Here is a 56,371-nt window from a genome sequence, read left to right on the forward strand (position 1 = left end):
GTCATGCGGCAGAACCCGAATCTCAAGGACGTGCAGCTCGACTGGAACGAGCAGTCGCCCTATCTGAAGCTCGTCGTCGACCAGGACCGTGCCCGCGCGCTCGGCCTCACCCCGCAGGACGTCTCGCAGGCGCTCGCCATGCTGATCTCCGGCGCGCCGGTGACGACTATCCGCGACGGCATCGAGAAGGTCGGCGTGGTCGCCCGCGCCGTGCCGTCCGAGCGGCTCGACCTCGGCCGCGTTGGCGATCTGACGATTACGTCGAGGAACGGAGTGGCTGTGCCGCTGCAGCAAATCGCAAAAATCGAATATGCGCATGAGGAGCCGATCCTGTGGCGGCGTAACCGCGACATGGCGATCACCGCGCGCTCCGACGTGGTCGACGGCGTGCAGGCGCCCGACGTCACCAACCAGATCTCGCCCAAGCTGCAGGAGATCCGTAACCATCTCGAGCCGGCCTACCGGATCGAGCCGGGCGGCGCGTTCGAGGAATCGGCCAAAGGTAACGCCTCGATCTTCATCCTCTTCCCGATGATGGTCATGGTGATGTTGACGCTGCTGATGATCCAGCTGCAGAGCTTCTCGCGCCTGTTCCTGGTCTTCCTCACCGCTCCGCTCGGCATCGTCGGCGCCTCGCTCGGGTTGAACGTCGCCAACCAGCCCTTCGGCTTCGTGGCGCTGCTCGGACTGATCGCGCTGGCCGGGATGATCATGCGCAACGCGGTAATCCTCGTCGACCAGATCGAAACCGACGTCTCCCACGGCCTGACCCGCAAGCAAGCCATCGTCGAGGCCACCGTCCGGCGCGCCCGCCCGGTGGTGCTGACGGCGCTGGCCGCGATCCTGGCGATGATCCCACTGTCGCGTTCGGCGTTCTGGGGCCCGATGGCGATCACCATCATGGGCGGCTTGTTCGTTGCAACCTTCCTGACCCTGCTGTACCTGCCGGGCCTTTATGCCCTGTGGTTCCGCAAGAGCCTGGAGGAAAGCGGCACGGGTGAAGAGGCTGCTTCCGCAAGGCTGCATGACGGGAATGCACGCCCGGCAATTCCGCTTGCTGAAGCGGCTGAATAATTGAACATTGAAGACAAATCTGAGTCCTGACACATGACGCTGGTTTCGGAACATATCGAAAGCGACACCCGGGAGCGGATTCTCGTGGTGGCGGAGCGTTTGTTTCGCGAAATCGGCTATCAGAAAACCACCGTCGCCGACATCGCCAAAGAGCTGCGTATGAGCCCGGCCAACGTCTATCGCTTCTTCGATTCGAAGAAGGCGATTAACGAGGGCGTCGCGCGCGGCCTGATGGGCGAAGTCGAAGACGCCGCCCACGCTATCGTGATCAGGTCGGGCTCAGCGGCCGATCGGCTGCGCGAGCTGTTGACCACCGTTCATCGCATGAACTCGGAACGCTATGTCGGTGATTCCAAGCTGCACGAGATGGTGGCGATCGCGATGGAGGAGAGCTGGGACGTATGCGTGGCGCACATGCAAATCATCACCGAGAGCATCGTCGGCATTATCGCCCAGGGCGTCGCGTCGGGTGAATTCGAGGCTCCGGACGTGCCGCTCGCGGCGGGATGCACCTGCACCGCGATGATGCGCTTCTTCCATCCGCAGATGATCGCGCAGTGCGCCACCAAGCCGGGGCCGTCGATCAACCAGATGATCGACTTTATCCTCGCGAGCCTCGCTTCGCGTGCGAAAGGGACAGGCGGGGCGAACTAGCATTGCGGGGAGCGCGGCGGACGAAACAATCCAGCCTTCTATCGCAGCTCTCTGGATTGCCTCGCTGCGTTCGCAATGATGTAGGGCCTCGCGAGAGCGCGTGCGACGGCTCTTTGGGAGCTCCTGCATCGGGAGCCAATCACAGCGCGAACTCGCGAATTGAAAGGGCTCGATTTGCGCCATGCGGTCGAGCGCTGGCGCGTGTTCTGGAAGGGGGAACTGGCCGGGCCGTGAAGCGCCCGCGGCGGCGTCGCCTCGAACGTCTCGAACAATCGCAAGGAGGACCATCATGAGCAAAATGAACTCTGTCGTTCACTTCGAAATGCCCTACGACGACCGCGAGCGCATGGCGAAGTTCTACCAAAACGTATTTGGCTGGCAGACACAGATGTTTGGGGAGGAGATGGGAAACTATGTCCTTGCCACCACAACCGAAACGGACGAGAGTGGGCCTAAGAAGCCAGGCGCGATCAATGGTGGCTTCTTCCCGAAAAAGCCCGACTGGCCGGCGCAATATCCTTCGCTCGTCATCGCGGTCGATGACATTCAGGCCGCGATGAGGCAAGTGACTGATGCCGGTGGCACGGTACTGGGTGAGCCGTTGGAGATTCCGGGCGTGGGCCAGTACGTCTCATTCTTTGACACGGAGGGCAACCGCGTAAGCATGCTTCAGCCCATTCCGCGCAATTAACATGCCCCCCGAAGACGGAATAGGGAGGAGGAAAGAGAGGTCGATGCCCAAGGCGTTCCTGTTGCGCGCCCTGAGGTGATTGAATGACGTTTGATGTCCGCTTCGGGTCTTGGTCGTGTGAAAACTCCAGCGCCCGCCGCGCACTTAGAAACATCTCGACCGCGTGGGAAAAGGAGTGCGTGGAATGGGCACCATAAACCTGCGGGCGGAGGACCTGTCGGCGGCGGCTCTGAGTGCACCCGCCGCGATCAGCCGACGACCAACATGTTTCGATGGAATGTTCTTGTCTTGAAAGAACACGACTTCGGCCCGATACTGGATCGAGGTCCTTGGCTATCATAGCAATCCGAGGAGGCAATCATGGCAATCCAGATCGTGATGGACCGCACCGGCGACAGCCGTCATCCCTTCAACTCCCACGACGCAAAAGAACTGGCGAAGGCCGAGCAGCGGTTCTACGAGTTGACGAAGGTCGGCTTCACCGCCGCGGTCCGGACCGGTCCAGGTCAGGTCTCCCAGATTCGATCGTTCGACCCAAACGCGGAAGAGACCGTCTTCTTCCCCAGGCTGGTCGGCGGGTAGTCGGCCTTCATGTTCGGCTTTCGACCGTTGCCGCCAGGTGGTCTCTCCCGCAAGAGAGCGACGCGAGCCCTTTTCATCAGGCACGGCGCCGAGGGCACGCCGGAGGGCCGATCACTGCGGCTATTGCAAAAATGGCTGTCGCCGAGCCAGCGGGAGCAGTTCGGCAAAAGGGGCTACTTTGAGGTCGTCGGAAGCGACAGCGGAAAGCGGTACAGGATCCACGCCGGGGCCTCGGTGAACGTGTGCGAGATCGACGAAAGAGGTCGCCTGCAGGAGGGGTTGTGTTTCATGCCGATCGGCGCGCTGCCGATCGGAGACGTCATGCTCGCCCAGAAGATCGCGCTGGAGACATGCGAGGACAAGGCGCGCGCTGTGGCCCGCAGGTTCACTCCTAGCGGCTTCCATTTCAGACAAACCCGACCTCTCGGCTGACCGCGCGGACCGAGTCGTTGCTGCGCGCAATCCCTCTTATGTCGACTTGCGCTGGGGTTTGGCGGCAGGTTTTTTCGCACCCGCTTCCTTGGCCGGCTTCTTGCCGGCCTATCACGCTGGTAGCACGAAGCCGTCCTTGAGGCCGTGCAAGCGCGGCTTGATCGCAACCCGGACAAGATGCGTCTGCGTCGCCAGACGGTCGAGCATCCCTTCGGTACGATAAAGTCCTGGATGGGATCGACGCACTTCCAGACGAAGACACTTAAGCACGTCGGTACCGAAATGGCGTTGCACGTCCTCGCCTACAACACGAAAAGGGCAATGAGCATATTGGGCGTTGGCGCCGCACCAACCCCTAGCACCCGTGTTTTTACACAGCCTGGACCCAACACGGACATGCGGGAACGTTCCACGTGAGCGGCATTTTCCAGCGACGCAGCTTGCCGGAACTTGTCGGCTCGATGGAGGGGTTACGCCGGATCAAGCGCACTGATGGTGACGTAGTATCCGTCAGGATCTCGGAGCGAAAACTCCGCAGTTCCAGTGTTGTGATTTACATGTGGCTCTTCTTCCAGTCGGCTGACGAGCGCGCGCGCCCTTGGCAAAGCTTGATCAAAGTTGTCGACCCGGAAGAACAAGAGGAGGCCGTTGCCAGGCTTAGCGTCGTGGGGACTTGTCAACGAGGGATGCTCGTGGGCTCCCCACTCGTGGAGACAGAGCAAGACTGTTCCGTCCGAGTCGACGATTTGCCCGAAGTAGTCGTGAGCAGGAGCCGTCTCAGGCAGGCCAAGTAGCGACTGGTACCACCTGAAGCTCTGCGACACGTCAGCTACGCCAATGATCGTCCACGTGCGCTTCACGGGTTCTTCTCCGGCCAAACAATCGATAGATTGATCTCTGAAAAATACCACTGGCAACAATCAATTACGTCCGAAGGTCGGCTCATGGCCAGACTCGGACCTCCGGCGATGTCCGTTTATCGTGCCGCGCTTGGGGACATGCGGAAATCAACCTGGCCGCCTCGCTTGAGTACATGGGCCAATCGGTGGGGCTTTGACATAGGTTAAGCGGCGCGAAGCAGGATTTGTGAGTCCACACCCTAGGCACGTGAATTTCGCCACATAAAGTCTGTTGAGCTTTGTGGCAGAAGCGTTCGACGGAAGCCAAAATCTGGTCGGCGGACTTGGTCCATTTGAAGGGCTTCGGGTTTTTGTTGTGCAGGTCGATGAAGGTACGGATGTCGGCCTCAAGCTGCCTGACGGAGGTGTGGACACCTCGCTGGATCTGCTTTCTGGTGAGTTCTTGGTTAGCCGTCCGCACACCGTAGGATCGCCCGGCACCGCTCAGATGCCTCTCCAAGTACGCTCGCTCCTGCGCACTCAGCACTAACAGCGCGATCGGCCAGCCTCTCACACCTGCACTCGCCACAAGCGCTCTCCTCCGGACGTCCTAGCGCTCATTTATGTGACGAACTTGCATTCCAGATGACTAGCTCGCAGTCCGCCCTACGGCATGGAATCTACACAAAATCGATGTGCTTGTTCAGCGGCAATTCGCGGATGCGTTTGCCGGTGGCGGCGAAGATGGCGTTGGCGAGCGCGGGCGCGGCGGGCGGAACCGGAGGCTCGCCAATGCCCCGAATGGCGCTGCCGTTGTCGGTCGCGCGTACCTCGATCACCGGCGTCTGGTAGAGACGCAAGCCTTCGTAGGCATGGAAGTTCGTCTGCTCGGGCATGCCGTCCTTATAGGTCAATTCGCAATTGATGGCGTGGCCGAGTCCCCAGATGACGCCACCCTGGACCTGATTCTCGAAATTCTCGGGGTCGAGCACTTTGCCGACGTCGGCCACGACGAACACCCTGTCGATCTTGATACCGCGCGGCGTGTTGGTGACCTCCACGACTTCCGCGACGGGCACGCCGAACGACAGCGTGAACGCGATGCCGCGCCCGCGGTCCTTGCCGGGATCGCTGCCCCACTTTGACATCTCACCCACTGCATCCAGCACTTTGCGTGACGGCTCGTGCCAGCAGAGCCGGATCAGTTCCTTCAGTGGATCGGCGCCCGCCGCGCGGATCAGCTCGTCAAGGAAGCAGGCGTGCAGAAAGCCGTTGCCGGACGCGCCGACCGAGCGCCATGAGCTGACCGGCACCATTTCCGGGACGCGATAGCCGGTGACGCGATAGTGCGGAATCCGGAACGGCTGATCCCAGGCACCCGCGACGATGGCGGTGTCGGGTCCGAAGGTCGGGATGCCCAGCCGGCCAAACCACGAGGCAGTCACCGAAGGGCAAGCGAGCTTAAGATCATAGGCCTCGACCTTGCCATTCTTGACCGCGCCGCGCATGCGCGCCATGCCGAGCGGACGCGGGACGTCGTGACTCATGTCCTCCTCGCGCGTCCAGGTCATCTTGATCGGGCGTCCGGGATGCGCCTTCGCCAATTCGACCGCCTGGCGGACATAATCGTGTTCGAGGCGCCGGCCAAAACTGCCGCCCGAAAACAGGGAATGCAGGTGGATGTTCTCGGTGCGGAGCCCCGTGACCTCAGCCGCCATTGCAACCACGAACAGCGGAATCTGCGTCCCCGTCCAGATGTCGAGCCGGCCGTCCTTCAACTGGACCACGGCATTCATCGGCTCGAGCGGCGCGTGTGCAAGATATGGCACTTTATACTCGGCCTCGAGCACGCCAGCAACCTGCAGCGCCGCCTCCACATCGCCGTCATCCTTGAGCCGGCTGTCCTTGCGTTCCGCCGTGAAGGACGCAGCGACCGTCTGGAACATGGCCGCGCTGGATGATGGATAGGGCGATGGTCCCCAATCGCACTTGATCAAACTTGCCGCCTTGAAGGCGCGCCAGGTGTTGTCGGCGATCACGCCGACGCCACCGGTGATCGGCACGATCGCGATGATGCCTCTCGACTTCTCGGCTGCACTGGCATCAAAACCCTTGATGCCGCCACCGATTCTCGGATTGGTGCGCACCGTGGCGTAGACCATGCCGGGCATTTTGATGTCGATGCCAAATGTGGCCGTCCCCGTTGATTTCGCAATGATGTCGACGCGCTGCATTGACTTGCCGAGATAGCGCCACTCCGCCTCGGGCTTGAGCCGGACATCTTTCGGCGGATCAATCCGGGCGGCGTCCGCGGCCAGGGATGCGTAGCTGAGCGCTTCGCCGCGTGGCGTGATCACGCTGCCGTCGCTGGTCTTCAGTTCCTCCTTGGCGATGCCGGTCCGCTTTGCGGCGGCCTGCAGCAAGACGTCCCTCGCGACCGCGCCAGCAAGGCGCATCTTCTCATAGGCGTCGGGGACGGTCGACGATCCGCCGGTGATCTGCAGGCTCAAGAACTTGCTCATGGCATCGCCCACGACACGCGCCTGGCGAGCAATCAGACCGTCGTTGGTCGCGGCAAATGGCAGGCCTTCCGCCGTCACCGCGCCGTTGTAGTAAGCGGCGCTCGGCGGTCCAAAATCCACTTTGATGTCGTCCCAGGCGACATCAAGCTCTTCCGCAACCAGCGCCGCGAGCACCGACGCAACGCCCTGGCCGACATCGGCGCGCGGCGTGATGATGGTCACCCCGGTCTGATCTATGCGCACGTAGGGCGTGAGCGCGACCTGCCCATCGCCGAGCTGCCCCAACAGCGGATTCTCCGGCTCGCGTTTGTACGCATAAACACCGAACGCGACGCCGCCTGCGATCGCCGCGGAGCCGATCAGGAATGTACGTCGCGCGATCGTGCCGAGCCTGCTCATGTCGCGCGTCCCTTGAGCTCGCGCGCCGCGGTCTTGATCGCGGCGCGGATCCGCGGATAAGTGCCGCAGCGGCACAGATTGCCCGACATCGCCTGGTCGATGTCGTCGTCGCTCGGGTTGGGGTTGACTCTCAACAGCGCGGCGGCCGTCATGATCTGGCCGGACTGGCAATAGCCGCATTGCGCGACCTGGTGCTTTAGCCAGGCCTTCTGCACGACATGCATCGCCTCCGGCGTGCCCAATCCCTCGATCGTGGTGATGTCGCCTTTAATGTCCGTGGCCGGCAGCGAGCAGGATCGCACCGCCTCGCCGCCAACATGCACCGTGCAGGCGCCGCACATCGCAACCCCGCAGCCATATTTGGGTCCCGTGATTCCGAGTACGTCGCGCAAGACCCATAGCAGTGGCATCTCGTCTTCGACGTCAACCTGATGCGTCTTGCCGTTGACGATGAGCTGCATGCGACCTCCGGAGCCCCTCGGGGCGTAACGGTCCTTGACCGCGCCGGCATAGTTGCCCGTCACGTGACAGTTGCGGCAGCCTACGCCAAAGTCTTGGCGCTGTCATGAAGATCACGAAGACTTGCAAGATGATCTTGATTTGAATCGATGCGGCGCCGTCCCATTGACTAACGAGTGAGCAGATCGGCTTCGAAGCGTGTGAAGCTGCGTCCGCTGCCGGCGCTCCTGCGACATTGGGCGACGCCAGAATTAAGTCTGAGATACTCTACCGCGGACATTCGCGCGTCATTTGGCCCGGATCGAATCGCGATCGCGCTTTAGCTGATTGTTGAGATTCACATCCGCGCAGCACTCGCTCGCACCTAGCGGCTTTCGGCCCCGCCACCCTCCCCTGCCGTATGGGACTTGCGGCGGGGGACGCCCCGAGCGCAGCGAGGGTCGGGAACAATCCTTTCGGCGATGACGACGGCTGGGGTGTTTGGTACTCTGCGAGGTGAAGTAGACATGGACCTTGGACTCACAGTCCTGTCATGGATGGCACGGCGGATACTGCTCAAGTTATTATTCGGCCGCCCTTCGCATGGGGGCTTGCGGTCGTTGCCGGGCTTGCGCTCAACTGGCTCGTGCCTTGCCGTTCCTGCCCGCCGAACTGCTTGCAGGCTGGCTCGGTGCGATGGTGTTTGTCCTCGCGCTGGCACTTTTCGCTTGGGCCATCGTTACGATCACCAAGGCCGGTTCGAACGTCCCTACCAGTCTGCGGACTACAACCGTCGTCGAGACTGGACCGTACCGCTTTACGCGCAACCCCATCTACCTCGGCATGTTCCTGGGTCTGATCGGCTTGGCCATTGCCTTCAACAGCCTCTGGCTGTTGCTGACGTTGGTGCCCTTCGCCCTCGTCATTCGCTACGGTGTAGTCGCCCGCAAGGAAGCCTATCTCGATCGCAAGTTCGGCCCACGTCTATCGCCGCTACCGTGCGCGTGTGCGGCGCTGGATGTACAGAACCCGCCATGAGGCATCGTGCAAGACCGCAGGTCGCTGCCGATTCACCGGTTGGATTGCATGCAATGGTCCATATCAGAGCGGCCGGACCGGCGCATGAAGACGACGAAAGGAGAGAGGGTATGCTAAAGGACGCGAAGGTGGCAACTCGGCTTCCAGCCAAAGACCTAGATCGCGCGCGGGCATTTTACTCGGAGAAACTCGGGCTTGAGCCGGTCGAACAGCGCGAGGGCGGGCTCCGCTACGTCTGCGCGGCCGGCGAGTTTGCGATCTTCATCTCGACCGGAGTGCAATCCGGCACGCACACGCAAATGGGCTGGGAAGTCGACGACATCGAGGCGACGATGCGCGAGCTTCGAGCGCGGGGAGTTGAGTTTGAGGAGTATGACCTGCCCGGCCTGAGGACCGTTGATGGAATTGCGGAGATTGGGGGGAATTACCCCAGCAAGGGTACCGGTGAGCGGGGCGCGTGGTTCCGCGACAGCGAAGGAAACCTGCTGGGAATCGGGCAGCCGGTTCGGTCTTGACGGTTCGGCTCGGCCGCTCGTGGCGAGACTTCATGAATTGATCGACCAGCCGCCATGGAGACGGCAACTGGATGGTCCTCGACATACCGAAGATCGCCGCCCATGGCGCGCGCTCTAGATCCCGTCATCACGAAATTCACTCCGCTATTTCTTTGTTGAGTTCGAAACCCGCTTTACGCTCGCTTTGCTATTCTTCCGCTTTGCTTGCGCATTCTCATCCTCGCTTTCTTCGTCCTCAACAATCTTGACGACTTTGATGCCGATGCCGATCCCTCCTTGCATCAAGAACTCGACGCCTCGCTTTTGTAGGTAACAGCTCGTTGCCGATCATGATCCAGTCGCTCCGACGGGCGCTTCATGTGCTTGTGCGATGAGTCGACGGTCTAGGTGCAGTTGGCCCGATTCGAGTAGATCCGTGCGGCTACTTGCGTCGAGGCGCGCCTGATCGGCGTCGAAATCCGGATCGCCCTTGGCGGCCAGCGAGACTCGCTCGAGCTTCGTGAGATGGCTGGCCACCACGGCGCGCAGCATTGTCTCAATTTGAGACGGAGACAGGTCAAGACTGGCGCTGTCGGCGAGCATCGCGGCATCTTCCAGGATCAGGTCGAGTTGAGCAGCCAGACGGCGCGCCACCACACGGCTCGTCGTCTTGAGGCTCAGAAATAGATGCGGACGAGGAAAGAGATTGCAAGCGACCGCGGTGGACGGCGGCGCCAGTAGTACACAGCATTTCGACGAAAAATGTGGGCGACCATTGGATGCGACACCTGTGCAGCAGCGATGTGTCGCAGAGCTGTGCAGCAGCTCCCCAGCCATGCCGGTTTCGTCAGCAATTTCAGGGGCAGCGGATGCGCTGGCTGGGGCGGGAGGGATCGAACCTCCGAATGGCGGAATCAAAATCCGCGCGCGCACGATTTCTGGTTGCCACCGCGAATTCATATACTAATATATCAATTGAGGGAGCAAGCATGCCCGCCCGTGCATCGAAAAAGACGGATCCAACGGTCCGCCGAATTGCCGCCGGCAAGCGCCGCAGCGGCAGACCGCGCGCGGCGACGGCAGCATCGAAAATCTATTCCGACCTTCGCGGCGAATTGGTGTCGCTGCAGCGCCGCCCCGGCGAAGCGATTTCCGAAGCGCAGATCGCCCTCTCCTACGGGGTGAGCCGCACCCCCGTCCGCGAAGCAATCCTCAAATTATCGGATGAAGGCCTGCTGGAGATCTATCCGCAGTCCGGCATCTTCGTTTCGCGCATTCCGGTAGCAGCGCTCCCCGAGGCCATCATCATCCGCAAGGCGCTGGAGGAAACCACCGCGCGGATGGCCGCGGAACGCGCGACACCGAGCCAGATTTTGGCGCTGCAATCGATCCTGGAACGCCAGCGCGAGGCCAGCGCGGCCGGAGACAGCGACACGTTCCATCAAGCCGATGAGATGTTTCATGCTACAGTTGCCGAGGTCGCCGGTTATCCCGGAATCTGGAAGTATATCCAGCAGGTGAAGGTTCACGTCGATCGCTATCGCCGGCTGACCCTCCCCCAGCGCGGGCGGATCGCGAAGGTCATCATCGAACACGAGGCCGTCCTGACCGCCATCGAAGCGCATGACGCGGAGGGTGCAAGGCGGGCGATGGAAGTCCACCTCGAAAGCCTGCTCGAGAACATCTCGGCTACCCAGCATATCAATCCGGAGTACTTCGACGAGCGACCCTAAAGTTGAAAAGTCCATAAAACGATAAACAACATCAGGAGGAACAACATGAAACGCCGCGACTTCATCAAGTTGAGCGCAGGCCTCGGGGCCACAATGGCGACCACGGCGCCGCTGTCATCCGCCTTTGCGCAAACCAAAATGGTGCTGAAGGCTTCCGACGTTCATCCGCTCGGCTATCCGACGGTCGAAGCCGTCGTCCGGATGGGCAAGAAGCTGGAGGCCGCCACCAATGGCAGGCTGACGATCCAGATGTTCCCCTCGATGCAGCTCGGCGGCGAAAAGGAGATGATCGAGCAGGCTCAGCTCGGCGCGCTGCAGTTCGCCCGTATTTCAGTCGGCGCCGTCGGCCCCGTCGTGGACGACGTCAACGTCTTCAACATGCCGTTCGTCTTCCGCAACTCCAAACACATGGAGAAAGTCATCGACGGCGAAATCGGCGATGAGTTGCTGGCGAAGATTTCCACGAACGAAAAGACCGGCCTGATCGCGCTGTGCTGGATGAACGCCGGCTCGCGCAATGTCTACAACAACAAGCGGCCGATCCGGACCATTGCCGACCTCAAGGGCCTCAAGGTCCGCATGATGGGCAACCCGCTGTTCGTCGACACCATGAACGCGCTGGGCGGCAATGGAGTCGCCTTGGGCTTCGACCAGGTGTTCAGCTCGATGCAGACAGGCGTGGTCGATGGCGCCGAGAACAATCCACCGTCGTTCATAGCGCAGAACCATAACCAGGTGGCGAAGTATTTCACGATGACCGAGCATCTGATCATTCCGGAGCTGTTGGTGTTCTCGCGCATCTCGTGGCAGAAGCTGTCGCCGGAAGATCAGGCGCTGATCAAGAAATTTGCCAGGGAAGCCCAGCAAGAGCAGCGTGTGCTCTGGTATGAAGCGGAGAACGCCGCGATCGAAAAAATGAAGGCTTCCGGCACCGAAATCATCACCGATATCGACAAGAAGCCGTTCCAGGATGCCGTCAAACCGGTCTGGGACAAATACGGCGCGAAATATGCGGCCATGGTCAAGCGTATCGAAGCGGTCCAATAGAGCACTGCTCGCGATGGAAGCGTGGCCGGACTCTGTCCGCTCCGGTCACGCTCTTCCAATCTCTCGCGGGATCAAGGACGCCGTCATTTTCCGAGGTCGAGATGTCTGATTCTGGAGCCGGAATATTCCGGCGTGTGAACGACGCGGTTTACTGGACCGGCGCCGCGGTCGCATGTGTGGCGCTCGTGCTGGTCTCGGCGGTCATTCCCTGGGCCGTCTACACCCGATATGTCCTCAACAGCGCATCGTCATGGCCGGAGCCAATGGCCGTGCTGCTGACCGTCGGTATCACCTTCATCGGCTCGGCCAACTGCTATCGCCAGCGCATTCACATGAACATGACTGTCGGCACCGATCTGCTGCCGCCGCTGCTGCGACGCGCCTCGTTGTTCCTCAGCGAAATATTGATGGGCGTGATCGCCATCTTCATGGTCATCTGGGGACTGCGGCTCGTCCGGACCACCTGGGATAACTCGGTGGACGAATTTCCCTGGCTTTCGGTCGGCGTCACCTATCTTCCGATCGTGGTCAGCGGCGCGATGATGCTCCTGTTCGTCGTCGAACGCCTGACCATTGGCCCGCCCCCGCGCGATGGCGCCGACGCTCACGTACCGGTCGAGTAATTGCCATGGATATCGCGGTTCTGCTTCTCAGCATGTGCTTGTTCTTCGCGATCGGCATGCCGATCGCCTATGCGCTGGCGCTGTCCTCGCTCGTCGGCGCGCTGTGGATCGACCTGCCCGTCGGCGCTGTCATGCAGCAATTTGCCAGCGGTGTCGGCAAGGTCTCGATGCTGACCATCCCGTTCTTCGTGCTGGCGGGCGCCATCATGGCCGAGGGCGGCATGGCCAGGCGGCTGGTTGACTTTGCAGCCGTGGTCGTCGGGTTCACGCGCATCCGGGGCGGCCTCTCGCAGGTCAATATCCTCGCAACCACGATCATGAGCGGCATTTCCGGTTCGTCGGTCGCCGACACCTCCGCGATCGGCTCGGTGATGATCCCGCAGATGGCCGCCAAAGGCTATCCGCGGGTGTTCGCAACCAACGTGACAATCAGCGCCTCGCTGCAGGCGATCATCGTGCCGCCGAGCCACAATTCGGTGATCTATTCGCTGGCGACCGGCGGCGTGGTCTCGATCACCAGCCTGTTCCTGGCCGGCGTGCTTCCGGGATTATTGCTCGGCTTCTCACTGATGGTGCTTTGCCTGTTCTACGCCTATCGCGACAAGCATCCCAAGGGGGAGCCGGTCCCGATCCGACAGGCAGTCAAGATGCTCGGCGACGCCGTATGGGGGATCGTGACGCTGGTCATCGTTCTCGGCGGCATCCTCACCGGCGTCTTCACGCCGATCGAGGCCGGCGCGGTCGCCTGCGTCTGGGCGTTCTTCGTCACGATGTTCATCTATCGGGACTACAAATGGTCCGAGCTTCCGCTATTGGTCTACAAGACGCTGCAGACGGTCGCCATGGTGCTGACGCTGGTCGCGACCGCGTCGTGCTTCGGCTATATCGCCGCCCTGATGCAGCTGCCGGCAAAGATGACTGAGTTCTTCGTTGCCATATCGAGCAACAAATACGTGCTGCTGATGTGGTTGAATATCATGCTGTTGGTTCTTGGAACCGCGCTCGATCTCGCGCCCCTGTTGCTGATCTGCACGCCGATCCTGCTACCTGTCGTGAAGAGCTTCGGCATCGATCCCGTGCATTTCGGCATCGTCATGCTGCTCAATCTCGGCATCGGCCTGCTTACGCCGCCGGTGGGGACGACGCTGTTCGTCGGCTGCGCCATCGGCAAGGTTTCGGTTGATGAAGTGATGCGCGGGATCTGGCCATTCTACTACGTGATGTTTACGGTGCTGATGATCGTAACCTACGTACCCTGGCTGTCGCTGGCGCTGCCGCGGGCGTTCGGGTTCTAGATCAGGCGCCGCTGTTTGTGGGCAGAGGAGACTCCGCGTGAAGATCGTCGACCTCAGCCGAGAGCTTTATCACCGTACGCCGAGTTATCCCGGCCACCCGCCCGTGATGCACGGCGTATGGAAGACTCACGAGGAATCCTTTGCCGAATCCGGCAATGTGCACGGGCTGGCCTCGATGTTCATCTCGATGGTGGACCACGCCGGTACCCATATCGACGCGCCTCGGCATTTCGGCAAAAGCGGCATCTCCATCGACCAATACCCGCTGGAGAAATGCATCGTGCCGGGCATCTGCATCGACCTGCGCCACATCGCGCCCCGTGCCGAGATTACGCCTGCCGACCTCGAGGCCGCGGTGGCGAAGGCCGGCGCGCCGGTGCCGAAGGGCGGTACCGTCCTGCTCTGCACCGGTCACCACGAACGGACATTCCCCCGCAAGGAATATTCCAGCGACAATTCCGGCGTGAACGTCGCCGCCACCGAATGGCTGGCGCAGCAAGGAATCGTGCATTTCGGCATCGATTCGATGCGACCGGGACCCGAGGGCAAAGTGAATGCGCTCGTTCACAAGGCCTGCCTCGATCTCGACATCACCCACATCGAGAGCCTGTGCAATCTCGAAGCGCTGCTCGGCCGGGGCCAATTCACCTTCATCGGCCTGCCGATGAAATGGCGCGGCGGGACGGCTTCGCCGATCCGCGCGGTCGCAGTGTTTGATATGTGAAGGCCGCGGCATCAAGCCACTCACCCCCGTCCCCTTCCCGCGTGGCGCGTATAGACGCGCGGTGAAAGCTTGCCTAAACTTGCGCCAATGCCGGCTGAAACGGCGCGGATAATCGGGCGGGAATAACCGCCTACATCAGGGAGGAGATTATGGACCGTTCTTGGCGGACCAACTGCGCTGTCATATTCGCAGCCACGACATCGTTTGCGCTGGCGGCCCCCGCATCTGCACAGGATACCTTCAAGCTTGGCATCGTGACGTTCCTCTCCGGGCCGGCCGCGGATAGCTTTGGCGTTCCCGCCCGCAATGGCGCGCAATTTACCATCGATCAACTGAACAAGGGTTCGGTGCCATCGCCCTACGAGAAAGTGGGATTCGGCGGCATGAAGATCGAGCCCGTCATCATTGACGAGAATGGCGGCGCCACCAAGCAGGTGCAGGAACTGCGCAATCTTTATCAGCGCGACAATGTCGACGTCGTACTCGGCTATATCAGCTCAGGCGACTGCCTCGCGGTCGCGCCGATCGCAGAAGAGCTGAAAAAGATGCTGGTGCTGATGGATTGTGGCACACCGCGCATCTTCGAAGAAGCCAGGTACAACTACGTGTTCCGTACCGCTGCCCATGCCACGATGGATAACGTTGGCCTCGTCAGGTACATGAAGGCCAAGAACGTCAAGATGGATACGGTTTCGGCGATCAATCAGGATTACGCCTGGGGTCAGGATAGCCGGGCCGATTTCGTCGCCGCCGCCCAGCAGCTCTACCCCAACGTCAAGGTTCAGATCGACCTGCTGCCCAAGTTCGGAGCAGGCCAGTACGGCACCGAAATTTCCGCGCTGGTAGGCGCCGGCTCCGATGTCGTCTATTCGAGCCTGTGGGGTGGTGACCTGCAAGCCTTCGTCCTGCAATCCGTTCCGCGCGGATTGTCGAAGCGTAGCCAGCTGGTGTTCAGCGCCGCCGATCACGTGCTGCCGCCGCTCGGAGACAAGATGCCCGACGGCACCATCCTCGGCGCGCGCGGCGCCTACGGCCTGATGTCGCAGAAGTCGCCGCTGAATGATTGGCTGTTCAAGGGATACGAGGCCGTCAACGGCGTCTATCCGGTCCAGGCCGCCTATCGCATCACGCAATCGATTCTTGGATTGAAGGCTGCGGTCGAAAAGGCCATGAGCAAGAACGGCGGAAAGAAGCCATCAACCGATGAAATGGTCGAAGCAATGACCGGCCTGGAGTGGCCGTCGCCCGGTGGACTTATTCAGATGAAGCTCGCCGACGGCCATCAGGCGATCCAGCCGATCGCCATCAGCCGCACCAAATACAATCCGGAGCTCAAGCGGGTCGATCTGGTCGATATCCAGTACTTCGCTGCCGAATGCGTCAACCCGCCTCCGGGCGTGAAGTCGATCGACTGGATCAAAGGCGGCATGCAGGGTGCCAAGTGCGACTAGGTCGCACTGGTATCCGATGAGCGCGCACGGCGGCGCGTGATCAAGCTTCGTGCCGCCTCTTTCTACCCACAGACGACCCGCGTGATTCCGCCGCCATGAATTTCTTTCTGACGATCATTCTCGATGGCCTGATTCAGGCCTCGTGGCTGTTCATCGTCGCCCTCGGCCTGACGCTGGTTTTCGGCGTATTGAAGATCCTCAACATCGCCCATGGCAGCTTCTACGCCCTTGGCGCCTATATCGCGGCAACCGCAGTAACCATGGTGGCCGCGCGCGGCCTCCCCCCAAGCGTTGGTTTTGTCGCCATGCTGCTCTCGGTGGCGCTCATCGCGTCCGCCGTCGGACTTCTGCTGGAACGCGGCCTGCTGAAAATGTTTTACGGCCGCGACGAAGTGGTGCTGCTGCTCGTGACCTATGCCGTGTTTCTGATCCTTGAAGACGTCACCAAGCTGATCTGGGGCGTCAATCCGATCTATGCGACGCAGCCATATGAGCTGTTCGGCAATCTCGAATTCGCCGGGCTCTATTACGTCGGCTACGATCTGGTGCTGATACCGATTTCAGCCGCAGTCGGCTTTGCGATCTGGTTCGGCCTCAATCGCACCGTGATCGGAAAAATCGTGCTTGCCGTTATCCATAACGAGGAAATGAGCGTGAGCATGGGGGTCCGCGTCAACCGCGTCTATGCCATCGCCTTTGCGTTCGGGGTCCTACTCGCCGCTCTCGCCGGCGCCCTGACCGCGCCGAAAATATCGATGCAGCCTGGCCTCAGTTCGGACGTCATCATCCTGAGCTTCGCAATCGTCGTGATCGGAGGGCTGGGCAGCGTCGAGGGGGCGGCAGTCGGCGCGATTCTGGTTGGGTTGGCGCGCGCTGCTTCGGTGCATCTTATGCCGCAAGCCGAACTGTTCATGATCTATTTGATCATGGCGGCAGTGCTGCTGTTTCGCCCTGAGGGCCTGTTCAAGCGCGAGACGGCAAGGCGGATTTGATGAGGAAAGGCCTGCATCCCCTGGTCATGATCGGTCTTGTCGCTGCGGTGACGCTGGCCGGTCGCGCGCTGCCGACCTGGACCTTGTCACTGGCAACGATTGCCGCCTCCAATGCGCTGATAGCCCTCGGCATCGTCGTGCTAGCGCGCACCGGCAATGTGTCGTTCGGTCAGGGCCTGTTCTTTGCCGCTGGCGGCTATGGTGTGGCGCTGATCGCCAATGCCTGGGGCCTCACCGACGCGGTGACACAGGTGATCGTCGGCGCGGCTTGCGGCGGCCTGCTCGGCCTGGTTATCGGGCCGTTGATCGCGCGCTACAGCGGCATTTTCTTTGGCATGCTGACATTGGCGCTATCGATGGTGTTTTACGGCGCGCTGGTGAAATCGACCGCGCTTGGCGGCTCCGACGGGTTCAATGTCGGGCGGCCAAGCCTGTTTGGCATGAGCTTCACCGATCCGCGCGAGGCCGACTTCATGCTATACGCCGTCTCGGTCATCGTGACCGGATTTGCCGGCATTGCCGCGACGATCCTGTTCCGATCTGAATTCGGTCTTGCCAGCCTTGCGGTGCGGGAAAACAATCTGCGAGTCGAATATCTCGGCCTCTCGGCCAACCGCATCATATCGATCAACTTCCTGATCGCAGCGATCTTCGCCGGCGCCAGCGGCGCCTTTGCCCTGATGGCGCAGCGGCATATCGATCCGCAATTCGCATACTGGACCACATCGGGCGAATTCGTCTTCGTGGCGGTGCTTGCCGGCAACCAAAGTGTGGCCGCCGTCTTCGTCGCCTCGATGGCACTGGAGCTGGTCCGTTCGTTCTCGAACCTCTATTTGCCCAATACCTGGCAGCTCGTGCTCGGCGTCTTCCTCCTGGGCGTAATTCTGCTTCTGCCGCGTGGCATCGGTTCGCTCTGGATCAGCGACCGGCACAAGCGGCGCATCTCGGCAACGGTTCCGCTCACCGCCAAGCGAGGAACCGCACCGTGACCCCGGTCCTGTCGGTACGCGGGCTCGAGAAGCGCTTTGGCGCGGTGGTTGCTGCCGATGCGCTCACCCTCGATATTCCGACCGGTCAAAAGATCAGCCTGATCGGCGCCAACGGCGCCGGCAAAACCACCTTCGTCAACATGGTCACCGGCTATCTCAAACCTGACAGCGGGACGATCTTGCTCGACGGAATCGACATCGGCAGGCGCTCGCCACGAAGCGCAGCCCGGCTTGGCATCTCCCGCTCCTTCCAGATTCCGCAATTGTTTGTCGAGCTTACCGCCGCCGAAAATCTCACTGTGGCGATTTCCGGCATCGGCACACGGATGTCGCTCCGGGCGCCGGCAGAAGCCCAAGGCCGACGCGACAAGTCCGTCGAGTTGCTGGAGCGTTTTGGCCTGGCCGATCTGGCCGATCGCCCGATCTCGGAGCTTGCCGGCGGCGTACGCAAACTGATCGACATCGCCATGGCATTGGTGCGCCGTCCAAAATTGCTGCTGCTGGATGAGCCGACCTCCGGCGTTTCGGCGGAAGAAAAATTCACGACCATGGACCGCGTCATCCATGCCGTCGCGCCCGACGCAGCGACCATTGTATTCGTCGAGCACGACATGGAAATCGTCAGCCGCTACGCCGATCGCGTGGTGGCGTTCTATCAGGGCCGGATTCTGGCCGACGGGGTGCCCGCCGAGGTCCTGAATGATCAGGAAGTCCGCCGCTACGTCACCGGAGGCGTGCGATGAATGACGCAGCGCCATTGCTCGCAATCGACAATCTTGTCGTCGAAATCCAGTCGATGCCAGCATTGCGCGGCTTTACAATGCACGTCGCGAGGGGCGCCATGGTCAGTCTGGTCGGCCGCAACGGCGCAGGCAAGACGACGCTGATGCGTTCGATCATGGGGCACCTCACGCCGACCAGGGGGACGGTACGGTTCGAAGACACCGATCTGTCGTCCCGTCCCCGCCATGTCCGCGCGGCACTTGGGATCGGTTATATGCCGGAAGATCGCTGCCTGGTGCCTCAGTTGACGGTCGAGGAAAACATCATGTTGCCGTTGTGGGTCGCGGGGCACCTCGACCGCAAGGCACGGCTCGCCTTCGTCTATGAGGTGATCGGCGAACTCACCGAGATGCGGCAGCGCAAGGCGCTACTACTGAGCGGCGGCCAACAAAAGCTGGTCGCGCTCGGCCGGGCGCTTGCCATCGGCACCAAGTGCCTGCTGCTCGACGAGCCGTTCGAAGGCATCGCGCCGGCGCTGTCGGAACGGCTGTCGGAAGTGCTTGCATCACTCAAAGGCAAGGATCTGACCCTGCTGATGTCGCAATCGGACATGAATCATTCGCGTGGGCTGATTGACATGGAATTCACGATTGAACGTGGCGCCAATCCCATACCCGCAAGTCAATGAGCCCCGACGGTCCGAATGTTGCCGGTCGGCCTCGCGAGGCGCACCGCCGGTCTATTCGCCGTCATGTCCGGATCCTGCTTCGGCGAGATCACGAAGCTTCTCGGCATTCAACACAACGATGGCACCATGCTCGAGGCGCACCCAATCACGGGTCGCCCAGGCGCGCAATTGCTTGTTGATGCTCTCCCGGGTCATGCCGACCATCTCGCTGATCTCCTGCTGGGTGATCGCGATGGTGCGGCCCTGTGGCTCAGATTTGTGCTTTTCGGACAGGCGAAGCAGCGCGCTGGCCAGCCGTCCTGGCAGATTCTGCAGGATGATCTGCTCGACCTGATCGCTGGTCGATCGCAAACGGTCGCAAAGCAATTCGATGAACTTCATCGCCAGCGCCGGTTGCCCCTTCACAAAAGGGATGAATTCGCGCCGGTCGATGACGAAGAGTTCGCAATTACTGTTTGCAATGGCATCGGCAGAGCGGGCTCTTCCGTCGAGCAGTGCGATTTCGCCAAAAATTTCGCCAGGCCCAACGATATTGAGAATGGCATTGCGTCCATCCGGTGAAGAAATGCTCATCTTCACCGTGCCCGAAATGACAGCGTAGAGGCTATTGCCGGGGTCTCCCTTGGAGAACAGCGTGGCTCCCCGCTTCAGCGTGGTGTGTTTGGCGTAACGGCACAGTTGGTCGAACGCCTCAGGCTCGAGGTCGGCAAAAGCCGGATGCTTGCGCAAAACCGACAGTTTGCTGCTCGAGAATCCGTGAGCTTCACCCGTCCTTTGTTGAGGCACGCCAGTCAAACTCCAGGGGAAACACGGGATTGTAACCCTTCCGTAATCAACGCAGGCAGGCTTTTCAACCGGAAAGCGCACCGCCGCGTCGATTTGGCGGCCGTCAGGCAGCCCATGCCTTGGCGGCCGAACCATGGCTGGACCGCACGCCATTCCGGCGAGCGGGATATTTGCAGCAAAAAGCCAGCAAAACCCAATGGTCTTGCTGGCTAATCCGAATTGTACGCGATGAGGCCTATTTCAGCGAAGAATTGGGCAAAGCATGTGAAGCCCGATATGCATGTGGCCATTATGGGCAAAGATACGAACCTTCAGGTCATGGGTACCATCGACGTTCTCGCCGACCTTCAGCACCAGCGGCATCGGATTGGGGGATCTGAGATTGGTCGCAATGACTTCGGTAATCTTGTCGCGGATTGCCTTTGGAATTGCTCCAGAGTGCTTTTCCCACTTGTCATGCCCCTCGGTCGATCCGATTCGCCGGCCCAGTTTTCCTTCTTCGGCACCAGGAATTTCGTGAATTTGCCGAACGAATAAGGCCCGTTCTTCTTCTCGTACTCTTTGAATTTCTTCGCGGTTTTGTTGATATTCTGCGGGTTATACAATTCATTGATATGTTCTTCAAATTTTCCGCTGTAGACTAATCCACCCACGTCCTTGCTCCTTAGAATAGCGGCGCTAATTGCCGCGGCCACAACGTGGCCACAATATGTCAAATATCAGAGAAATTGGAGAGTTCGGCCTTAGCACGTTCTAGATGTACAGTCATTTTTGATTGGTCGAAGAGAGTAATCGCCTGGACCAACTCCTCCCTCGCTTCGTCTGTCCGTCCTGAAGCCGCCAGGAGCCGTGACAGAAGTCCCTTGGCCGCTCCCAAGAAGGGTAGCGCTCCGAGCTTGGCAGTGAATTCGATCGTCCGTTGCAGGCAGCCCATGGCCTCCTCAAGCATGTGCCCGCCCTGGGACGCCAGAATATTCGCCTCCGCACTCGCCGCCAGCGCTTCGATACCCGCATATCCTTTCTGCCTCGCGCTGGCCTGGCAGGCGCGCAAGAGAGACAATGCGTGCTGGACTTCCCCCAGTTGGCCATAGGCCGCACCGAGATACGCCGAGACGGCGACTTTGCTGGTTTCATGACCAAGCTTGTCGGCTTCGTCCTTCGCCCGCAACAGGATCTCTGTCGCACGCACGGCATATCCCTGCTGCGAGTAAAGGCTTCCCAGCGCGCTCATGATAAGAGGCTGAAATAGACGCGCCTCGCTTTCGCGCGAAACACGAAGGGCCTGATCGAGGGCACTTTCTGCCTCTTCAAAATCGCCGCGCATCAGTTGCACGACACCGCGCCCGTAGTCTGCTGCAATCATGTCATAAGGGCGGTCGTTCGTTTCCGCCAGGATACTCGCCTCTTCGGAACAATGTTCGGCCTCGTCGAATTCGCCGAGCCACGCATGAACGATGGCGCTCATCATGCGGCAGAGCACCAGAAGGCTGGATCCCGTTGTCCCCGGCGGGACGTTATTCGGCGCACTCGCAAGCAATGCAGTTGCCTTTGCGAGATGCCGTTGTGCATCCCGAAATCGTCCGGCCAGAAAATACGATTGGCCCAGGCCATATTCGACAAAGCAGAGCCAGGGGGTGTTGTTCATCTGGTTGGCCAGCGCGACAGCCTCTTCCGCCACCGCAATTGCTTCATAGGGCGTCCCGTAAAAGTTCAGCGCTGCCGCCCTGATCGCGATGGAGGCCAATCGACGTTTTTCATCGCCAATCTTCCTGGACCGCGCCTCGCCGTCCTGACCAAGACTGAACCATTCCTCGATGCTTCCAAACGACACGAACGAGAGCCGCGCTTCGATGCGCAGATCGATCGCCCGTTGTTCACGGGCCGTCGATTCCGGCTGCCTGTCCACCGCATCCATGGCGGCCTTGAAATATTCCGTAGCGTCGCGGAACGCCGATCTGGCAAACGCCTTCCTCGCAGCCAAATGGCCATATCGGTCGACTTTGCTCCAGTCCTGGGCCTTGATCGCGTGATGGCAAAGCGCTTCCGCAACATCTTCCTCGCGTCCGGCCGAGGTTGCTTCGAGAGCTGTCAGGATCCGGCGGTGCAGCACCTCGCGCTGCGAACGGAGAATAGATTCATAGGCGACCTCGCGAATAAGGTCGTGGGCAAATACGTATTCGACCGACGGGACCGACCGCACCTCCTCAAGAAAGTCCAGAACCTCCAGAGACCAAAGCCGGCTTTGCAATTGCGCCGCCGGCATATCGGTGACAGCGGCGAGCAGATTTGGCGACACGCGCGGTCCGAGAACCGAAGCAAGTTGCAGAAGCGCCTTGTCTTCTTGCGGCAAACGATCGATACGCGATGCGATCACCCCCTGGACAGTGGGGGGAATTTCGAGAGTGTCCCAGGACGCATCGGCGCCGCCGCCTTCCCCGGCGACGCGCCGACTGATGAACTGTCGGGCAACCTCCTCGATGAAAAGCGGGATCTGTCCGGTGTGGCGGAGGATGCGGGCCTTGAGCGCATCGAGATCGGGAGCAGTCCCCAGCAAATTGTCGAGCAACATGTTTGCCGAGGCGGCGTCGAGCGATCGAAGCCAGATCCGCAGCACATCGAAGCCCCCAAGCCACTCCGGCGTATATTCGGTCCGCCACGTCAGCAGCACCAGTAACGGGCGGGCTGCCGCAAGCGACATCAGAGCTTCAACGACGGTCTCGCTTTGACCGTCGATCCAATGCAAATCCTCCAACAACAGCACCGTGGGCCGCGACGAGACCACTCGATCCAGCATATTGCGAACGGCATCGATAATTACGCGCCGTCGCAGCAGTGGTTCAAGATCGCGCCAGCGCGGATCTCCGACGGGCTGATCGAGAACAGAATTGAGTGCCGCCGGCCAAAGCTCAGCGTCAGCCGACGCAAGGGCATCGCTTGAGCCTGCATGATCGGCGACGACGAGATTCTCTGGCTGCAGTGCGCTTTGAAGAAGCTTCTTCAGCAGGGCATAGGGAACTGCTTGTTCGAGCGGATTGCCCTCGGCTCCGATCACCTGCCAATCACGTTGGCGCAAGGTAGCCACGAATTCGTGGACCACACGGGACTTCCCTATTCCGGCCGTTCCCACTACTGCAGCGATCTTCCCGGAAGGGCCGACCAGCTGCGCCGCGCGCTCCAGTTGCGAAATCTGCTCATTCCGGCCGACGAAGGATGAAAGACCACTCGTCGACCGAGCTCGCCAGCGGCTGAGACCACTGATCTCGACGACCTCGTAACAAGGTACCAGTGCGGGAAATCCCTCCAGCCGTTTCGGCGGCAGGGCCTTGAAGGTCACTATTCCGGTCGCCAGACTCTGGCAGGATTCCGAAGCAAGGATCTGTCCGGCATTCGCAGCGCTCTCGAACCGCTTCACCAGATGGACCGCGGGCCCGCCTGCTTCATAGATCGAAGAGAAATCCGCTTCGATGACATGCGCGACGACATAGCCGGAATGAACGCCGACCCGAACGTGAAGCTCCGGATCGTTCAGCAGCTTGATACGCCTGACGAGCTCGAGGGCTGCATGACAGGCCAGGACGGCGTGATTGTCGTCCGCATGCGGCGCGCCGAACAAGGCAATCAGCCCGTCACCACCTTCCTTGCTGACGATGCCTCGGCTGCGGCGAACTGCCGTGCGCATTGCGATCAAGGCCGGCTCGAGGCGAGAAATCGCTTCTTCGGGGTCGAGCTCTGAAATCAAATCGGTCGAACGCTGCAGATCGGAGCAAAGCACCGTGAGGAATTTCCGCTCGCCGGCAATACGGCCACGCGCTTCGAAAACAGACGGCCTCACTGGATGGTTGGGCACCGCCGCGCCGCATGCAGAGCAAAACAGATCGCCAGCTCTCAGCGTCGACGAACAGACCTGGCAAGACACCCTCAGCTTCCTCCATCCACCTTGTCCAGACTAGCGAAAGATCGTGGGCGAGCAAGCCTTTACGTCGGCAGTCGGGATCGGTGGGCGTTCGGACGGGCAAGCCATGATGCACTGGACTCGGAGGGATCTGAAGGCAATTGATTCAAACATAACCGGGATTCTCCTAGCAGATAACATGCCCTGCAACTAGGGGATGCCGGGCAGCCCGCCATGTCGCACATAGCTCCGTGAACCTTTCCGCCATGCGCGGCACTAACGGCTCAGATTGATCGCTGAGCCCACTCGCGCAGACCGAATAGGCTTGAGCTGGCGCCCCTTGATCTGTTTTTAAGGAGAATATCCATGACGAGATTCGCTTTGCTGGGCGTGGCCGCCCTCCTTTCCACTGCGGTCGCTGCGCCGGCCGCCGCGCAGGAGGTCGTCTACAATCCCGGCTACTGCGCGCAGTTCTACCCGAACGCGAACTGCCAGAATAAGGGAGCCAACAGCCCCTATACCGGCGACTACCCGCTGCGTAACCAGATTCGCGGAGCTTATGCGTGGGGTGTTGGTCCCTGTGCAATGGGGGCTGACTACTATGTCGGCCGCGGCGGGCGCCGTTACGCCTGTTATTGATTACGAGACCGGCTGCTGGCGCCTGTCGCGCCAGCAGCTATTCCTTGGCGATTCCCGTTTCCTTGATCACACGCTCATACTTCGCGAGCTGATCGCGCGTCATGGCGCGTAGCTCTTCCGCTGAACTGCCGCGCACCGCGAATCCCAGCTCTTCGAGTTTTCGGCGCACATCCTGATCGCCGACGGCCTTCAGCACTTCGGCGTTCAGCCGGGCAATAATATCCTTCGGGGTGCCAGCAGGCGCAAGAATCGCGAACCATGAATTGAAGAAGAAGCCGGGCAAACCTGATTCCGAGACGGTCGGCACATCAGGGAATTGCGCCAATCTCTTCTCTGTGGTTACCCCGATCAGCTTGAGCTGGCCGCCGCGCACCAACGTTGCAACCGTGCCCAGCCCCTGGAAACCGACCGGAATCTGGCCTGCGGCAATGTCGGTTGCAGCTTGGGTGGCCCCCTTATAGGGCACATGCGTCAGCGATATGCCGGCAGCTGACGCGAACATCGCCATTGCCAGATGCTGCGGGCTTCCCGGTCCGCCGGAGCCATAATCGATCTTGCCGGGCGCCGCCTTCGCCGCCGCGATCAGATCCGCTGCACTCTTGATGGGAGACTGATTGTTGGCAATCAGGCCCCACTCCACCGTCGCGACCAGCGACACCGGCTCAAAGTCCTTCAAAATATCCCAGCGCATCTTGGACTGGAGGTTCGGCACCATGGTCATGATGCTGTCGTTGAACCCACCGATCGTGTAACCATCCGGCTCAGCCCGGGCGACGGCCTCTGCGCCGATCAGCCCTGATGCGCCGGGCTGATTCAGGATCACGATTTGCTGGCCCATATTGTCGGCCATCTTCTGAGTCACGATTCGCGCCGCGACATCAACCGCGCTTGCCGCCGCCAGCGGCACGATCATCTTGATGGGGCGGTCCGGATAGTTCGCTTGAGCGATCGCCTGGTGGCTCGAAAACAGCGCGAGCGCTGGGATCAGAAAATGGATCAAGCGCATTTGTGTCCCCCAAACCTTATCCGCGGCGAATTTGCATAATCGAACCCGCCATTTTCTTGGGGAAAGTGTGCGCGCGAACTCCTCGTTTTGCAATCGGCCGGGAAGCGAAATGGCCCGGCCGGCGCATCAATTCGTCAGGCCAGTGGGCAGGACGCGGTAACTAAAGCAACTTTCCATCCGGCCCAAAAAACGGATGCGGACCGTCGAAACTCCCGATCGGGACCTGGTGGGTGACGATGGTGCCGCCACCCTCACCTGGAAACCAGCTGTGGAGATGGAAAGCCGGCGGCTCGACCCTGAAGGACGGCTCGCGCAGCTCGGCCAGGTCGAGATCGACCGCATGATTCGGGGCCGGACAGATTGTGGTCGGCACGCCCGCAAACATGGTCAGTGCCGCGCGGTGAACATGCCCGGTTGCGATCAATTGCACGCGCGGATGACGGCGCACGATCGGCGCGAGGTCGCTTGCGTTGAGGAGATTCTGGCGGTCCATGTGCCAAATGCCCGCCTTGAACGGCGGGTGGTGTAGAAACAGCAGGGCCGGCCGGTCGGGCGACGAAGCCAGGGTCGCGTCAAGCCATTGCAGCGAGGTCTCTTCGAGTTCACCATGCGGCTTGCGGTCCACGCTTGAATCCAGCAACAGCAGATCGAGTCCTGCCACTTCGATCTTCTGGTTCAGCGGTCCGGATACGAAGGCGTAAGAAGCGGAAGGAAACGCGGCGCGCATCAGCTCGCGCGAGTCGTGATTGCCGGGAATAGCTGCGAATGGAAGTTTGAGCGGCGCCAGCAGCCGCGTGAGATACTGATATTCCTCCGCCGTCGGCGTGTCCGCCAGATCGCCGGAGATCACGAGAAAATCGGGTACGGGCTCAAATTCGTTCAGGGCGACAACACAACGTTCGAGCGCCTTGGCAGTATCGACTCTGCCATAGGCGAGCGATCCCGGCGGCTTGATATGCAGGTCGGAAATCTGGGCAATACAAACCGGCTTTGGCGACATCGGCCTTCTCAGTTCTCCGGCGGCAGCAAACGGACAGCGTCGGGCGAAATCGATAAACCGATCCGTTCACCTGGCCTAGCTTGAACCGTATTCGGTGCGTCGACCGTGAGCAACCTGTTGGACGCGCCACTGACCACCAGCCTTTGCCTGTCACCGATGAAACTGACGCTGTCGATCGTGCCAGAAACCGACGCACTTCTGGCCGCTGCCACGCGGATGGTTTCCGGGCGGATCATCGCAACGGCCGCCGGCATGTCACCATCGCAGTGAATCGGCTGCCGTCCACCTGGTAACACGAGATGACCATCCTCGATGGGCGCTTCGACGATGTTCGCGGCACCGATGAATTCGGCGACAAAGCGACTTCGCGGCGTGAAATAGATCTCCCGCGGCGTGCCGATCTGGGCGATCGCTCCCTTCTGCATGACGACAATGCGATCACCGAGCTCCATCGCTTCAGACTGATCATGTGTCACATAAATCGTGGTGATGCCGAGCGCGCGCAGCAGACGATTCAGCTCTCCGCGCAGCCGGTCGCGCAATGCAGCATCGAGCGCGGTCAGGGGCTCGTCCAGCAGGAGGATGCCCGGCCGGATCGCGACCGCGCGCGCCAGCGCCACGCGCTGACGTTGGCCACCGGAAAGCTGGTCGATGCGTCGGTTCTCGAGGCCGGAAATGTTGGTCAGCGCCACCAGTTCCGCAACGCGTGCCGCCCGCTCCTTGTCCGGCATCCTGCGAATCTTCAGGCCATAGCCGATATTGTCTGCCACGGTCATGTTCGGGAAAAGCGCGTAGGACTGAAACACCATGCCGACATTGCGCCGCTCGATCGGCACCGCGGTCATGTCCTTGCCGTCGAACAGCACCCTGCCGCCGGGATCAGGCCGCTCGAGGCCCGCAATGATGCGCAACATGGTAGTCTTGCCGCAGCCGGAGGGGCCGAGCAGCACCAGCGTTTCACCACGGGCGATGTCGAGCGTTGCCGGTTCGAGCGCGCGCGTTCCGTCGGCAAAGGTCTTGCCGCAAGCCTCGATACGCACCGAGGCGCCGTGTCCGACCTCCGCATTCATTTCTTTACTTCCTTCTCGGCGAACAACTGCATGGCAACCAGCAGCGGAATGATCATCACGAAAAAGATCAGCGTATAGGCAGAAGCGACCTCGAGCCGCATCGAGGCATAGCTGTCGGCGAGCCCGATCGGTAACGTCTTGGTCAACGGCGTATGCAGCATCCAGGTCAGGTTGAACTCGCCGAGTGACAGCGTCACCACCATCAGGCTGCCTGCCAGTATTCCGGGCAGTGCGTTGGGCACGATCACATCGCGGAAGCGCCGCCACGGCGATGCGCCGAGCGATGCCGCGCCCTCATCCAGCGTCTTGATGTCAACGGTCGCGAATACCGCCATCACAGATCGCACCATGAAGGGCATCGTGAAGATGACGTGCCCTGCGAGAATGAACAGCCAGGAGCGGCGAAAATTGCCGAAGCCTCCGTAGGTCAGTAGCAGTGCCAGTGCAATGGCGAGGCCCGGAATCGCCAACGGCAAGGTGATGATTTCCTCGACGATCCGCGACAGCCGCCCGCCCCGTACGTGCAAGGCATAGGCGGCCGGAACGCCGACCGTGAGCGTCACGGCAAGAGTCGCTAAGGCGACCAGGAACGACAGCAGGATGGTACCGGCATAGAGCTCCCACACCTGCATCACCCATTGCAGGGTGACACCGGACTGGATGCCGCGAAAGTAGTTCACCGTGACGCCGGCAGAGATCGACAGGATCGCGGGCACCACCAGGAAGGAGGCGACAAGTAGCGTAAAGATGAGCTGGCCGGTGAAGATCAGGCGGTCGCGCATGGCTTCATCCGGCAGCCGCGACGGCGCTTCCGCTGAAGGAACGGGCAAGCGCAAGAATGAACCAGGTGATGATGCCAAGGCCGACCGACAGCGCGGCCGAAATCGACAAATTCGCAGCCAGCGTGAACTCGGTATAGATCAGCATCGGCAGCACGTCGATATTGGTCGCCAGTGTAAACGCCGTGCCGAACGCTCCCATCGCGGTCGCAAACGCAATCGCACCGGAGGCGACGAAGGCCGGCGCCAGCGCCGGCAGAACGACGTCGCGCTGCACCGCCCATGGGCCCGCGCCCAGCGAACGCGCAGCTTCCTCCAGGCCGGCATCCAGCTTCTGTACCGCTGCCATGACCGTGAGAATGACGCGCGGGATGGAAAAATAGAGATAACCGAGAAACAGGCCATAGATCGAATAAGCAAAGACCAGCTTCTCGCCAAACAGGCGGTTGGAGAAATCGCCGATCAGGCCCTGTCGGCCGGCGAGGAGAATGATCATGAAGCCGACCACGACGCCGGGAAACGCCAGCGGGAAGGTCAGCATCGCAATCAGAACGGCGCGGCCGGGGAAACGATGCCGCTGCAGGAACATCCCGGCGATCGTCGCCACGACCAGGGTTACGAAGGTGGTCGCGGTGGCGAGCAGGACCGTGTTGACAAGGGTCGCACGATAACGCGGCTCGGCGAGGATCGCGAGATATCCCGCAAGCCCCTGCGGTCCCCCTGCCCCGGTTACGACCAGCCGCGCCATCGGCAACAGGAAAAATGCCGCTGTCACTACCGCAAGCGGCAGCAGGCATATCCAGACAAAGGACCTGTATGACATCAGGAGTTAGCGCCCCGGCGAGAGGCGCCATATTGCCTTAGCGGACCTCGGCGAGATAGCGGTCGACGAAGCCTTTTTGCATGTTTTCCATCTGTCCCCAGTCGACGTTCTTCGCGCGCGCGTAGTCGCTGTCGGGCAGGAACTTCTTCTTTACGGCTTCGGGTAGCTCGATCGGCCGCGCCGGACGGAGATAGGCATTGGTCCAGATCGCCTGGCCCTTGTCGGACAAGAGATAGTCCAGCACCTTCTTGGCCTTCTCCTTGTTGGGGGCGTTCTTGACGAGGCCGACGACATACGGAAACACCACCGATCCCTCGCAGGGGATCACGAACTCAAAGTTTCCCTTCTCCGAGTATTTCGCGCGATAGGCGTTGAAATCATAGTCGAACAGGATTGGCATCTCGCCCGAGACGACGCGGGCATAGGAAGTCTGCTTGGGAACGATCGGATCGTTCTTGCGCAGATCCTTGAAGAAGTTGATGGCAGGATCGAAGTTTGCTTCGGAGCCGCCGAGTGCCAGATTGATCGCGACCGCGCCGACATAGCCGACCGCGGCCGACGACGGATCGAGATAGCCGACCATGCCCTTGTAATCGGGCTTCAGCAGATCCTTCCAGCAGGCCGGTACCGGCTTGCCGCCGAGCGCGTCCTTGTTCACGAACAGGCCCAGCGTGCCGGAATGAATCGTGGTCCAATAGCCGTCAGCATCTTTCAGGCCGGCGGAGACCTGATCCGATTTGGCCGGCTTGTAGGGCTCGAGTGCGTCCTGTGCCTTGGCCTTCATGCCGAAGGTGACACCGAAATAGCCGATATCGCCGACCGGGTTGTTTTTCTCGGCGAGAATCTGCGCCAGCGCCTGGCCGGAATTCTTATTGTCGTGCGGAATGTCGTAGTTGAGATCGGCCTTGATGGCCTTGAGCATGGAAGCCCAGTCCGCCCATTCCGGCGGGCAGTTGTAGCAGATGACGTCGGCCGCTTGGGCGGATTGCCAGGGCGCGGTCAACAACAGCGCCGACAGGGCAAGAACAAAGCGGGCGGTCTTCATGGGTCACTCCGGATTTGCGTCGCAATTTGGATTTTCAGCATCAGCCGGTGTGCAAGTATAGACCGCGTATGAAGGTTTTGCGACAGGCGTGTTGCTATGCAGCAAGCTGCGGCGGCAGCGCTCCCGGCAATTTCGCGGGCCGAGGATTTCCGCTAACATCCAGCGCGAGAGGAGAGGACCATGTACCAACCTCCAAGCGTGAAGACGTCGCCCGATCTTCTGATTCCTGACCGGATGAGAGCCTGGGTGCTCGGCGATCCGGATCAACTTGAACTGCGGGAAAAACCAGTACCCGTCCCTTCACGCGCTGAAGTTCTGATCCGGATCGATGCGGTTGCGATCTGCGCCACCGATTTAGAGATCATTCATTCAGGCTCGCCGGCCAGCATTGAAGGCGGCCTGCCCTTCAACAAGAATTTCACGCCCGGGCATGAATACATGGGTACGGTCGCCGCGCTCGGACCCGATGTCGACGAATTCCAGATCGGAGAGCGGATCAGCGTGGAGATCCACGCCGGCTGCGGCCAGTGCAAGCGCTGCCGCCAGGGCATGTACACGTCATGCCTGAATTACGGGAAACCAGAAAAGGGCCATCGCGCGAACGGTTTCACGACGGACGGCGGTTTTGCCGAATATGCCGTCAATCACATCAACACGCTGGCGCGAGTGCCCGACACCATGAGCGACGCCGAGGCAACGCTCGTGGTTACCGCAGGCACCTCGATGTATGGGCTGACGGAATTGGGGGGATTGGTTGCCGGCGAGAGCGTCGTGGTGATCGGTCCGGGACCGATCGGACTACTCGCAGTAGCCGTCGCAAAGGCGCTGGGGGCCAGCCCGGTCATTCTGACCGGAACGCGCCATAAACGGCTAGCGATCGGCCGAGAACTCGGGGCCGACCGCGTTATCAATATCAACGACGAAGACGCGGTTGCGGTTGTAAAACAGCTCATCGGCGGCATCGGCGCAGACTATGTGGTCGAATGTGCCGGCAACGAGGCGACAATCAACCAGGCCATTCACATGACCAATCGCGGCGGGAAGATATGTCTCGCCGCATTTCCACACGATCCGGTCGTGATGGATCTCGCACATCTCGTGAAGAACAATATCTATGCCTATGGAATCCGTGGCGAAGGCCGCAGCGCCACCCGCCGCGCCATGGCGCTCATGGCGGCGAAGCGCTTCGACGCAACGAAGATCCACACTCACACGTTTCCGTTGGCCGACCTGCCGACCGCGCTGCGATATGCCCGCGAACGCATCGAAGACGCGATCAAGGTGGTTGTCACCAATCGGAAAGCGGACGCGGTCACGAGGACGGCAGCCGAATAGCGCGGGCGGCAGAACTCACCGCCCTTCGAACTTCGGTTCTCGCTTTTCCATGAACGTCTTGATGCCTTCCTGCATGTCCTGCGTCTTGAACAGCGGCAGGAGTTGCAGATAGGTCAGATCATTCAGCATGGGCCCCGAAATCGTATTCATGCGCTCTGGACCATCGAGCGTGACGTCTTATTATATTCGGCCCAAGGCAGTCAGGATAACTTGAGGCGTCAGCGGGATTTCCGTGATGATCGTTCCAAACGGCTGGAGCGCGTCGTTGACCGCATTGGTGACGGCGGCCGCTGCACCTGCCGTACCGGCCTCCCCTGCGCCCTTCGCACCCAGCTCCGATTCCAAGGTCGGCGAGACCACATGCCCAACATCGATATCCGGCATCTCACCGGACATTGGAACCAGATAGTCAGCCATGTTGGCGTTGGTGAGCTGGCCGCGTTCGTCATAGACGCATTTCTCGAACAGCGCCGCGCCAAGCCCCTGCACCACGCCGCCCCTGATCTGCTCATCGACCAGTTGTGGATTGATAATGGTGCCGCAATCCTCGACCACCCAGTGCTTCAGCAACTTCACAAAGCCGGTGTCGATATCAACCTCCAGCCACGAGGCCTGAACGCCGTTGGTGAAGGCGAAGGGATATTCGCGCGGGACAAAGTGCCTGGTAGCCATCAATTCGGGCTGAATGTCCGGTGGCAACGTGTCCGGACGGAAATAGACGATGCGGGCAAGCTCGCTCAGTTCGATCCGCGGCGCGCCATCGACCACCGTCACCACAGCGTTGTTGACGATGTCGAGTTCACTCGCCGTAGACTGGAGGATGGCGGCTGCGACGTCGAGTATGTTCCTGCGTAGCACTTTAGTGGCCTGCAGCGCGGCCTCGCCGCCGATGCCGGCACCACGCGAGGCCCAGGTGCCTCCACCATATGGCGTATTATCGGTGTCGCCCAGGATCACGCGAACGCGATCCATCGAGACGCCGAGTACGCTGCCGACGATCTGTGCCGTGAGTGATTCCGATCCTTGTCCCTGCTCGGTGATACTGGTCTGGCAAATTACCGAACCCTGAGCGTCGAGCCGCACCGCGACGCCATCCTGCGAGGATATTCTCGCGCCTCCGACACCATAGAACGCGGCGCTGGGGTTGGTGACCTCGATGAAGCTGGCGATGCCGATACCCCGATGGATGTTTCTTGCCCGCAGAGCCGACTGCTCGGCGCGTAACGCATCATAGTCCATCATCTGGACAAGTTTGGTTAGAGCCGCATGGTGCGACAATTGCTCGAAGCGCAGGCCTGAAGGCGATGCGCAGGGATATGCATCATCCGCAATCAGATTGCGGCGGCGGATCTCGACCGGGTCCATGCCGATCTTCATGGCCGCCAGATCGACCAATCCTTCCGTCACGGAACAAGCGATCGGATGACCAACCGCGCGGTACTGGCACATCACGTTCTTGTTCTGGAAAACGACGCGGGCACGGGCACGGTAGTTCCTGGTCACATAGGGCCCACCGACGAGATTGACGACCTGATTGGCTTCGATCGCGCTGGTGCGGGGATACATCGAATAGGGTCCGATGCCCGTAAGATCGTCGATCTCGAATGCCGTGACAGTGCCGTCGCGCTTGACGCCGATCTTTCCCTTGCAGCGATGATCGCGGGCATGAATATCGGTGTTAAAACTCTCGACCCGGTCGGCGACGAACTTGACCGGACGTCGCAACAACTTGGACAGCGCGTAGGTCGCCATCTCGTCAGCATAGATATGGACCTTGATGCCGAAGGAGCCGCCGACGTCCTTGCAGACGACGCGCACCTGCGATTCCTTCAGGCCGAGATGGAGCGCCGCGATATTTTGCACCATATGGGGCGCCTGGGTGCCCTGATAGATCGTCAGCCTGGCTTCCGCGGCATTCCAATCTGCTACCACCGCACGCGGTTCCAGCGTCACGCCGGTGTGCCGCCCGAAAATGAACTCTGCCTCGATCACCTCGTCGGATTCGGCAAAGGCCTGATCGACAGAGCCCGCATCGTGATTGCGCTCGAAAGCCAGATTGTCACCGAGCGAAGCATGGATCACGGCCGTTGCCGGATGGAGCGCGGTGCGCATATCCGTGACGGCATCGAGCTCCTGATATTGGACCGAGACAAGCTCGGCTGCGTCCTCGGCCTGAGCACGACTATTCGCGACGACGGCCGCGACCGCTTCGCCCTGCCAGCACGCCCGGTCAATCGCGATCGCGCTTTGCGGGGCGGATTTGAGGCCCTTCAAATGCGAGAGCACGCCGACCCACGGCGTGATGACGGTCGAGAGCTCCCTGCCCGATACGACGGCGATCACTCCCGGCATCTGCCTGGCCGCCGAAACGTCGATACCATTGATTATTGCATGCGCGTGCGGCGAGCGTACGAACGCGACATGCGCCATGCGCGGCAACTCGATGTCGCTGACATAGACTCCACGCCCCTGCATCAGCCGGTCGAGATTCGGTCGCGGTACCGTCTTGCCAATATAGGAGTTCGGACGGTCCAGCGCGGAAAGCGTTTCAGGATTTGACTGTGCCGACGTCATGGCAGACGTCCGGCGCGCGCCCGCGCTGTGGTCTCGACGGCATCGACGATCGCCTGGTAGCCTGTGCAGCGGCAATAATTACCGGAAAGATGCTCGCGGATCTGTTCTCGATCCGGGGTTGACGATCGCTGCAGCAGATCCTGCGCCGCCATCAGCATTCCCGGCGTACAGAAGCCGCATTGCAGTGCGTTGCGTTCCCGGAATGCCGACTGCAAATCGGCGATCTCTCCGCTGTCGGAGACCCCCTCGATCGTCTCGACCGATGCATTATGCGTCTGCACCGCAAGTATCAGGCAGGAACGGACAATATCGCCGTTGACTCGTACTGTGCACGCGCCGCACACGCCGTGCTCGCATCCGACATGCGTGCCGGTCAGCTTAAGATGCTCGCGAAGAAAGTCTGCCAAATTCAGGCGCGGCAGTACGCTAGCTTCAACAAGCTCGCCGTTGACACTCAGCGAAATCGCAAGCGCAGCGGTCACGCTGATGCTCCCGCGCAGAGATCAGGGCGAGCGAGCAGCGAGGATACGCAACGTATCAACAGGACCTTCGCCAGATGGCGACGCATGGCGGGCGTAGCCTGTTGATCCTCGAGTGGACTAAGCTCTTCATCCAGCGCGGAGGACACCTCGGACAAGACCGCAGGCGTGATGGCGACGTCAATCAGTTTGCCGGCAGACTTGGCCAATAACGGGCGATCGCCCACTGCAAAGAAACCAAGGCGAAGATCCGAGAACCGCCGATCTCTGACCAAGGCCTGCGCTGCGAGGCCCACGATCGCGTAGTCGCCATGCCGACGGGCGAATTCATGAAAGTAATGCGTCGAGCTTTTTGGAGGCACCGGCAGTTCGACGGCGACCAGCAACTCCTGTGGCGTAAGCGCAGTTTCGTAGATCCCGGCAAAGAACTCGTCAGCCGCAATACGCCGCTCGCCGCCCGGCCCGCGCACAATGATCGTGGTGCCAAGCGCAAGCATACAGGCAGGCAGCTCCGACGCCGGATCTGCCTGGGCAAGGCTTCCCCCAATGGTACCGCGGTTACGTATCGCGGGATGGGCGACATGGGCGACCGCGTTCATCAACAAGGGAGCATGGGCTGCTATTTCCGGAGATTTCAAGAGATCGGCATGACGCGTCAGCGCGCCGATGGTGAGGACGTCTCCCTTCACCACGACCCCGCGCAAATCGTCCAGCTCACCAATATCGACAACGAGTTCCGGCGCGGCCAGGCGCAGATTCATCGCCGGGAGCAAGCTCTGCCCACCCGCCAACACCCTGGCCCTTTCGCCATGCGTGGCCAGCAATTCTAGCGCATTTGCGACGCTGGTCGCGCGGGCGTAATCGAAAGCCGAGGCTTTCATTTTGGGCGTGACCTCCCCGGCCAACTATCGGCATTTTCACGGGATTAGACGGCTGGGATTGGCAAAGGTCAAGTTTGTTATCGAGTGACTAACTTGAGTTTGCGCTTGTTTTCGCGCGACGAACCACGCACGTTCTGTGCAAACGAAAAGCCAGCCTTTGGGGAAGAGCAGATCATGAAGCTTGGCTTCTTTACGATGCCCATCCATCCCATCGACAAGGATTGGCGGCGTTCGCTCAAGGAGGACCGCGAGGCTTTCCTGCTGGCCGATGAACTCGGATACACCGAGGGGTATGTCGGCGAGCACACCACCGACAGAGCCGAGAACATCACGTCCTGCATCGCTTTCATCGCATGGCTTGCTGCGGCAACCAGGCAGATCAAGCTTGGCACCGGCACGGTCAACATGCCTAACGCGCATCCGGCAGCGATTGCAGCCTCGATCGCGATGCTTGATCACATGCTCGACGGGCGTCTGATCTTCGGCATCAGCCCGGGAGGCCTGCTATCGGACGCGGAAGTATTCGGCAACCTCGAATCGGACAGGAATGCCATGTTCCTGGAGGCGATCAATCAGGTGCTTCAGATCTGGGCCAGTGAGCCTCCCTACAATCTTCGAGGCAAATACTGGAACATATCGATTCAGAAGACTCTGATCGAGGATATCGGCCAAGGCTTCATCCCGCGCCCGCTGCAACAGCCGCACCCGCCTATCGTGGTAACGGCGGTGGCGCCGTTCTCGAAAGGCGTGACGGAAGCCGCAGCGCGCGGCTGGGATCCGATCTCGGCAAACTTCCTGATGCCGGCCTGGGTGAAAAGCCATTGGCCGAAATATGTCGAGGGTTGCGAACGTGCCGGACGTCCAGTGGATCCGGCGAATTGGCGCGTTGCCAAGAGTGTGTTCGTCGCCAAGGACGCAGCCACCGCAAAGGCCTATGCCACCAATCCTGACGGGCCGTATGTTTATTACTATCGCTCGCTGTTCACCAAGCTGAAGCGCGGTGGTCGTATCGAACTGTTCAAAACGCGTCGCGATCAACCCGATGACGAAGTAACGCTGGAATCGATCTGCGACAGGCTGATCATTCATGGCACGCCGGACAGCGTAGCAGATCAACTGCTGGCTTTTCAGGAAGAGACCGGGCCCTTCGGCACATTGCTTTATGCCGGCAAGGACTGGAAAGACCGCGAATTGGGACGTCAGTCCATGATCCTGATGGCCGAAAAGGTCATGCCGAGGATCAATGCCAGCGCGTCCAGCGGCTCCAAAGCCGCCGAATGATCTACGGAGGATTCTTGCCGTGGCACTGAGCGATCGCATTCCCTATCAGGCACAGGTCGACCGGCCGAGGCTGACGCTGCCCGGCGGCAAGAAGCTCGCGGTATGGATCGTCCTCAATGTCGAGGAGTGGCGGATCGAGAACGCGATGCCTCGCACGGTGCTGAGCCCACCGATGGGCCAGCCGCTGTTGCCCGATGTACCGAACTGGTCCTGGCATGAATACGGCATGCGCGCTGGCTTCTGGCGGCAGTTCAAGGCGCTGACCGACCGCAGAATGCCGGTGACATTGGCGCTCAACGCCAACGTCTGCAACACCTACCCACGCGTCGCCTCCGCTGCGCTCGAAGCCGGATTCGAATTCATGGGCCATGGCTTCGTGCAGGGCCCGATGCACAAGGTCGAAAATCAGGCCGATGCCATCAAACGATCAGTCGAGATAATTTCGAAGTTTGCCGGGAAGCCTCCCCGCTCATGGGAAAGCCCCGGCCTCACGGAGACCGAGGAAACACTCGATCTGCTGCGCCTCAATGGCATCGAGTATGTCGCGGACTGGGTCATCGACGATCTGCCGCAGGATATCGCCACGCCTCACGGCACCATCACAACGATCCCCTACTCGGTCGAAACCAACGACATCGTCATCCATGCGCTGCAGCATCTGCCTTCAGAGCAATTCCTGAAACGCTGCATGGACCAGTTCGACCGGCTGTATCTCGAGGGCGCATCGAATGCGCGGATCATGGCGATATCGATTCACCCCTATATTACAGGCGTGCCGCACCGCATCAGGTATCTGGAGGCACTGCTTGACTATGTCCTCGGTCACGACGGCGTGGCGCTGATGACCGCGAGTGAGATCGGTGACTGGTACGGCGCGGAGATGGCAAAGAGCTAGTTTTGCCGGCCCATCGCACGACCGCGAGCTTTAGAGGCAGTTCGGCGGTCCGCTCACGAGGACTTATTTCCATCTCCGGCAAGAAACCGGCCGAAGCTGCCGCGCGCAAACAGCAAGGGTTCCTGCCGATTGTAGGCGTAGGATTCGACGGCGCCGAGGAAGATGATGTGGTCGCCGCCGTAGTACCGATTGGCCGCGCGGCATTGGAAATTCGCAACGCTGTCGGTCAACACCGGCGCGTTGCCAAGCCCCGGTGTCCAGCTCACACCGGCGAACTTGTCCTCCGACGATTTTGCAAACCGCGACGCCAGCGCCTGCTGGGATGCACCGAGAACATTGACCGTGAAATGGCTGGCGTTCTGGAAGATCGTAAGTCCTTGCGAAAACATCCCCAGACTCCACAACACCAGCGGCGGATTGAGCGAGACCGAAGCAAAGGAGTTGCAGGTCACGCCATATGGCCTTCCATCCGCGGCCATCGCGGTGACGATGGTGACGCCCGTGGCGAACGTTCCAAGCGCATTGCGAAAATCGCGTGGGTCGATCGCCGAGTTGTCGCTGGCAAGTTCATTGGCGGGATCGGCGGGATGTTTGGGTGAGTCGGACATCCGCCAGGCCTCAGAGCGTCAGATTCTCGGACGGCAGGCCAAGCGCTACCCGTCCATAATTGGTTCCTGCCGCATCGAAATTGAATGCGAGGTGCGAATTCACCGCGTGAGCATCGCGGAACTGCCGCTGCAGCGCGCCTGACGTGAACAGGCTGCGCGCGCCGCTTGCCGCAAACAGCAGCGAGACCGCTTCGGTGCAGAGGTTCACCGCGAAGGCGCCATCCCGCCGCAGCCTCGTCTTGCCCGCCAGATCGGGGATATAGCTCCGCCTCGCCTCCGCCATCGCATCGATGCAGTTCGTGCGCATGACGAGACGGGCCGCGTCGATCTTGGCGGATGCTTCGGCGATCTTGATTTGGGTCGTCTGCAAATCGCTGAGCTTGGCTCGGTTGTAAGTCGACGCCCGATGCCGTGCGAGTTCGACATAGTCATTCAGACAGGCCTGGGCATTGCCCAAACCGACACCCGACAACACGTAAGGAAAGAGAGAGAAGACCGGTAGCGCATACAGCGCGTTTGGATTGACGACACTTCCCGGCGTCGGCCCGCCAGTGAGATCGCTGACTGCGACCGTCATCTTCTCCGCAACGAAGGCATCCTCGACCCATACGTCGTTCGACCCGGTACCGCCTAAGCCCGTCGCGTTCCAGGTGTCATTGATCTTGTACTGGTTCCTGTTGAGCAGGAATATCCGATATTCGATGCCATCAGCCTCATCGTCCGAAGACACCACACCCGAAAGCATGTTCCAGTCGCAAGACTCGACGCCCGACGAGAACGGCCAATGACCACGCAGGACGTATCCGCCATCGACCTTTTGGGCGCGGCCGGCTGGAAAGATGAAGGACGACGCGATTAGCGCATCGGCATTCCTTTGCCAGACCGCGTCCTGCGCCTGCCGGTCAAACATGCCAAGCATCCAATGATGGCTCGCAAGATTGGCAAAATTCCATGCGACGGAAGCATCCGCCTGCCCCAGTGCATCGGCGCAATCGACCAGGGCGACATAGTCAAGCTCGGCACCTCCGACGCGTTTGGGCTGCACGACTCGGAATAGGCCTGCATCATGCAAATCGCGCTCGGTCTCCGGTGGCAAGCGCCGGAGTTCTTCCGTTTTTGAAGCACGATCGCGCAGCTCTGGAATCAGGGCCTTGGCTCGCGCGACCATGGCGGCATAGCCGGCCGTACCCGGTGCTCCGGGCGAACCTGCATCCGGCCTGCCGCTGTGTTCCGCCATATGTTTCCTCGCCCGCCCCTTGCTTTTACGCCGCCCGAGCTCTGCTAGTCTACCGGCTGATCGCCAATGATCAAGGCGCGACGAGCATGGCTATTTCGCCATAAAGCACTACCCCCAAACGCCAAAAGGCCCGGTGGCTGATAAGCCACCGGGCTAATGATCGAGTGAAGCACGGAACAGCAGAGCCGCTATTTCATGTCTTTGCGCCAGTAAAGTGTATTCGGCCATGCCCAAGGGTGCGCCGGAATGAGACAGACGGTAGCCCGCGCGAATGAAATTGTTGGCTGAGGAAATATTATTCGTGGTGTCGGACACGATCGAGAACCACTCGTTCAGACGTGCACGCGCCTCCATGGCTCGCATCAAGCGTAGCTGAAGCCGATGTCGGCAATGCTTGCCCAGAACCCCGACGCGGCAAAAATAGCCCGCATTGATAGCGTGCGTCGACACAACGATGCCGGCGAAGCCGACGCCAGGGTATCCGCAATGCCATCGTCATCTCCGTCAACTTCGCGAAGTCGATACATTGCGCGCACCCGGTTGGAGTTCGTCGTTGGTATCCAGCTAGTCAGCAGATCATTTGCCGAGCGTGGCTCTGATGCCGAGCCACACGACACCGACGAATCCCGTTACGATCATCGTGACAACCGCCTTGAAGGTATAGCTCTGTGCCTGCTCGACGTTCCTTCGCCACCGCCGCAGGTGTTGAAAATCAGCGCGAAGCTCCCGTCGATCATCCTCGTCTATTCCAAACGACGTTAGTGTCGTCGCAACGGTCTTGAGAACCACCGCATCGATATCATCGTGACGAATCCTCTGCTGTTCGGCCAGCGTCTCAATGACCATGGCCCTGACGTCCGACGCCTGCATCCCCGTCATCGCTTGATAATCCGCGCCACGTTCTCGAAACGTCGCTTGGCGAAATAGACCTTCACGATGCCCATCCTCAAAAGCAGCATCCTTGATGAAGGAATAGAGCACCATAAAGGCGGGGTTTTGCTGCATGAAGACGTGGTTCACGTAGTCGGTCTCCTGCTGCGCGGCGGCTTCGTCCTCGGGCCCGACCGGCTCGAACCGCATCACTTCATCGGAGCCGGCAAAGATATCCATCAGCGACGGCATCAGGCCTTCGATGGTGTCAGCGACATCGGTCGAGACCGCGCGCGAGCAGCCGTCCTGCGCTGGCATATCCTTGGACATGTCGCCAAGATAATGGTCCATCGCATCGGCGCGCTCCTCCGCCAGCCGCGCGGCCGAGATCGCAGCCAGCGCATTGGCCTTTTCGGAGGCGAGCATCGCCTTGAGATCGGAAGTGGAGATTTTCGACATGAGCAAGAATCCCGCTCTTTTGAGGACTGATCGCGTGAACTGCGAACGCGAAGTGGAGAAGACAATCCGTGGGGATCGTAATGCCGTAACAGCCGCAGGTTGCGCCATCCCTGAGCCCCAAGTACAGTACGTCCAGACTTTGTCCACTAACCGGAAGCCTGGCGTTGTCACAAACCGGCACCGATCATGCGAGGGCGCCTTGAACGACAAACCAACGCTTCGCCGTCCCCTAGCATCGCTAGCTTTTCTGCTTGCGTTGATCTCCGGCGCGGCCGCGCCCGTCGTTGCACAGGAAATTGCGAAGACGATGCCAGATTCAGCGGAGAGATGGCATCCAAAGGACGGCGTTTACGCAACTCCCGGTGCAGACTTCAACGATCGATGCTCGAAATTTGACGGACTTGTTCTCGGTTTGAAGTTTGATGCACTTGTCCTCGAATTGTCGCACGGGTCTGTCTCGATCGGAGAGAACAAGTGCAACATTCTCACTCGGTCGGATTGGCGCCAAAATGAGATTCATTTGAAGATGAGTTGCAACGGGAAGACCGACGCGGAAGCCATGGATCTCCGAAGAATTGACGATAGGACGATTGTAATCCGTGGTCGACACGAGCTCATGGGAGCGAGTGCGCCCGTCCAGTATTGCAGCCAGGAGGCGCAACGGGCCTATCGCGAACAACGCGCCGCAAAGTGATGGCAGTAGCAACCGTTATAGAGCGTGATGCGGAGTCGCTTAAGTAAGGCCGGCCAGCGTGTCACGAGGCTCGACCAATCGTGCTCCGACACTAGGCCGATGTAGGGACGCCCTTCGGCTTGTGATCGAAGCCGATCTTGCTGCAGCCTCGTTACCGCGCCTTCTTGTCCCATTCGGCGCGTCGCACCAGGGCCCAGGCCCAATCTTCGGCACCGGGTTTGGACGGCTTGTCCGGAGATCCGAAGATCGGCCAATTGGGTGATGGTCGAAGGCTCGGACGGCGGCGCGCTCGCGACGCCCGGGCGGGGGGCGTTGGGAGTTGCGGCGTCGATGTGCGGCCGCCGTCCGATTCGAGAATTCAAAACAAAAAGCCCGCGGCGGATTTCTCCGCGCGGGCTTTGCAATTTTTGCGATGATGGCGTTATGCCGGTGATTTGCCCGACATGTCAAATCGTTTTCGAGTGGTCAACAAATTGCGGAAAATTCGACGGAACAGTTTCGAAAAGTTGAAACCGCTTTATCTGACCTTAGTGAAATGAAAAACCCGCGACCGTTTCCGGCGCGGGCATCTACGATATCGGCGATGGTGCCAATGTGCATCTGATTTGCCCGACACGTCAAGTGGCCCGAGCAAAACAGATTCAGAGAGGATGGCGACATCGAAACCAAATTGTTGGGCCGTGGATGGCGCAACCTGCGGCCCGGCAGAGCGCAAGGAGGCCGTCAGATGTTTTTCGTTGCTGCCGTGCTCGCAATTCTATCCGGCTTGTTCTACGCGGCGGGCCGTCATGAGATCGGCTCGCTGGGTGTCGCGATGTGCCAATACGGCAGTCCGTTCTGCGACAATCCACTGCTTGTGCTGGTGGCTGCAGGATTGGCTGCGTGCTGGGGCGCATTCGTCAGCGTGCGCTGAAGATCCTGCGGCTTTCGCGATGATACCGTTCTGCCGGTGATTTGCCCGACGAGTCAAACGGCGCTCCCTACTGTGGCGCCGGGTTCACCGGGTGAACGGGCCTTGGCACAGGCGGACTAGGCTCGACCTGCAGCTTCGGCTCGGTCGGGATGACATCCGCGCCGGCTGCGCGGGCAGCCTCGCCAGTGGTGCTGTAGTTGGCGATCACGGGGTGCTGCATTCTTGGCTTGTTCCATGGCCCATGGTCGACGATCAGCATACCGAGCACGCCGAAAATCGCGACCGCAATCGCAACCTTCAATGGCGCGCCGCCACGCCTGGTCAATTGATCCTCGGTCAATTCCCTCGTCATCGGAAAATCCATGTTGCTTTCCTCTGGCGGAGTCAAATCCCGGCGACGGCGAAAGTTCCGGATCGGCGAAGCAACCGAGGAGGTTCCGGGAACAAATGGCATAGCCGATGTATTGTCAGGGCGTCAGCCATTGTCGGCAATGCCGAGAACCCGAGTGAGTTGCATAACGTGAATATCGAAGAACCATCGCAGCCCGGCATGGCCGAACGCGCCATCGACACCGCGACCGATGTGTCACGCACGCTGACGGAAGTATCCACTGCGCTACAGGCCGCGGTCGGCCGTCTCAGCGACGCCATCACGGAGGCGCGGAAACCGGGAATGCCGCTCTCGACCATCAGCGCCATTACCCGCGAAGCGCCTCTGGCCAGTCTGTTCGTCGCCTTTCTGTTCGGTGTCGCGATCGGACGCCGTCGCTAACAGGCGTCTCAGAACTTACCCTTCGTCGAGTCCTTTGCAGCCGATATGACCCCGCCGGTGATCTGCCGCATATGTTCGCCGGCGTTGGTGAACTGGCTGCGCAGGAATTCGGACTGGATCCGCATCGCCTCCTGAAGGTCGGTCGCATGGACCAGCTTGCGGGCATGCTCGAATGCAGCCTTCATGTTCTGCTCAGTAAACGACAGCGCCTGTCTGGAAATCTCCGTACCCGCGCCGGGCATCGACGTCATGGATTTGCCGGCGGCGTCGAAGAACATGCCGAACGCCTTTTCCGCCTGATCGATGGTTTTCTCGGCCAGATCACGCAGCTCAGCCGGGACTTCGAGTTTCGGTTCAGTCATGGTCGCTTCTCCAGTGTCGCCCTTGGCAGGTTAGCACAATTCCCAACTGCGTCTGCGCCGTATTGACCGGCCTTCGGCCGGCATGGACTTCCGCGGCCAGCACCAGACCCCCGCCCGATCCCAGGAAACAGTCCGTAACCGTACGGACGAGACGTCCGATTCCAATGGTGGCAACAGTGTGGCATAGTGATTCGGGTTCGGTGGCGTTGCGTCTCTGGTTTTGAGTCTCTCTTGGGACATGGGGATACGATGCTACAAGCAATGCGACCGACGCCTACCTGCACACGTTTTCAAACCAGCATAGAAATGCCCTGCATGAAATGCGGCGCGCAGATGCGGCTGGCCACGATCGAGCCGCGCGACCAACACTACGACGTGTTGACCTACCGTTGCACGCCTTGCGACTCCGGCGAGAGCTTCCTCAAGGCGCGCTGACTACGAGCCGTCCACCACAGCCGTTCCGGCCGGCGTCAGCACAAGTCCCTCCTCGCGCGCTTCGACCAGACCGAGATCTGTCAATGTTCTGAGATCCTCGTCGCTGACCGGTGACAATTTCAGTCGGCGAGCCTGAATATCCCGCAACGTCCAGCGGAGACTGATCGCCTTCTCGAGGCTGAATTGAGCGAAAGGATTTTCTGCCATTCGCTTACCGACTAAAGGGCCATGGGGATCAGGATTATGCTCTCGGCGCCATCCGTAGCGCAGCTGATAATGCACATACCCCCGCCAGGTTCCCTGGCGCGGGACCAGCTTCGGAAAAAACAGGGCTGTCAGGTGAAAGACCTGGCGCGGCCGCTCTTTCTCAATAGCGATAGGGCTCGATGTCCAGCAGTGGGAAAGCGCTGAACACGCTCGGCGGATTGGTCGCGGTCGCCGCATGAAGATAGGATTTATTGAGCTCGGCAAAGCGGGTGACGCCGAGTAATCCCAGGCAGCGGATAACCTCATCTTCGAGAAGCTCCAGCATCCGCACGATGCCGGCCTCGCCCGCGGCCGCGAGCGCCCAGCATTGCAGCCGGCCGATCCCGACCAGATCGGCTCCGGAGGCGATTGCCTTCACGATATCGGTGCCGCGGCAGAACGAGCCATCGACCATGATCTTGGCGCGGCCGGCGACAGCGTCGACGATTTCCGGCAAGACATGCATCGCGCCGCGTCCATGGTCGAGCTGGCGGCCGCCGTGGTTCGACACATAGATCCAGTCCACGCCATGGTCGAGCGCAATCGCGGCGTCTTCCGCGGTGGCAATGCCCTTGATGACCAGCGGAATTTTATATTTGTCCTTGATCAGCTTCACGGTGCGCCATTCCAGCCCCTTCTGGAAGTCGCCGCCGGTAGCCCGGATCCGGCTTTCGCGGACATAGCGCTTGGCAATATCACGCTCGCGCCGGCTGTAGTGCGCCGTATCGACGGTCAGGCAGAAGGCGGCATATCCGTTGTCGATGGTGCGGCTGACGACATCTTCGACAAAGGCATCATCGCCGCGGACATAGAGCTGGTAAATACGCAACGCGTCGGGCGCGGCCTTGGCGGTCGCCTCCAGCCCCGGTTCGGACACTGAACTCAGCATGTGAGCGGCACCGAACTGCCCCGACCCGCGCGCGACGGCGGCGCCCGAATTGGGATCGAAAATCTCAAGCGCGCCGACCGGCGCAATCATGACAGGCAAACGCAGCCGGCGGCCGAATACCTCGGTCGAGGTGTCGACCTCAGCGACATTGCGCAGCACCCGCGGCCGGAATGCAATTTCGTCGAGCGCCATCCGGTTGCGGCGCATCGTGGTCTCCGTCTCGGAGGCGCCGACGATATAGTCCCATGCGTTCTGGTTCAGCCGGGCGCGGGCCTTTTGGATGAATTCGTGGAGATTCTGGAATTCCTCGCCGCTGGCGCCGAGTTCGACATTCCTTGCCGGACGCGTGGGGGTGCCGTCATTCATGCTGTTTCTCTCCCATCATCTTGGCTGCACCTTAGCGGCAGACAAACGGAAAAAGCTACCGCTTTGAACGGGTTAGGCGTCATGCAAAAAGCAGGGACGCCATTCGTTTGCGAGATGCGGTGATGCCGAGGTCAGCAATCTCAGGCCGTATTGCCCAGCTTCCCGAAAGCCCCTGCCTCGGCCAGGTCAGCGATACGTCGCTCATCATAGCCGAGCGTCTTTCGGAGCACTTCCCTGGTATGCTCTCCGAGCAGCGGCGCCGCCACCGGGTCGATGGTTGGCGTCAAGCTCATCTGCAGCGGCGTTTCAATATTGGGGACGGCGCCCGCGGTCGGATGCGGAATCCGGCTGAGACGATGGCGGTCGCGCACTTCGGGCGCGTTGAAGCCCTCCTCCACGGTGCGCAGATAGCCGACCGGTATGTTGGCCTTTTTCATCTTAGCCATCCAGTGCTCAAGGCTGTCGCTGGCAAAGACGCCGGCAATGATGGCGCGCAGCTTTTCCTTGTTGGCGGTTCGGTCTTTCCGGTGCGCGAACCGGGGATCGGTAACGAGGTCCGGCCGATCCAGCACATCCACCACAAGCCGGCGATACAGGCGGTCATTGGCGCAGGCCATGTACAGCGGCCCATCGGATGCCTGGTAGACACCGACGGTGGGCGAGCCGTTCGGCGAATTTCCGAAGCGGCCCGGATTCGCGCCGCTGATCAGATAGGCCATGCCGTAAAAACCGGTCATCGACACGGCGGTATCGATCAGCGCGACCTCGACCTGCTGGCCGCGCCCGATCCGGTCGCGGGCGATCAACGCCAACAGGATCGCGTTACATGCCGACATACCCGTCGCCATATCGACGATCGGCGGACCGGTTCGCACCGGCTCCCCGTCCGGAAACCCGTTCAGCGACATGAAGCCGCTTTCGGCCTGCGTGATCGGATCGAAGCCCGGACGCAAGGCGAACTCGCCCTTGCGGCCATAGGCGGAAATCGAGCAATAGATCAGCCGAGGATTGGTCGGCGCGACGGAAGCATAGTCGAGACCGAACTTCTTCATCACGCCGCCAGAGAAATTCTCTACGACGACATCCGCTTTCGCGATGAGTTCGCGGGCGACTTCGAGCGCCGCCGGATTGTTGAAATCGAGCGCGATGCCGCGCTTGTTGCGATTGAGGCTGAGAAAAGCCGCGCTCTCGCCGCCGATTTCGGCGTGCTCATAGTGCCGGGTATCGTCGCCCCCGTCGGGGTTTTCGATCTTGATCACTTCGGCGCCGAAATCGGCCAGCGTTTGCGTGCAGGCCGGACCGGCCACGACCCGGGTGAAATCGACAACCAATAGACCATCCAGGGCAGTCGGCTCTCCGTTGGCGCGCGGCGTTCGCTCCGGCAATTGCGGCTTGGCAGTCATTCCGGCGTTTCCCCTTGTTATTCTGCCTGGCGAAACAAAGGCTTTTCGCCGCGACTTCAAGGCTTTCTTACCGGAACCGGGCGGGCAACGCCAAACCCCGATTTTGCAGGGCCGGACCTTCCGCTGACATAGCTCTGAAGAAAGTGCACGAGCCCGCACTGCCCTCGCAGCCATGCTGCAAGTCTGGACAGGACCGTGATGATTGGTCCCAAAGGACCACCGCCCGGCCCCGGCTGGTCCAGGAGTCGAGCGGCGGCTTGGCGAGGAACGCGCCGCGAGCGGCGTTCGCCGCGTCGTTACCTCGGTTGGAAGCCAGTTTCCTATTCGGTAATCATCTCACCCGAGCCGCCAAGCTCAGCGGGAAAGTCCTTGAGCTTGGGCAACCCATCGCGCATCGGCAGCACTGTCTCGGCGTAGTTGACGTGCACGCCGGGCGTGAAGGGAAGTGTCGGTAGAGTTGCGGCGAAGACGTCGACCAGCCCGAGCGTCGGATGATTGGTCATCAGATGACCGCCGCACTCCGCGCAGTACTTGCGCTGACTCATTGGAGTCTTCTCGAAGGTCGCAACGTGCTGCGCCCCTGCCGTGATCCGTACCGCCTCCGGCTTCCAAAGGGTGAACGCGTTCACCGGCCCGCCGGACCACGAACGGCAGGAACGGCAATGGCAATACCCCATCCCCTCCGGCGCACCCGTGACCTGGACCTCGACCGCGCCGCAAAAACAGCTTCCAGTGTGTTTCATGATTCTTCCCTCTCCTTGCAGACAATTACGAAATGATCAGCTCAGTTTTCGCCAGGGGACCAACATCGAAACGCGCTTCCGGTAGCGGCGATACTCGTCGCCGAACATGTCAACGAGGTCGCGCTCCTCCAGCATGATGCCGATGAAGACGTAGGCCGTGGTTACCACGGCGAACAGCAGATGACCCGCGCTCATCGTAGGCGTCGCCCAGAAGGCGATGATGAAACCGAGATAGATCGGGTGCCGGACAAAGCGGTAGAAGAACGGCGTCCGGAAGACCGGCGGCGGCATCTCGCGCCCTGCGAGATTGTTGGCGACCTGGTGCAATCCGAACAGCTCGAAATGATTGATCAGGAAGGTGCTCGTGAACACGATCACCCAACCGACGAACGACAATGTCGCGATCACCACCGCCATGTCGGGCTCCTGGACGCTCCAGATCACGTCCGGCATTGGACGCCATTGCCAGAACAGCAACAACAGCGTCAGACTTGCACAAAGCACATAGGTGCTGCGCTCGACAGAGCTCGGAATAAACTGCGTCCACCAGTGTTTAAATGATTTACGCGCCATGACGCTATGTTGGATGGCAAATAACGCCATCAGCGCAAGATTGACGACAATTGCCTCGAACGCCCCCGATTTCGCGCCGCTATCGATCGCCTTCGGCACGGCGAAGCCCGATATGAACCCGATGGCGTACAGAATCGTGAACAGAAATGTGAGATAGGCCACACCTCCGAACAGAAATGCAGTGAATCTTAGCGCTCGATTGGCCGGCATCGCCGGGCGGATGGCTTGAGTTTCCGTCATGAAATTGGCTCCGCTACAGGCAATGGGATTGCAACTCCTGATTCTCTCAGGATGCCGCAAAATCGGCCACGAAAGTTTGCCTTACGCTTCAGCTCTTCATTAGACGGACTTGATTGTTTCTTTAGGAAGATGATGGGGCAAGTGAAATTCAACTTCGATAATCACATCCTGGACACTGATCGCCGCGAGTTGCGCCGTGGCAGCGATCTGGTTGCGATGCAGCCGCAGGTGTTCGACTTGCTGGTTCACCTGCTCAAGCACCGCGATCGCGTCGTCAGCCGGGATGATCTCATTGCGCTGGTGTGGGGTGGACGGATCGTCTCGGACTCCACGCTGGACAGCCGGATCAACGCTGCCCGCAACGCGATCGGCGACAATGGCAAGGATCAGAGGCTTATCCGCACCATTCCGCGCAAGGGGCTTCGCTTCGTCGGCGACGTCAAGAGCCCATGCGATGCGCGTTCCGCGGCGCCGGCAGAAGCAGAGCAACCACGTGCGGGGCTTGCGCTGCCGGACCGGCCGGCGATAGCCGTGCTGCCGTTCGACAATATGAGCGGCGATCGGGAGCAGGAGTATTTCTCCGACGGAATCAGCGAAGACATCATCACCGCGCTGTCAAAATTGCGCTGGTTCTTCGTGATCGCGCGCAATTCGTCATTCACTTACAAGGGCAAGCCGGTGCATATGAGGCAGGTCGCCGCCGAACTTGGCGTGCGCTATGTGGTCGAAGGCAGCGTGCGAAGAAGCGGCGATCGCGTCCGCATCACCGCGCAACTCAACGACACCGCGACTGGAAGTCACATCTGGGCGGAGCATTACGATCGCGAGCTGACGGATGTGTTCGCCGTGCAGGACGAAATCACCGACGCCATCGTCACCGCCATCGAGCCGCAGATCTATGCCGCAGAGAATTTTCGCAGCCGGCGCAAGCCCCCCAGCAGCGTGGATGCATGGGACCTGGTGATGCGGGCGCTGTCCCACCATTGGCGGGTGACGCGGCCTGACAGCCTCGCCGCACAGGCACTGTTGGAAAGAGCAATCGCGATCGATCCCAACTACGGCCAGGCGCTAGCCCTGTTCGCAACCAACCACATGTTCGGCGTGCATCTGGGCTGGAGGGATATTGCAACCGCGGCGCCCGTTGCGGAGCAAGCGGCATTGGCGGCGATTGCCGCCGACAGTGAGGATGCCTGGGCGCATACGGCCCTCGGCAGCGTGTATTTCTCTACGCGACGTCTCGACCATTCGCTGGCCGAGTTCGAGCTGGCCCTGCAGCTCAACCCGAACTTCTCGCTGGCGCAGGGATACTATGCCCTGGCGCTATCCTATACCGGGCGATGGATGGACGCCTATGCCGCGACGCAACGCGCGATCCGCCAGAGTCCTCGAGACCCCTCTTCCGCCATCTATTACGGTGTTGGGGCCTACGCCCAGTTCGTCGGAAGAAACTATGAGGAAGCGATTGCACTGGCCCGCGAGGCAACCCGTCAGCGCGGCGACCTCACCGGCGCCTACCGGGTCTTGACGGTCGCCGCCGGCATGACCGGCCAGATCGAACTCGCGCGCACCGCGCTTCAGGAATTGCGCCGGACCCAGCCGAATATTTCGCTCGCCTGGATCGCGACGCAGTTGCCCTGGAAGCACGAGGCCGATCGCGAGCATTATCTCGAAGGCTTTCGCCGCGCCGGACTGGAATGAGCTACGACGGCTGATCCTGAGTTACTGCTGCTTTTCCCAGAAGGACAGCAGACCCTGCGAGGCCGAGCCTCCGATCACGCAGGGAATGCCGACCGCCACCTGCCCCAGCGCCGCGGCCGAGACGCATCCGAGCGCGACCGCGCCGACGCCAACCTGACCCCAAAAGCTGAGGTCGCGACGGCTATCGGAGCCCTTGGTCTTGAGTTCGTCAACGGCGGCCAGCGCATCCTTGCGCAGCGTTGCGATCTGCACCGTGTCCGCCGCCTCGACGACTTCGCCGAGCGGCGCCTTGACCGCCGCCGGTTGCCTTGCAAGCTCGCTGCGGAGATATTCGCGCAAACTGGCATCGCGGATCGCATAGCTCGCGAGCGTATAGCGTGCCATGCTTCCGACAGTCAGCTTGTCGATTGTGTCGCGGCTCTTGCTCCATGGCAGCATCTGTACGATGCGCTGGATCGGTGCATGCGAGCCGGTCGCGAAATAGTAACCCCAGAGCGTATCCAGCAAATCCTGGTTGCCCGCAAACGTGAGCGTCGTGTTCAGCTTGCGCTCTTCCTTCGCGAAGGGATTCTTCGTAAAGGCTCCGCGCATCTTCTCCATCATGCCGGGCTTTACTTCTTCCAGCGGGATGTCGGTCAAGATCGGCAGCTTACCGGCCAGGTAACTGTCGATCATGACCCGCCGGCCCGGCATTCGTGGCGCGACCCGACGCAGCACGTTTCTCCAGTCGGGCAGCCCCGAATAAGCGATGGCGCGGACGATCACCCATTCGTCCTCCGGCCGGACCGGGAAGAAACTGGCAATGAGCTGCTCGGCCTTGGCCGGGTTAGAGCTGATCGCACCGGCGATAAAGCCGAGATAGATGCCGGCATTCTCCGGCTCCTTGAACGTCTGCGAGTGAAACAGCACGCGCACGGCTGCCGGGACATGGGCGTAGTCCGGCTTCGCCCGATAGTTATAGATCCATTGCTGGACGACCCCGAGCGAGGCGCGCGGATCGACCTCCGGCGCCTTCTCTGCGTGCGCGGGCTGGATCAGCATGAGCGCGGCGGCAATGAAGGCGGCATATCGCATGTGATGCTCCTGCGAGCGCAGACGCATGCAACGGTTCCGGCACATGCGTCCTGGGCGCGCTCTCGATGAGGAAGCATGAAGCGCGCATTGCGACAATTCTGAGAAAATCGACCTTAACAAAAGGCGTCGGAATTGTGGCGCGCCACGAAAAACTCGCCTGCAACTCACCTTATCCCAGACATTTTTTTGCCCCGCGAGGGCAATTCCATCTTAGCCGATCAATAGGAGCCCCGCGGGACGTGGGGATCAGAGCGATTAGACGCATCACGCAACACAACCGATCGTCCCGATCGGGGCTGGTCGCTTGTCGAATTGCCGGCGCGCTCGGATTGATTTTCGCGACACCTGTCGCCGCCGAAACCGCGCTGCCGTCGCAAGGATCGATCATCGTCGAAGGCAACCGCCGCGTCGATGCCGAGACCGTACGCTCTTACTTTAAAGCAACTCCCGACGGGCATTTCGACGACGCCGCGCGTGACGCTGCGTTGAAGGCGCTGATTGCAACGGGACTTTTCGAAAAGGTTTCAATTGAACGCGCCGGCGGGCGGCTTGTAGTGCACCTGTCTGAAGCGCCCGTGCTCGACCGCGTCGCATTCGAAGGCAACAAGAAGGTCAAGGACACCGACCTTGCCGCCGCCGTTGAATCCAAGGCGCGCGGCTCGCTGCAACGCGCCACCGTGCAGTCCGACGTCGGCCGTATCATCGAGGCTTACCGGCGTGCCGGCCGTTCCGAGGTCCGCGTCGATCCGCAGATCATCGACCGCGGCAATGGCCGGGTCGACCTCGTCTACGCCATAACGGAGGGCGCCAAGACTCCGGTGCGGCAGATCGATTTCACCGGCAACCAGGCTTTTGGCAAACGGCAGCTCAGCGCGGTGATCAAGACCTCCGCCACGCATATGCTGAGTTTCCTGACTGGCGGTAACGTCTACGATCCCGACCGTGTCGCGCAGGACCAGGAACAGCTGCGGCTTTACTACCGCAGCAAGGGTTATGCGGATGTCAGCATCCCCGCGGCAAAGGCCGAGTATGATCCGGTGGCAAAGGGCTTCACGCTGAACTTCGCGATCGATGAGGGTCCGCTTTATCACTTCCGGGAAGTCACCGTCACCTGCAACGTTCCCGGCATGGATTGCGACAGGCTTCGTGCTCTTCGCACCGCCCGCGCGGGCGCGGTATTCGACGGTAATGCCCTGGACAAGACCACCGAGCTTCTGGCCATCGAAATGGCAAAGCTCGGCTATCCCTTTGCCGAGGCGACCCCTCGCCTCACCCGTGATGCCGCGACGCAACGCATCGACGTTGCCTTCGTGATCGAACAGGGGCCTCGCGCCTATATCGAGCGGATCGAAATTCGCGGCAACACGCGCACCGGCGATTACGTGATCCGGCGCGAATTCGATATCGCGGAAGGCGATCCCTACAACAAGACGCTGATCGACCGGGCCGAGCGGCGCCTGAAGAATTTGAACTACTTCAAGACGGTGAAAATATCGAACCGGCCGGGCTCGGCGCCGGATCATGTCATCCTCGACGTCGAGGCGGTAGACCAGGCCACCGGCGATTTCAACATCGCCGGCGGTTACTCGACCGTCGATGGCGCGCTGGTCGAGATCAAACTGGGCGAGCGCAATTTCTACGGCACCGGCAAGAATCTGCAGTCCGTTTTCACTTACGGCCAGTATGCGCGCGGGATCAACCTGGCCGCGTCCGAACCCTATTTTCTCGGCACCAAGGTCGCGGCCGGGATCGAACTCTTCGGCCGCCAGACCGACGCCAACAGCTACCAATCCTACGGCAGCACCACCTACGGCGCGAGGCTGCAACTGGGCACGCCGATCACCGAGGAAATTGGCGTGCAATGGCGCTATGCGATCTACAATCAGAACATCACGCTAGCGCCGAACAGCTCCGGCCTGACGCCTTCGCTGGCCGTCCGGCAGGCAGCGGCCGCCGGTCCGACGTGGGTCTCCGCCCCCGGCAGTGTGATGACCTACAGCACGCTCGACAACACAAAGAGCCCGACCAGTGGAATCAGGTCGCAGCTCAGCCAGGATCTGGCGGGACTGGGCGGTGACGTGAAATTCCTGAAAACGACGGAAGACATACGCTACTACAAATCGATCAATAGCGACCTGGTCGGCATGGTGCGCGCCCAGGGCGGTTACGTCACCGGCTGGGGTGGCCAGCAGGTGCCGCTGATGAACAATTTCTTCGGCGGCCCGTCCATGGTGCGCGGCTTTGCGCCGAACGGATTCGGCCCGCGCGACCTGACGCCCGGCACCACGATGGATAATGTCGGCGGCAGCGCCTATTGGGCAACGACCGCCGAACTGCAGAGCGCGATCCCCGGCATACCCAACGAATATGGCCTCAGGGCCACGGCCTTCGTCGATGCCGGCAGCGTCTTCCGCTACAGCGGATCGACGGCGGGACTTCAGGTAGCCAACAAGAACGTCGTGCGCTCGTCGATCGGCGCAGGCCTGACCTGGGCTTCGCCGTTCGGCGCCTTGACCGTCGACTACGCCGTACCGCTGACCAAGGCCGCCTATGACGTGGTGCAGCCTCTGCGCTTCAGCGCTGGAGGGTTTTGACGGGAACTGGATGCTCCGTCGCGAACCCGTACAGCAGCGCCAGCCGGTCGAGGCACTCGCGGAATCGCTTTGAATAATAGTCTTTCCAGCGCCCGGTGTGGAGGCCTCTCCGCTGGCCGATCTGCTCCATGGTCAATCCGTGGACCAGAACGTCATGCACCAGCGCCGAACCATCCGCACCAAGCTCACGTTCGGCCCGGTTCAACCGCAGCACGGCCTTGCGCTGGCCCTCGGTGATCGGCTCACGCCGCTGCCCACCATCCACATAGTCCCGGGTCGGATCGACCGCCCGCGGTCCCTGCTCGGCCTTTTCCCAGTCGCCCTGGAAGGCGCGGCCCGCCTGAAATTGAGCCTCATCGATCTGACGATGGGAATGCAGGCGAGCGAGTGGATCGTTGCGGATCGAACGCAGGGCAACGATCTTTTCGCCTGGCTCCAGCGCCAGTGGATTATCGACTTCGACGGTCGCGACTTCGGCGTTGCGTAACAAGTCACGGGATCTGCGGTCATGCGCCTGGGCGGGATCGTACGGCTTTCGGCGTTTGGCTCTCGGCATCTGATTGACTCCTTAGAAATTCAGGCTTTGGAAGGTCTCTATTCGACCGGCGCATCAGATATCTCCTCGCCGAGCAATTCGGAAAGTACGTGCCGGCGGTCACAGGCCTCCGGCTCAAGTCCGATCAGCGCGCGCAGATGCGCGATCCGATGGCGGCGCGGCAGCCGCTTCAGTCTGCCGGCCACGCCTGTGGCATTAGCATTGACATCAGCATTCTTCATGCCGCCTCCAACCACCCGCAGCACAACGGAGCTCATCGCGCGTTCGGGCGGCACGACCGGATTTCGACTCAAATGAAAATGCGGCGTGCAGTAAGCCGAACCTAGGCGGCGCGGATGACCGCAGAAGGTAATGGCCTCGTTCTCTTCATCGCCGCCGTAGGGGTAGCGGCAGTCATCCCTCTCTAGTTCGATCACGGAGAGATGCCGTGGCTCGATCTCAATGCAGCGCAGCTTGAGCGGCTTGGCCTCCTTGAACAGCGGCACCGGCCAGACAAGCGTAGATGTCCTGGAATCGCTGGCACGAGGCTCTGCGATCTCGTGCAGGTCTGCCGGTTTGGCGGGCATCGACGGCTGCCGACGATCATCCGCCCCCAACCCCAGGCGCCGGGCGCGCCCGAGCGCAGCATTGCGAGAGTAGGACGTATTGAATCGTGAGTTGATCGCCTGTGCGGCCTCCGAAAAGCTCAAGCCTTTGGCAATAAATTCCCGCAGCGCGTCCGAGTGCTCGGGCGCCCAGTTCGACAGTTCCATTTTGTTGTCCTTGCTCTTGTCCAACGCCGCCCGACGCCGGCCACTAATTTCTGATATTCCGAAGTTAAGGTCAAGCTTGATTTCGGATAATCGTAACTGCTATGATTTCCGAAATTCGGAAGGATTCGACCATGCTGGACATCAGATTGATCGAGCGGGGCCTGGAAAAGCCGGGCAAGACCAAGGGCGGGCTGGCGGCCGCGATGGGCGTTCGCCCTGGTGCCGTCTCCGAGATCCTGTCAGGGATACGCCTGATCAAGGCGTCCGAAATCGCGCCGATCATCGAATACCTCGAACTGAACTCGGTGCCGATCATGGGCCGGGTCGGCGCCGGCGCCTCGATTGAGCCGGAACACGAACAGGTGCCGCCGGAAGGCCTCGGCGAGGTCGAGTTGCCTTTTCCGATCGCCGAAGAGACCATCGCCTTCGAAGTGGCCGGCGATTCCATGCTGCCCAAATACGAGAATGGCGATATTATCGTGGTCTATCGCGAACAGCGCCACCCGTTGTCGAGCTTCTACGGCGAGGAAGCCGCCGTTCGCCTGAAGACAGGCGAACGCTATCTGAAGACGATCGAGCGCGGAAAATCTCCGACCTCGGTCAACCTCACCAGCTTCAATGCCAAGCCGATCACGGGCGTGAAGCTGGAATGGATTGGTGAGATCTGCGTCACGCTGCCCAGGGGCCAGATCGAACGGTTGCGTAACAAGGCAGCCGCCCGGGCACGCAAGGCGGCAAGGACGACGGGTGGCCGTACGCCGGAAAAATAAGGCCCGCGGCTTGTGATTGCCGAATCAACCGATTTTGCTATGGCCGCGGTCGCCCCCCGCTCCATGCCAATTTCCGTATTTCCGAATTTTTACTTGACATATTTCTGATTTTCCGAACTACTCGATACCGACTTCAGTGCACGGGATGGGGAGCCGGATCGCCAGCATGCAGTATTTCGTCGTGATGATCGACTACGGCCGGCG

General features: G+C 60.7%; 58 protein-coding genes and 3 pseudogenes (2 of these 61 cut by a window edge). 29 read left to right on the plus strand and 32 right to left on the minus strand.

Features of this window, described 5'->3' with window-relative positions:
* The 6 genes and pseudogenes from ACH79_RS41870 to ACH79_RS41895 all read left to right on the plus strand — a co-directional run.
* On the plus strand, window positions 1-1,074 hold the end of the coding sequence (locus tag ACH79_RS41870) for an efflux RND transporter permease subunit (RefSeq protein ID WP_161855976.1). 2,067 nt of this gene lie to the left of the window's left edge; the window shows 1,074 of its 3,141 coding nt (coding positions 2,068-3,141); its start codon lies off the left edge, out of view; the stop codon is at window positions 1,072-1,074.
* A gap of 33 nt (window positions 1,075-1,107) precedes the next feature.
* Window positions 1,108-1,728: a TetR/AcrR family transcriptional regulator gene (locus ACH79_RS41875; RefSeq protein ID WP_161855977.1), complete on the plus strand. Its 621-nt coding sequence runs from the start codon at window positions 1,108-1,110 to the stop codon at window positions 1,726-1,728.
* Window positions 1,729-2,017: 289 nt separating this feature from the next.
* Window positions 2,018-2,419: a VOC family protein gene (locus ACH79_RS41880; RefSeq protein WP_246738346.1), complete on the plus strand. Its 402-nt coding sequence runs from the start codon at window positions 2,018-2,020 to the stop codon at window positions 2,417-2,419.
* Window positions 2,420-2,779: 360 nt separating this feature from the next.
* Window positions 2,780-3,001 carry a hypothetical protein gene (locus ACH79_RS41885; RefSeq protein WP_161855978.1) on the plus strand — a complete coding sequence of 74 codons (222 nt, stop codon included), beginning with the start codon at window positions 2,780-2,782 and terminating at the stop codon, window positions 2,999-3,001.
* Between the two features lie 9 nt (window positions 3,002-3,010).
* Window positions 3,011-3,433 carry a hypothetical protein gene (locus ACH79_RS41890; RefSeq protein WP_161855979.1) on the plus strand — a complete coding sequence of 141 codons (423 nt, stop codon included), beginning with the start codon at window positions 3,011-3,013 and terminating at the stop codon, window positions 3,431-3,433.
* Window positions 3,434-3,556: 123 nt separating this feature from the next.
* Window positions 3,557-3,850 (plus strand): annotated as a pseudogene (locus ACH79_RS41895) (transposase); the annotation flags it as partial.
* Window positions 3,851-3,903: 53 nt separating this feature from the next.
* On the opposite strand, the gene ACH79_RS41900 reads toward ACH79_RS41895, so the two are convergent.
* The 4 genes and pseudogenes from ACH79_RS41900 to ACH79_RS41915 all read right to left on the minus strand — a co-directional run bounded on the left by ACH79_RS41900 (window position 3,904) and on the right by ACH79_RS41915 (window position 7,654).
* The gene (locus ACH79_RS41900; protein ID WP_371419496.1) at window positions 3,904-4,344 is read right to left on the minus strand and encodes a VOC family protein; all 441 of its coding nucleotides are present in this window, start codon (window positions 4,342-4,344) and stop codon (window positions 3,904-3,906) included.
* A gap of 199 nt (window positions 4,345-4,543) precedes the next feature.
* A pseudogene (locus ACH79_RS41905) lies at window positions 4,544-4,735 on the minus strand (IS630 family transposase); the annotation flags it as partial.
* A 217-nt stretch (window positions 4,736-4,952) separates the two neighbouring features.
* A complete protein-coding gene (locus ACH79_RS41910) occupies window positions 4,953-7,193 on the minus strand; it encodes a xanthine dehydrogenase family protein molybdopterin-binding subunit (RefSeq protein ID WP_161855981.1) in 2,241 nt (746 codons plus the stop codon).
* On the minus strand, window positions 7,190-7,654 hold the full coding sequence (locus ACH79_RS41915) for a (2Fe-2S)-binding protein (RefSeq protein ID WP_161855982.1): 465 nt from the start codon (window positions 7,652-7,654) through the stop codon (window positions 7,190-7,192). Before ACH79_RS41915 ends, ACH79_RS41910 begins: the two co-directional genes overlap by 4 nt.
* Window positions 7,655-8,282: 628 nt before the next feature.
* On the opposite strand from ACH79_RS41915, the gene ACH79_RS41920 reads away from it, so the two are divergent.
* Complete coding sequence (locus tag ACH79_RS41920; RefSeq protein WP_246738347.1) at window positions 8,283-8,669, plus strand: isoprenylcysteine carboxylmethyltransferase family protein; 387 nt, start codon at window positions 8,283-8,285, stop codon at window positions 8,667-8,669.
* A 110-nt stretch (window positions 8,670-8,779) separates the two neighbouring features.
* Entirely contained in the window at window positions 8,780-9,184 is a 405-nt protein-coding gene (locus tag ACH79_RS41925; protein ID WP_161855983.1) for a VOC family protein, read from the plus strand.
* A 327-nt stretch (window positions 9,185-9,511) separates the two neighbouring features.
* Here the strand turns inward: ACH79_RS41925 and ACH79_RS41930 are convergent, their stop codons facing one another.
* Window positions 9,512-9,817 carry a hypothetical protein gene (locus tag ACH79_RS41930; RefSeq protein WP_161855984.1) on the minus strand — a complete coding sequence of 102 codons (306 nt, stop codon included), beginning with the start codon at window positions 9,815-9,817 and terminating at the stop codon, window positions 9,512-9,514.
* Between the two features lie 335 nt (window positions 9,818-10,152).
* Between ACH79_RS41930 and ACH79_RS41935 the strand changes: the two genes are divergently transcribed.
* The 10 genes from ACH79_RS41935 (at window position 10,153) to ACH79_RS41980 (ending at window position 19,428) form a co-directional block, all read left to right on the plus strand.
* Window positions 10,153-10,896, plus strand: a complete 744-nt coding sequence (locus tag ACH79_RS41935) for a GntR family transcriptional regulator (protein WP_161855985.1) — start codon at window positions 10,153-10,155, stop codon at window positions 10,894-10,896.
* Between the two features lie 45 nt (window positions 10,897-10,941).
* Window positions 10,942-11,943, plus strand: a complete 1,002-nt coding sequence (dctP, locus tag ACH79_RS41940; RefSeq protein WP_161855986.1) for a TRAP transporter substrate-binding protein DctP — start codon at window positions 10,942-10,944, stop codon at window positions 11,941-11,943.
* Window positions 11,944-12,044: 101 nt separating this feature from the next.
* Window positions 12,045-12,566 (plus strand): TRAP transporter small permease, encoded by a 522-nt coding sequence (locus ACH79_RS41945; protein WP_161855987.1) that lies wholly within the window; start codon window positions 12,045-12,047, stop codon window positions 12,564-12,566.
* 5 nt (window positions 12,567-12,571) lie between these two features.
* Window positions 12,572-13,861, plus strand: coding sequence for a TRAP transporter large permease (locus ACH79_RS41950; protein ID WP_161855988.1), 1,290 nt, complete (start codon window positions 12,572-12,574; stop codon window positions 13,859-13,861).
* A gap of 37 nt (window positions 13,862-13,898) precedes the next feature.
* Window positions 13,899-14,585, plus strand: a complete 687-nt coding sequence (locus ACH79_RS41955; protein ID WP_161855989.1) for a cyclase family protein — start codon at window positions 13,899-13,901, stop codon at window positions 14,583-14,585.
* A 149-nt stretch (window positions 14,586-14,734) separates the two neighbouring features.
* A complete protein-coding gene (locus ACH79_RS41960; RefSeq protein ID WP_161855990.1) occupies window positions 14,735-16,036 on the plus strand; it encodes an ABC transporter substrate-binding protein in 1,302 nt (433 codons plus the stop codon).
* Window positions 16,037-16,131: 95 nt separating this feature from the next.
* Window positions 16,132-17,028 carry a branched-chain amino acid ABC transporter permease gene (locus ACH79_RS41965; RefSeq protein ID WP_161855991.1) on the plus strand — a complete coding sequence of 299 codons (897 nt, stop codon included), beginning with the start codon at window positions 16,132-16,134 and terminating at the stop codon, window positions 17,026-17,028.
* Window positions 17,028-18,017, plus strand: a complete 990-nt coding sequence (locus ACH79_RS41970; protein ID WP_161855992.1) for a branched-chain amino acid ABC transporter permease — start codon at window positions 17,028-17,030, stop codon at window positions 18,015-18,017. The genes ACH79_RS41965 and ACH79_RS41970 overlap by 1 nt, the downstream gene beginning before the upstream one ends.
* Window positions 18,014-18,760 carry an ABC transporter ATP-binding protein gene (locus ACH79_RS41975; RefSeq protein ID WP_161855993.1) on the plus strand — a complete coding sequence of 249 codons (747 nt, stop codon included), beginning with the start codon at window positions 18,014-18,016 and terminating at the stop codon, window positions 18,758-18,760. Before ACH79_RS41970 ends, ACH79_RS41975 begins: the two co-directional genes overlap by 4 nt.
* Window positions 18,757-19,428 (plus strand): ATP-binding cassette domain-containing protein, encoded by a 672-nt coding sequence (locus tag ACH79_RS41980; protein WP_161855994.1) that lies wholly within the window; start codon window positions 18,757-18,759, stop codon window positions 19,426-19,428. The genes ACH79_RS41975 and ACH79_RS41980 overlap by 4 nt, the downstream gene beginning before the upstream one ends.
* A 51-nt stretch (window positions 19,429-19,479) precedes the next feature.
* Here the strand turns inward: ACH79_RS41980 and ACH79_RS41985 are convergent, their stop codons facing one another.
* The 3 genes from ACH79_RS41985 to ACH79_RS41995 form a co-directional block, all read right to left on the minus strand.
* Window positions 19,480-20,214 (minus strand): Crp/Fnr family transcriptional regulator, encoded by a 735-nt coding sequence (locus ACH79_RS41985; protein ID WP_202639361.1) that lies wholly within the window; start codon window positions 20,212-20,214, stop codon window positions 19,480-19,482.
* 347 nt (window positions 20,215-20,561) lie between these two features.
* Window positions 20,562-20,867, minus strand: coding sequence for a hypothetical protein (locus ACH79_RS41990; protein ID WP_161855996.1), 306 nt, complete (start codon window positions 20,865-20,867; stop codon window positions 20,562-20,564).
* Window positions 20,868-20,926: 59 nt separating this feature from the next.
* The gene (locus tag ACH79_RS41995) at window positions 20,927-24,130 is read right to left on the minus strand and encodes an AAA family ATPase (RefSeq protein ID WP_161855997.1); all 3,204 of its coding nucleotides are present in this window, start codon (window positions 24,128-24,130) and stop codon (window positions 20,927-20,929) included.
* Window positions 24,131-24,472: 342 nt separating this feature from the next.
* On the opposite strand from ACH79_RS41995, the gene ACH79_RS42000 reads away from it, so the two are divergent.
* Window positions 24,473-24,745 carry a hypothetical protein gene (locus ACH79_RS42000; RefSeq protein WP_161855998.1) on the plus strand — a complete coding sequence of 91 codons (273 nt, stop codon included), beginning with the start codon at window positions 24,473-24,475 and terminating at the stop codon, window positions 24,743-24,745.
* A 37-nt stretch (window positions 24,746-24,782) separates the two neighbouring features.
* On the opposite strand, the gene ACH79_RS42005 is transcribed toward ACH79_RS42000, so the two are convergent.
* From ACH79_RS42005 to ACH79_RS42030, 6 genes are all read right to left on the minus strand, one after another.
* Complete coding sequence (locus tag ACH79_RS42005; RefSeq protein WP_202639147.1) at window positions 24,783-25,844, minus strand: tripartite tricarboxylate transporter substrate binding protein; 1,062 nt, start codon at window positions 25,842-25,844, stop codon at window positions 24,783-24,785.
* Between the two features lie 67 nt (window positions 25,845-25,911).
* Complete coding sequence (locus ACH79_RS42010; protein WP_161855999.1) at window positions 25,912-26,751, minus strand: phosphodiesterase; 840 nt, start codon at window positions 26,749-26,751, stop codon at window positions 25,912-25,914.
* An 8-nt stretch (window positions 26,752-26,759) separates the two neighbouring features.
* Entirely contained in the window at window positions 26,760-27,821 is a 1,062-nt protein-coding gene (locus ACH79_RS42015; protein WP_161856000.1) for an ABC transporter ATP-binding protein, read from the minus strand.
* On the minus strand, window positions 27,818-28,603 hold the full coding sequence (locus ACH79_RS42020; RefSeq protein ID WP_161856001.1) for an ABC transporter permease: 786 nt from the start codon (window positions 28,601-28,603) through the stop codon (window positions 27,818-27,820). Before ACH79_RS42020 ends, ACH79_RS42015 begins: the two co-directional genes overlap by 4 nt.
* Window positions 28,604-28,607: 4 nt before the next feature.
* A complete protein-coding gene (locus ACH79_RS42025) occupies window positions 28,608-29,423 on the minus strand; it encodes an iron ABC transporter permease (RefSeq protein WP_161856002.1) in 816 nt (271 codons plus the stop codon).
* Between the two features lie 37 nt (window positions 29,424-29,460).
* A complete protein-coding gene (locus tag ACH79_RS42030; protein WP_161856003.1) occupies window positions 29,461-30,468 on the minus strand; it encodes an ABC transporter substrate-binding protein in 1,008 nt (335 codons plus the stop codon).
* Window positions 30,469-30,648: 180 nt separating this feature from the next.
* Between ACH79_RS42030 and ACH79_RS42035 the strand changes: the two genes are divergently transcribed.
* Window positions 30,649-31,803, plus strand: a complete 1,155-nt coding sequence (locus tag ACH79_RS42035) for a zinc-binding dehydrogenase (protein WP_161856004.1) — start codon at window positions 30,649-30,651, stop codon at window positions 31,801-31,803.
* Window positions 31,804-31,818: 15 nt separating this feature from the next.
* On the opposite strand, the pseudogene ACH79_RS45415 reads toward ACH79_RS42035, so the two are convergent.
* The 4 genes and pseudogenes from ACH79_RS45415 to ACH79_RS42055 all read right to left on the minus strand — a co-directional run.
* A pseudogene (locus tag ACH79_RS45415) lies at window positions 31,819-31,914 on the minus strand (enoyl-CoA hydratase/isomerase family protein); the annotation flags it as partial.
* A gap of 69 nt (window positions 31,915-31,983) precedes the next feature.
* Complete coding sequence (locus ACH79_RS42045; protein WP_161856005.1) at window positions 31,984-34,377, minus strand: xanthine dehydrogenase family protein molybdopterin-binding subunit; 2,394 nt, start codon at window positions 34,375-34,377, stop codon at window positions 31,984-31,986.
* A complete protein-coding gene (locus ACH79_RS42050) occupies window positions 34,374-34,859 on the minus strand; it encodes a (2Fe-2S)-binding protein (protein WP_161856006.1) in 486 nt (161 codons plus the stop codon). Before ACH79_RS42050 ends, ACH79_RS42045 begins: the two co-directional genes overlap by 4 nt.
* Window positions 34,856-35,737, minus strand: coding sequence for a xanthine dehydrogenase family protein subunit M (locus ACH79_RS42055; RefSeq protein ID WP_161856842.1), 882 nt, complete (start codon window positions 35,735-35,737; stop codon window positions 34,856-34,858). Before ACH79_RS42055 ends, ACH79_RS42050 begins: the two co-directional genes overlap by 4 nt.
* Window positions 35,738-35,911: 174 nt before the next feature.
* Between ACH79_RS42055 and ACH79_RS42060 the strand changes: the two genes are divergently transcribed.
* Both ACH79_RS42060 and ACH79_RS42065 read left to right on the plus strand, forming a co-directional pair.
* Window positions 35,912-37,018, plus strand: a complete 1,107-nt coding sequence (locus ACH79_RS42060; RefSeq protein WP_161856007.1) for an LLM class flavin-dependent oxidoreductase — start codon at window positions 35,912-35,914, stop codon at window positions 37,016-37,018.
* Window positions 37,019-37,037: 19 nt separating this feature from the next.
* Window positions 37,038-37,913, plus strand: a complete 876-nt coding sequence (locus ACH79_RS42065; RefSeq protein ID WP_161856008.1) for a polysaccharide deacetylase family protein — start codon at window positions 37,038-37,040, stop codon at window positions 37,911-37,913.
* 53 nt (window positions 37,914-37,966) lie between these two features.
* Here ACH79_RS42065 and ACH79_RS42070 read toward each other — a convergent pair whose 3' ends face one another.
* The 4 genes from ACH79_RS42070 to ACH79_RS42085 all read right to left on the minus strand — a co-directional run bounded on the left by ACH79_RS42070 (window position 37,967) and on the right by ACH79_RS42085 (window position 40,628).
* Window positions 37,967-38,521 (minus strand): flavin reductase family protein, encoded by a 555-nt coding sequence (locus tag ACH79_RS42070; RefSeq protein ID WP_161856009.1) that lies wholly within the window; start codon window positions 38,519-38,521, stop codon window positions 37,967-37,969.
* A 10-nt stretch (window positions 38,522-38,531) separates the two neighbouring features.
* The gene (locus tag ACH79_RS42075; protein ID WP_161856010.1) at window positions 38,532-39,758 is read right to left on the minus strand and encodes an acyl-CoA dehydrogenase family protein; all 1,227 of its coding nucleotides are present in this window, start codon (window positions 39,756-39,758) and stop codon (window positions 38,532-38,534) included.
* Window positions 39,759-39,911: 153 nt separating this feature from the next.
* A complete protein-coding gene (locus ACH79_RS45420) occupies window positions 39,912-40,112 on the minus strand; it encodes a hypothetical protein (protein ID WP_371419342.1) in 201 nt (66 codons plus the stop codon).
* A 222-nt stretch (window positions 40,113-40,334) separates the two neighbouring features.
* Window positions 40,335-40,628, minus strand: a complete 294-nt coding sequence (locus ACH79_RS42085) for a hypothetical protein (RefSeq protein WP_161856843.1) — start codon at window positions 40,626-40,628, stop codon at window positions 40,335-40,337.
* A gap of 658 nt (window positions 40,629-41,286) precedes the next feature.
* On the opposite strand from ACH79_RS42085, the gene ACH79_RS42095 reads away from it, so the two are divergent.
* Entirely contained in the window at window positions 41,287-41,781 is a 495-nt protein-coding gene (locus tag ACH79_RS42095) for a hypothetical protein (protein WP_161856011.1), read from the plus strand.
* Window positions 41,782-42,508: 727 nt separating this feature from the next.
* On the plus strand, window positions 42,509-42,694 hold the full coding sequence (locus ACH79_RS42100) for a hypothetical protein (RefSeq protein WP_161856012.1): 186 nt from the start codon (window positions 42,509-42,511) through the stop codon (window positions 42,692-42,694).
* A gap of 67 nt (window positions 42,695-42,761) precedes the next feature.
* Here the strand turns inward: ACH79_RS42100 and ACH79_RS42105 are convergent, their stop codons facing one another.
* Entirely contained in the window at window positions 42,762-43,058 is a 297-nt protein-coding gene (locus ACH79_RS42105) for a hypothetical protein (protein WP_246738348.1), read from the minus strand.
* A gap of 186 nt (window positions 43,059-43,244) precedes the next feature.
* Here ACH79_RS42105 and ACH79_RS42110 point away from each other — a divergent pair, with 186 nt between their 5' ends.
* Window positions 43,245-43,466, plus strand: a complete 222-nt coding sequence (locus ACH79_RS42110; RefSeq protein ID WP_161856845.1) for a hypothetical protein — start codon at window positions 43,245-43,247, stop codon at window positions 43,464-43,466.
* Window positions 43,467-43,474: 8 nt separating this feature from the next.
* On the opposite strand, the gene ACH79_RS42115 is transcribed toward ACH79_RS42110, so the two are convergent.
* The 6 genes from ACH79_RS42115 to mddA all read right to left on the minus strand — a co-directional run bounded on the left by ACH79_RS42115 (window position 43,475) and on the right by mddA (window position 48,723).
* Window positions 43,475-43,828, minus strand: coding sequence for a phasin (locus ACH79_RS42115; RefSeq protein ID WP_161856013.1), 354 nt, complete (start codon window positions 43,826-43,828; stop codon window positions 43,475-43,477).
* 435 nt (window positions 43,829-44,263) lie between these two features.
* Window positions 44,264-44,545: a hypothetical protein gene (locus ACH79_RS42120; protein WP_371419343.1), complete on the minus strand. Its 282-nt coding sequence runs from the start codon at window positions 44,543-44,545 to the stop codon at window positions 44,264-44,266.
* 85 nt (window positions 44,546-44,630) lie between these two features.
* Window positions 44,631-45,764: an alpha-hydroxy acid oxidase gene (locus ACH79_RS42125; RefSeq protein ID WP_161856014.1), complete on the minus strand. Its 1,134-nt coding sequence runs from the start codon at window positions 45,762-45,764 to the stop codon at window positions 44,631-44,633.
* 140 nt (window positions 45,765-45,904) lie between these two features.
* Window positions 45,905-47,167, minus strand: a complete 1,263-nt coding sequence (locus tag ACH79_RS42130) for a CaiB/BaiF CoA-transferase family protein (RefSeq protein WP_161856015.1) — start codon at window positions 47,165-47,167, stop codon at window positions 45,905-45,907.
* 320 nt (window positions 47,168-47,487) lie between these two features.
* On the minus strand, window positions 47,488-47,910 hold the full coding sequence (locus ACH79_RS42135; protein WP_161856016.1) for a GFA family protein: 423 nt from the start codon (window positions 47,908-47,910) through the stop codon (window positions 47,488-47,490).
* A gap of 36 nt (window positions 47,911-47,946) precedes the next feature.
* Window positions 47,947-48,723 (minus strand): methanethiol S-methyltransferase, encoded by a 777-nt coding sequence (gene mddA, locus ACH79_RS42140; RefSeq protein WP_161856017.1) that lies wholly within the window; start codon window positions 48,721-48,723, stop codon window positions 47,947-47,949.
* Between the two features lie 141 nt (window positions 48,724-48,864).
* Here mddA and ACH79_RS42145 point away from each other — a divergent pair, with 141 nt between their 5' ends.
* Window positions 48,865-50,421: a winged helix-turn-helix domain-containing tetratricopeptide repeat protein gene (locus tag ACH79_RS42145; RefSeq protein ID WP_161856018.1), complete on the plus strand. Its 1,557-nt coding sequence runs from the start codon at window positions 48,865-48,867 to the stop codon at window positions 50,419-50,421.
* A 21-nt stretch (window positions 50,422-50,442) separates the two neighbouring features.
* Here ACH79_RS42145 and ACH79_RS42150 read toward each other — a convergent pair whose 3' ends face one another.
* Complete coding sequence (locus ACH79_RS42150; protein ID WP_161856019.1) at window positions 50,443-51,495, minus strand: hypothetical protein; 1,053 nt, start codon at window positions 51,493-51,495, stop codon at window positions 50,443-50,445.
* Window positions 51,496-51,824: 329 nt separating this feature from the next.
* Here ACH79_RS42150 and bamA point away from each other — a divergent pair, with 329 nt between their 5' ends.
* On the plus strand, window positions 51,825-54,089 hold the full coding sequence (bamA, locus tag ACH79_RS42155; protein WP_246738349.1) for an outer membrane protein assembly factor BamA: 2,265 nt from the start codon (window positions 51,825-51,827) through the stop codon (window positions 54,087-54,089).
* Here the strand turns inward: bamA and ACH79_RS42160 are convergent.
* Window positions 54,070-54,645 (minus strand): DUF6456 domain-containing protein, encoded by a 576-nt coding sequence (locus ACH79_RS42160; RefSeq protein ID WP_161856021.1) that lies wholly within the window; start codon window positions 54,643-54,645, stop codon window positions 54,070-54,072. The genes bamA and ACH79_RS42160 overlap by 20 nt on opposite strands.
* 38 nt (window positions 54,646-54,683) lie before the next feature.
* Window positions 54,684-55,397 (minus strand): GcrA family cell cycle regulator, encoded by a 714-nt coding sequence (locus ACH79_RS42165; protein ID WP_161856022.1) that lies wholly within the window; start codon window positions 55,395-55,397, stop codon window positions 54,684-54,686.
* Window positions 55,398-55,528: 131 nt separating this feature from the next.
* On the opposite strand from ACH79_RS42165, the gene ACH79_RS42170 reads away from it, so the two are divergent.
* Entirely contained in the window at window positions 55,529-56,167 is a 639-nt protein-coding gene (locus tag ACH79_RS42170; protein ID WP_161856023.1) for a S24 family peptidase, read from the plus strand.
* Window positions 56,168-56,333: 166 nt separating this feature from the next.
* On the plus strand, window positions 56,334-56,371 hold the 5' portion of the coding sequence (locus ACH79_RS42175; protein WP_161856024.1) for a hypothetical protein. The gene runs 238 nt beyond the window's last position; the window shows 38 of its 276 coding nt (coding positions 1-38); its start codon is at window positions 56,334-56,336; the stop codon falls past the right edge of the window.

This window comes from Bradyrhizobium sp. CCBAU 051011, assembly GCF_009930815.1.
Taxonomy (GTDB): Bacteria; Pseudomonadota; Alphaproteobacteria; order Rhizobiales; family Xanthobacteraceae; genus Bradyrhizobium.

Coding starts and splice junctions, on each gene's coding strand:
- ACH79_RS41875 (WP_161855977.1), top strand. CDS start 1,108: ATGACGCTGGTTTCGGAACATATCGAAAGCGACACCCGGGAGCGGATT.
- ACH79_RS41880 (WP_246738346.1), top strand. CDS start 2,018: ATGAGCAAAATGAACTCTGTCGTTCACTTCGAAATGCCCTACGACGAC.
- ACH79_RS41885 (WP_161855978.1), top strand. CDS start 2,780: ATGGCAATCCAGATCGTGATGGACCGCACCGGCGACAGCCGTCATCCC.
- ACH79_RS41890 (WP_161855979.1), top strand. CDS start 3,011: ATGTTCGGCTTTCGACCGTTGCCGCCAGGTGGTCTCTCCCGCAAGAGA.
- ACH79_RS41910 (WP_161855981.1), bottom strand. CDS start 7,193: ATGAGCAGGCTCGGCACGATCGCGCGACGTACATTCCTGATCGGCTCC.
- ACH79_RS41915 (WP_161855982.1), bottom strand. CDS start 7,654: ATGCAGCTCATCGTCAACGGCAAGACGCATCAGGTTGACGTCGAAGAC.
- ACH79_RS41925 (WP_161855983.1), top strand. CDS start 8,780: ATGCTAAAGGACGCGAAGGTGGCAACTCGGCTTCCAGCCAAAGACCTA.
- ACH79_RS41935 (WP_161855985.1), top strand. CDS start 10,153: ATGCCCGCCCGTGCATCGAAAAAGACGGATCCAACGGTCCGCCGAATT.
- dctP (WP_161855986.1), top strand. CDS start 10,942: ATGAAACGCCGCGACTTCATCAAGTTGAGCGCAGGCCTCGGGGCCACA.
- ACH79_RS41945 (WP_161855987.1), top strand. CDS start 12,045: ATGTCTGATTCTGGAGCCGGAATATTCCGGCGTGTGAACGACGCGGTT.
- ACH79_RS41950 (WP_161855988.1), top strand. CDS start 12,572: ATGGATATCGCGGTTCTGCTTCTCAGCATGTGCTTGTTCTTCGCGATC.
- ACH79_RS41960 (WP_161855990.1), top strand. CDS start 14,735: ATGGACCGTTCTTGGCGGACCAACTGCGCTGTCATATTCGCAGCCACG.
- ACH79_RS41965 (WP_161855991.1), top strand. CDS start 16,132: ATGAATTTCTTTCTGACGATCATTCTCGATGGCCTGATTCAGGCCTCG.
- ACH79_RS41970 (WP_161855992.1), top strand. CDS start 17,028: ATGAGGAAAGGCCTGCATCCCCTGGTCATGATCGGTCTTGTCGCTGCG.
- ACH79_RS41980 (WP_161855994.1), top strand. CDS start 18,757: ATGAATGACGCAGCGCCATTGCTCGCAATCGACAATCTTGTCGTCGAA.
- ACH79_RS42000 (WP_161855998.1), top strand. CDS start 24,473: ATGACGAGATTCGCTTTGCTGGGCGTGGCCGCCCTCCTTTCCACTGCG.
- ACH79_RS42010 (WP_161855999.1), bottom strand. CDS start 26,751: ATGTCGCCAAAGCCGGTTTGTATTGCCCAGATTTCCGACCTGCATATC.
- ACH79_RS42015 (WP_161856000.1), bottom strand. CDS start 27,821: ATGAATGCGGAGGTCGGACACGGCGCCTCGGTGCGTATCGAGGCTTGC.
- ACH79_RS42020 (WP_161856001.1), bottom strand. CDS start 28,603: ATGCGCGACCGCCTGATCTTCACCGGCCAGCTCATCTTTACGCTACTT.
- ACH79_RS42025 (WP_161856002.1), bottom strand. CDS start 29,423: ATGTCATACAGGTCCTTTGTCTGGATATGCCTGCTGCCGCTTGCGGTA.
- ACH79_RS42030 (WP_161856003.1), bottom strand. CDS start 30,468: ATGAAGACCGCCCGCTTTGTTCTTGCCCTGTCGGCGCTGTTGTTGACC.
- ACH79_RS42035 (WP_161856004.1), top strand. CDS start 30,649: ATGTACCAACCTCCAAGCGTGAAGACGTCGCCCGATCTTCTGATTCCT.
- ACH79_RS42045 (WP_161856005.1), bottom strand. CDS start 34,377: ATGACGTCGGCACAGTCAAATCCTGAAACGCTTTCCGCGCTGGACCGT.
- ACH79_RS42055 (WP_161856842.1), bottom strand. CDS start 35,737: ATGAAAGCCTCGGCTTTCGATTACGCCCGCGCGACCAGCGTCGCAAAT.
- ACH79_RS42060 (WP_161856007.1), top strand. CDS start 35,912: ATGAAGCTTGGCTTCTTTACGATGCCCATCCATCCCATCGACAAGGAT.
- ACH79_RS42070 (WP_161856009.1), bottom strand. CDS start 38,521: ATGTCCGACTCACCCAAACATCCCGCCGATCCCGCCAATGAACTTGCC.
- ACH79_RS42075 (WP_161856010.1), bottom strand. CDS start 39,758: ATGGCGGAACACAGCGGCAGGCCGGATGCAGGTTCGCCCGGAGCACCG.
- ACH79_RS45420 (WP_371419342.1), bottom strand. CDS start 40,112: ATGGAGGCGCGTGCACGTCTGAACGAGTGGTTCTCGATCGTGTCCGAC.
- ACH79_RS42085 (WP_161856843.1), bottom strand. CDS start 40,628: ATGCAGGCGTCGGACGTCAGGGCCATGGTCATTGAGACGCTGGCCGAA.
- ACH79_RS42100 (WP_161856012.1), top strand. CDS start 42,509: ATGTTTTTCGTTGCTGCCGTGCTCGCAATTCTATCCGGCTTGTTCTAC.
- ACH79_RS42105 (WP_246738348.1), bottom strand. CDS start 43,058: ATGGATTTTCCGATGACGAGGGAATTGACCGAGGATCAATTGACCAGG.
- ACH79_RS42110 (WP_161856845.1), top strand. CDS start 43,245: ATGGCCGAACGCGCCATCGACACCGCGACCGATGTGTCACGCACGCTG.
- ACH79_RS42115 (WP_161856013.1), bottom strand. CDS start 43,828: ATGACTGAACCGAAACTCGAAGTCCCGGCTGAGCTGCGTGATCTGGCC.
- ACH79_RS42125 (WP_161856014.1), bottom strand. CDS start 45,764: ATGAATGACGGCACCCCCACGCGTCCGGCAAGGAATGTCGAACTCGGC.
- ACH79_RS42130 (WP_161856015.1), bottom strand. CDS start 47,167: ATGACTGCCAAGCCGCAATTGCCGGAGCGAACGCCGCGCGCCAACGGA.
- ACH79_RS42135 (WP_161856016.1), bottom strand. CDS start 47,910: ATGAAACACACTGGAAGCTGTTTTTGCGGCGCGGTCGAGGTCCAGGTC.
- mddA (WP_161856017.1), bottom strand. CDS start 48,723: ATGACGGAAACTCAAGCCATCCGCCCGGCGATGCCGGCCAATCGAGCG.
- ACH79_RS42150 (WP_161856019.1), bottom strand. CDS start 51,495: ATGCGATATGCCGCCTTCATTGCCGCCGCGCTCATGCTGATCCAGCCC.
- ACH79_RS42160 (WP_161856021.1), bottom strand. CDS start 54,645: ATGCCGAGAGCCAAACGCCGAAAGCCGTACGATCCCGCCCAGGCGCAT.
- ACH79_RS42165 (WP_161856022.1), bottom strand. CDS start 55,397: ATGGAACTGTCGAACTGGGCGCCCGAGCACTCGGACGCGCTGCGGGAA.
- ACH79_RS42170 (WP_161856023.1), top strand. CDS start 55,529: ATGCTGGACATCAGATTGATCGAGCGGGGCCTGGAAAAGCCGGGCAAG.